The organism is Fodinibacter luteus (assembly GCF_039541575.1).
Lineage (GTDB): Bacteria > Actinomycetota > Actinomycetes > Actinomycetales > Dermatophilaceae > Fodinibacter > Fodinibacter luteus.
This window is the reverse complement of record NZ_BAABGM010000013.1, coordinates 114,258-169,421: the sequence shown is the minus strand read 5'-3', so window position 1 is coordinate 169,421 and position 55,164 is coordinate 114,258. Positions and strand designations below refer to the sequence as shown.

General features: G+C 71.4%; 56 protein-coding genes and 3 pseudogenes (2 of these 59 running past the window's edge). 34 read left to right on the top strand and 25 right to left on the bottom strand.

The window, feature by feature from the left end; all coding sequences use genetic code 11:
- Together ABD899_RS10505 and ABD899_RS10500 are read left to right on the top strand one after the other, a co-directional pair.
- Nucleotides 1-286, top strand: partial view of a hypothetical protein gene (locus ABD899_RS10505; protein WP_345205513.1) — the 3' portion only. The gene continues 143 nt to the left of window position 1, outside the view; the window shows 286 of its 429 coding nt (coding positions 144-429); its start codon lies beyond the left edge, outside the window; its stop codon occupies nt 284-286.
- Nucleotides 287-326: 40 nt separating this feature from the next.
- On the top strand, nt 327-2,366 hold the full coding sequence (locus ABD899_RS10500) for a glycogen debranching protein (RefSeq protein ID WP_345205510.1): 2,040 nt from the start codon (nt 327-329) through the stop codon (nt 2,364-2,366).
- A 94-nt stretch (nt 2,367-2,460) separates the two neighbouring features.
- Here ABD899_RS10500 and ABD899_RS10495 read toward each other — a convergent pair whose 3' ends face one another.
- Nucleotides 2,461-3,399, bottom strand: coding sequence for an alpha/beta fold hydrolase (locus tag ABD899_RS10495; RefSeq protein ID WP_345205507.1), 939 nt, complete (start codon nt 3,397-3,399; stop codon nt 2,461-2,463).
- Between the two features lie 308 nt (nt 3,400-3,707).
- Between ABD899_RS10495 and ABD899_RS10490 the strand changes: the two genes are divergently transcribed.
- The 3 genes from ABD899_RS10490 (at nt 3,708) to ABD899_RS10480 (ending at nt 5,960) form a co-directional block, all read left to right on the top strand.
- Nucleotides 3,708-4,355, top strand: a complete 648-nt coding sequence (locus tag ABD899_RS10490; RefSeq protein ID WP_345205504.1) for a hypothetical protein — start codon at nt 3,708-3,710, stop codon at nt 4,353-4,355.
- An 88-nt stretch (nt 4,356-4,443) separates the two neighbouring features.
- Nucleotides 4,444-4,932 (top strand): SRPBCC family protein, encoded by a 489-nt coding sequence (locus ABD899_RS10485; protein ID WP_345205502.1) that lies wholly within the window; start codon nt 4,444-4,446, stop codon nt 4,930-4,932.
- 173 nt (nt 4,933-5,105) lie between these two features.
- The gene (locus tag ABD899_RS10480; RefSeq protein WP_345205499.1) at nt 5,106-5,960 is read left to right on the top strand and encodes an SDR family NAD(P)-dependent oxidoreductase; all 855 of its coding nucleotides are present in this window, start codon (nt 5,106-5,108) and stop codon (nt 5,958-5,960) included.
- A 320-nt stretch (nt 5,961-6,280) separates the two neighbouring features.
- On the opposite strand, the gene ABD899_RS10475 is transcribed toward ABD899_RS10480, so the two are convergent.
- Entirely contained in the window at nt 6,281-6,733 is a 453-nt protein-coding gene (locus tag ABD899_RS10475) for a pyridoxamine 5'-phosphate oxidase family protein (RefSeq protein WP_345205497.1), read from the bottom strand.
- Between the two features lie 471 nt (nt 6,734-7,204).
- Between ABD899_RS10475 and ABD899_RS10470 the strand changes: the two genes are divergently transcribed.
- Nucleotides 7,205-7,732, top strand: a complete 528-nt coding sequence (locus tag ABD899_RS10470; RefSeq protein WP_345205495.1) for an RNA polymerase sigma factor — start codon at nt 7,205-7,207, stop codon at nt 7,730-7,732.
- Nucleotides 7,729-8,598 carry a hypothetical protein gene (locus ABD899_RS10465; protein ID WP_345205492.1) on the top strand — a complete coding sequence of 290 codons (870 nt, stop codon included), beginning with the start codon at nt 7,729-7,731 and terminating at the stop codon, nt 8,596-8,598. Before ABD899_RS10470 ends, ABD899_RS10465 begins: the two co-directional genes overlap by 4 nt.
- 305 nt (nt 8,599-8,903) lie before the next feature.
- On the opposite strand, the gene ABD899_RS10460 is transcribed toward ABD899_RS10465, so the two are convergent.
- The 5 genes and pseudogenes from ABD899_RS10460 to ABD899_RS10440 form a co-directional block, all read right to left on the bottom strand.
- Nucleotides 8,904-9,503 carry a YdeI/OmpD-associated family protein gene (locus tag ABD899_RS10460; protein WP_345205490.1) on the bottom strand — a complete coding sequence of 200 codons (600 nt, stop codon included), beginning with the start codon at nt 9,501-9,503 and terminating at the stop codon, nt 8,904-8,906.
- Between the two features lie 198 nt (nt 9,504-9,701).
- Nucleotides 9,702-10,085, bottom strand: a pseudogene (locus tag ABD899_RS10455) (DUF6855 family protein); the annotation flags it as partial.
- A gap of 315 nt (nt 10,086-10,400) precedes the next feature.
- A pseudogene (locus ABD899_RS10450) lies at nt 10,401-11,061 on the bottom strand (response regulator).
- Complete coding sequence (locus tag ABD899_RS10445; RefSeq protein ID WP_345205488.1) at nt 11,058-12,191, bottom strand: sensor histidine kinase; 1,134 nt, start codon at nt 12,189-12,191, stop codon at nt 11,058-11,060. The pseudogene ABD899_RS10450 and the gene ABD899_RS10445 overlap by 4 nt, the downstream one beginning before the upstream one ends.
- Complete coding sequence (locus ABD899_RS10440; RefSeq protein WP_345205485.1) at nt 12,188-13,075, bottom strand: CPBP family intramembrane glutamic endopeptidase; 888 nt, start codon at nt 13,073-13,075, stop codon at nt 12,188-12,190. The genes ABD899_RS10445 and ABD899_RS10440 overlap by 4 nt, the downstream gene beginning before the upstream one ends.
- An 825-nt stretch (nt 13,076-13,900) precedes the next feature.
- Here ABD899_RS10440 and ABD899_RS10435 point away from each other — a divergent pair.
- Nucleotides 13,901-14,422 carry a DUF305 domain-containing protein gene (locus tag ABD899_RS10435; protein WP_345205482.1) on the top strand — a complete coding sequence of 174 codons (522 nt, stop codon included), beginning with the start codon at nt 13,901-13,903 and terminating at the stop codon, nt 14,420-14,422.
- Nucleotides 14,423-14,498: 76 nt separating this feature from the next.
- Here the strand turns inward: ABD899_RS10435 and ABD899_RS10430 are convergent, their stop codons facing one another.
- Together ABD899_RS10430 and ABD899_RS10425 are read right to left on the bottom strand one after the other, a co-directional pair.
- Complete coding sequence (locus ABD899_RS10430) at nt 14,499-15,017, bottom strand: mechanosensitive ion channel domain-containing protein (protein WP_345205480.1); 519 nt, start codon at nt 15,015-15,017, stop codon at nt 14,499-14,501.
- Entirely contained in the window at nt 15,011-15,370 is a 360-nt protein-coding gene (locus tag ABD899_RS10425) for a hypothetical protein (protein ID WP_345205477.1), read from the bottom strand. Before ABD899_RS10425 ends, ABD899_RS10430 begins: the two co-directional genes overlap by 7 nt.
- Nucleotides 15,371-15,478: 108 nt before the next feature.
- Between ABD899_RS10425 and ABD899_RS10420 the strand changes: the two are divergent.
- The 6 genes and pseudogenes from ABD899_RS10420 to ABD899_RS10395 all read left to right on the top strand — a co-directional run bounded on the left by ABD899_RS10420 (nt 15,479) and on the right by ABD899_RS10395 (nt 19,291).
- Nucleotides 15,479-15,771 (top strand): annotated as a pseudogene (locus ABD899_RS10420) (HigA family addiction module antitoxin).
- Between the two features lie 345 nt (nt 15,772-16,116).
- Nucleotides 16,117-16,353 (top strand): FitA-like ribbon-helix-helix domain-containing protein, encoded by a 237-nt coding sequence (locus ABD899_RS10415; RefSeq protein WP_345205472.1) that lies wholly within the window; start codon nt 16,117-16,119, stop codon nt 16,351-16,353.
- A complete protein-coding gene (locus ABD899_RS10410) occupies nt 16,350-16,769 on the top strand; it encodes a type II toxin-antitoxin system VapC family toxin (RefSeq protein WP_345205470.1) in 420 nt (139 codons plus the stop codon). The genes ABD899_RS10415 and ABD899_RS10410 overlap by 4 nt, the downstream gene beginning before the upstream one ends.
- Nucleotides 16,770-16,991: 222 nt before the next feature.
- Nucleotides 16,992-17,474 carry an HD domain-containing protein gene (locus ABD899_RS10405; RefSeq protein WP_345205468.1) on the top strand — a complete coding sequence of 161 codons (483 nt, stop codon included), beginning with the start codon at nt 16,992-16,994 and terminating at the stop codon, nt 17,472-17,474.
- A gap of 105 nt (nt 17,475-17,579) precedes the next feature.
- Entirely contained in the window at nt 17,580-18,566 is a 987-nt protein-coding gene (locus tag ABD899_RS10400; RefSeq protein WP_345205465.1) for a GNAT family N-acetyltransferase, read from the top strand.
- A 230-nt stretch (nt 18,567-18,796) separates the two neighbouring features.
- Nucleotides 18,797-19,291, top strand: coding sequence for a site-specific integrase (locus ABD899_RS10395; protein WP_345205463.1), 495 nt, complete (start codon nt 18,797-18,799; stop codon nt 19,289-19,291).
- A 33-nt stretch (nt 19,292-19,324) separates the two neighbouring features.
- Here ABD899_RS10395 and glnA read toward each other — a convergent pair whose 3' ends face one another.
- Nucleotides 19,325-20,749: a type I glutamate--ammonia ligase gene (gene glnA / locus ABD899_RS10390; RefSeq protein WP_345205461.1), complete on the bottom strand. Its 1,425-nt coding sequence runs from the start codon at nt 20,747-20,749 to the stop codon at nt 19,325-19,327.
- Nucleotides 20,750-21,007: 258 nt separating this feature from the next.
- Between glnA and ABD899_RS10385 the strand changes: the two genes are divergently transcribed.
- Both ABD899_RS10385 and ABD899_RS10380 read left to right on the top strand, forming a co-directional pair.
- Nucleotides 21,008-21,427: an RDD family protein gene (locus ABD899_RS10385; RefSeq protein WP_345205458.1), complete on the top strand. Its 420-nt coding sequence runs from the start codon at nt 21,008-21,010 to the stop codon at nt 21,425-21,427.
- Between the two features lie 148 nt (nt 21,428-21,575).
- Complete coding sequence (locus ABD899_RS10380) at nt 21,576-22,040, top strand: aromatic ring-opening dioxygenase LigA (protein ID WP_345205456.1); 465 nt, start codon at nt 21,576-21,578, stop codon at nt 22,038-22,040.
- Between the two features lie 115 nt (nt 22,041-22,155).
- Here the strand turns inward: ABD899_RS10380 and ABD899_RS10375 are convergent, their stop codons facing one another.
- The 3 genes from ABD899_RS10375 to lipB form a co-directional block, all read right to left on the bottom strand.
- The gene (locus ABD899_RS10375) at nt 22,156-22,887 is read right to left on the bottom strand and encodes a DUF4191 domain-containing protein (RefSeq protein ID WP_345205453.1); all 732 of its coding nucleotides are present in this window, start codon (nt 22,885-22,887) and stop codon (nt 22,156-22,158) included.
- 60 nt (nt 22,888-22,947) lie between these two features.
- A complete protein-coding gene (lipA, locus tag ABD899_RS10370) occupies nt 22,948-23,973 on the bottom strand; it encodes a lipoyl synthase (RefSeq protein WP_345205451.1) in 1,026 nt (341 codons plus the stop codon).
- A 126-nt stretch (nt 23,974-24,099) separates the two neighbouring features.
- The gene (lipB, locus tag ABD899_RS10365) at nt 24,100-24,732 is read right to left on the bottom strand and encodes a lipoyl(octanoyl) transferase LipB (RefSeq protein WP_345205448.1); all 633 of its coding nucleotides are present in this window, start codon (nt 24,730-24,732) and stop codon (nt 24,100-24,102) included.
- Nucleotides 24,733-24,804: 72 nt separating this feature from the next.
- On the opposite strand from lipB, the gene ABD899_RS10360 reads away from it, so the two are divergent.
- Nucleotides 24,805-27,024 (top strand): MMPL family transporter, encoded by a 2,220-nt coding sequence (locus ABD899_RS10360; protein WP_345205445.1) that lies wholly within the window; start codon nt 24,805-24,807, stop codon nt 27,022-27,024.
- 10 nt (nt 27,025-27,034) lie between these two features.
- Nucleotides 27,035-28,072, top strand: a complete 1,038-nt coding sequence (locus ABD899_RS10355) for a Gfo/Idh/MocA family protein (RefSeq protein WP_345205442.1) — start codon at nt 27,035-27,037, stop codon at nt 28,070-28,072.
- 37 nt (nt 28,073-28,109) lie between these two features.
- Here ABD899_RS10355 and ABD899_RS10350 read toward each other — a convergent pair whose 3' ends face one another.
- Nucleotides 28,110-28,844: a Type 1 glutamine amidotransferase-like domain-containing protein gene (locus ABD899_RS10350; RefSeq protein ID WP_345205439.1), complete on the bottom strand. Its 735-nt coding sequence runs from the start codon at nt 28,842-28,844 to the stop codon at nt 28,110-28,112.
- A 68-nt stretch (nt 28,845-28,912) separates the two neighbouring features.
- On the opposite strand from ABD899_RS10350, the gene ABD899_RS10345 reads away from it, so the two are divergent.
- A complete protein-coding gene (locus tag ABD899_RS10345; RefSeq protein ID WP_345205436.1) occupies nt 28,913-30,664 on the top strand; it encodes a serine/threonine protein kinase in 1,752 nt (583 codons plus the stop codon).
- Between the two features lie 13 nt (nt 30,665-30,677).
- Here the strand turns inward: ABD899_RS10345 and ABD899_RS10340 are convergent, their stop codons facing one another.
- Genes ABD899_RS10340 through lpdA form a run of 3 tightly spaced genes read right to left on the bottom strand, consistent with a single transcriptional unit; the run spans nt 30,678 to nt 34,947 of the window.
- The gene (locus ABD899_RS10340; protein WP_345205433.1) at nt 30,678-31,565 is read right to left on the bottom strand and encodes a TIGR01777 family oxidoreductase; all 888 of its coding nucleotides are present in this window, start codon (nt 31,563-31,565) and stop codon (nt 30,678-30,680) included.
- A 19-nt stretch (nt 31,566-31,584) separates the two neighbouring features.
- On the bottom strand, nt 31,585-33,525 hold the full coding sequence (sucB, locus tag ABD899_RS10335; RefSeq protein ID WP_345205431.1) for a 2-oxoglutarate dehydrogenase, E2 component, dihydrolipoamide succinyltransferase: 1,941 nt from the start codon (nt 33,523-33,525) through the stop codon (nt 31,585-31,587).
- A gap of 39 nt (nt 33,526-33,564) precedes the next feature.
- The gene (lpdA, locus tag ABD899_RS10330) at nt 33,565-34,947 is read right to left on the bottom strand and encodes a dihydrolipoyl dehydrogenase (protein ID WP_345205428.1); all 1,383 of its coding nucleotides are present in this window, start codon (nt 34,945-34,947) and stop codon (nt 33,565-33,567) included.
- A 156-nt stretch (nt 34,948-35,103) separates the two neighbouring features.
- On the opposite strand from lpdA, the gene ABD899_RS10325 reads away from it, so the two are divergent.
- Complete coding sequence (locus ABD899_RS10325; protein ID WP_345205426.1) at nt 35,104-35,427, top strand: hypothetical protein; 324 nt, start codon at nt 35,104-35,106, stop codon at nt 35,425-35,427.
- Between the two features lie 126 nt (nt 35,428-35,553).
- On the top strand, nt 35,554-35,748 hold the full coding sequence (locus tag ABD899_RS10320) for a DUF5302 domain-containing protein (RefSeq protein ID WP_345205423.1): 195 nt from the start codon (nt 35,554-35,556) through the stop codon (nt 35,746-35,748).
- Nucleotides 35,749-35,874: 126 nt separating this feature from the next.
- On the opposite strand, the gene ABD899_RS10315 is transcribed toward ABD899_RS10320, so the two are convergent.
- The gene (locus ABD899_RS10315; RefSeq protein ID WP_345205421.1) at nt 35,875-37,407 is read right to left on the bottom strand and encodes a leucyl aminopeptidase; all 1,533 of its coding nucleotides are present in this window, start codon (nt 37,405-37,407) and stop codon (nt 35,875-35,877) included.
- A gap of 54 nt (nt 37,408-37,461) precedes the next feature.
- Between ABD899_RS10315 and gcvT the strand changes: the two genes are divergently transcribed.
- A complete protein-coding gene (gene gcvT / locus ABD899_RS10310) occupies nt 37,462-38,562 on the top strand; it encodes a glycine cleavage system aminomethyltransferase GcvT (RefSeq protein WP_345205418.1) in 1,101 nt (366 codons plus the stop codon).
- Nucleotides 38,559-38,774 carry a hypothetical protein gene (locus ABD899_RS10305; protein ID WP_345205416.1) on the top strand — a complete coding sequence of 72 codons (216 nt, stop codon included), beginning with the start codon at nt 38,559-38,561 and terminating at the stop codon, nt 38,772-38,774. Before gcvT ends, ABD899_RS10305 begins: the two co-directional genes overlap by 4 nt.
- 67 nt (nt 38,775-38,841) lie before the next feature.
- Here the strand turns inward: ABD899_RS10305 and ABD899_RS10300 are convergent, their stop codons facing one another.
- The gene (locus tag ABD899_RS10300) at nt 38,842-39,423 is read right to left on the bottom strand and encodes a DUF3043 domain-containing protein (protein WP_345205414.1); all 582 of its coding nucleotides are present in this window, start codon (nt 39,421-39,423) and stop codon (nt 38,842-38,844) included.
- An 84-nt stretch (nt 39,424-39,507) separates the two neighbouring features.
- Here ABD899_RS10300 and ABD899_RS10295 point away from each other — a divergent pair, with 84 nt between their 5' ends.
- Entirely contained in the window at nt 39,508-40,869 is a 1,362-nt protein-coding gene (locus tag ABD899_RS10295; protein WP_345205412.1) for a dipeptidase, read from the top strand.
- Between the two features lie 174 nt (nt 40,870-41,043).
- On the opposite strand, the gene nadA is transcribed toward ABD899_RS10295, so the two are convergent.
- Nucleotides 41,044-42,237: a quinolinate synthase NadA gene (gene nadA, locus ABD899_RS10290; RefSeq protein WP_345205410.1), complete on the bottom strand. Its 1,194-nt coding sequence runs from the start codon at nt 42,235-42,237 to the stop codon at nt 41,044-41,046.
- A 101-nt stretch (nt 42,238-42,338) separates the two neighbouring features.
- Here nadA and ABD899_RS10285 point away from each other — a divergent pair, with 101 nt between their 5' ends.
- From ABD899_RS10285 to aat, 4 genes are all read left to right on the top strand, one after another.
- Nucleotides 42,339-43,505 (top strand): glycerate kinase family protein, encoded by a 1,167-nt coding sequence (locus ABD899_RS10285; RefSeq protein ID WP_345205408.1) that lies wholly within the window; start codon nt 42,339-42,341, stop codon nt 43,503-43,505.
- 119 nt (nt 43,506-43,624) lie between these two features.
- The gene (locus tag ABD899_RS10280) at nt 43,625-43,999 is read left to right on the top strand and encodes a HesB/IscA family protein (RefSeq protein WP_345205406.1); all 375 of its coding nucleotides are present in this window, start codon (nt 43,625-43,627) and stop codon (nt 43,997-43,999) included.
- A gap of 94 nt (nt 44,000-44,093) precedes the next feature.
- Entirely contained in the window at nt 44,094-45,077 is a 984-nt protein-coding gene (locus ABD899_RS10275) for a carbohydrate kinase family protein (RefSeq protein ID WP_345205404.1), read from the top strand.
- Between the two features lie 19 nt (nt 45,078-45,096).
- Entirely contained in the window at nt 45,097-45,780 is a 684-nt protein-coding gene (gene aat, locus ABD899_RS10270; protein ID WP_345205401.1) for a leucyl/phenylalanyl-tRNA--protein transferase, read from the top strand.
- Here aat and ABD899_RS10265 read toward each other — a convergent pair.
- Together ABD899_RS10265 and ABD899_RS10260 are read right to left on the bottom strand one after the other, a co-directional pair.
- The gene (locus tag ABD899_RS10265) at nt 45,759-46,088 is read right to left on the bottom strand and encodes a sulfurtransferase TusA family protein (RefSeq protein WP_345205399.1); all 330 of its coding nucleotides are present in this window, start codon (nt 46,086-46,088) and stop codon (nt 45,759-45,761) included. The genes aat and ABD899_RS10265 overlap by 22 nt on opposite strands.
- Nucleotides 46,085-47,251 carry an aminotransferase class V-fold PLP-dependent enzyme gene (locus tag ABD899_RS10260; protein WP_345205398.1) on the bottom strand — a complete coding sequence of 389 codons (1,167 nt, stop codon included), beginning with the start codon at nt 47,249-47,251 and terminating at the stop codon, nt 46,085-46,087. The genes ABD899_RS10265 and ABD899_RS10260 overlap by 4 nt, the downstream gene beginning before the upstream one ends.
- Before the next feature lie 96 nt (nt 47,252-47,347).
- On the opposite strand from ABD899_RS10260, the gene ctaC reads away from it, so the two are divergent.
- From ctaC to ctaF, 3 genes are read left to right on the top strand one after another with little or no spacing between them, the layout of a single operon-like run.
- A complete protein-coding gene (gene ctaC / locus ABD899_RS10255; RefSeq protein ID WP_345205397.1) occupies nt 47,348-48,241 on the top strand; it encodes an aa3-type cytochrome oxidase subunit II in 894 nt (297 codons plus the stop codon).
- Nucleotides 48,242-48,267: 26 nt separating this feature from the next.
- Nucleotides 48,268-50,010 carry an aa3-type cytochrome oxidase subunit I gene (gene ctaD, locus ABD899_RS10250; protein ID WP_345205746.1) on the top strand — a complete coding sequence of 581 codons (1,743 nt, stop codon included), beginning with the start codon at nt 48,268-48,270 and terminating at the stop codon, nt 50,008-50,010.
- Between the two features lie 3 nt (nt 50,011-50,013).
- Entirely contained in the window at nt 50,014-50,427 is a 414-nt protein-coding gene (gene ctaF, locus ABD899_RS10245; RefSeq protein WP_345205395.1) for an aa3-type cytochrome oxidase subunit IV, read from the top strand.
- Nucleotides 50,428-50,478: 51 nt separating this feature from the next.
- Here ctaF and ABD899_RS10240 read toward each other — a convergent pair whose 3' ends face one another.
- Complete coding sequence (locus ABD899_RS10240; protein ID WP_345205392.1) at nt 50,479-50,832, bottom strand: metallopeptidase family protein; 354 nt, start codon at nt 50,830-50,832, stop codon at nt 50,479-50,481.
- Nucleotides 50,833-50,926: 94 nt separating this feature from the next.
- Between ABD899_RS10240 and ABD899_RS10235 the strand changes: the two genes are divergently transcribed.
- The 3 genes from ABD899_RS10235 to ABD899_RS10225 all read left to right on the top strand — a co-directional run bounded on the left by ABD899_RS10235 (nt 50,927) and on the right by ABD899_RS10225 (nt 52,870).
- A complete protein-coding gene (locus ABD899_RS10235) occupies nt 50,927-51,451 on the top strand; it encodes a nitroreductase family deazaflavin-dependent oxidoreductase (protein WP_345205390.1) in 525 nt (174 codons plus the stop codon).
- Between the two features lie 98 nt (nt 51,452-51,549).
- Nucleotides 51,550-52,572 (top strand): S66 family peptidase, encoded by a 1,023-nt coding sequence (locus ABD899_RS10230; protein WP_345205387.1) that lies wholly within the window; start codon nt 51,550-51,552, stop codon nt 52,570-52,572.
- A 22-nt stretch (nt 52,573-52,594) separates the two neighbouring features.
- Nucleotides 52,595-52,870 carry a DUF167 family protein gene (locus ABD899_RS10225; protein ID WP_345205385.1) on the top strand — a complete coding sequence of 92 codons (276 nt, stop codon included), beginning with the start codon at nt 52,595-52,597 and terminating at the stop codon, nt 52,868-52,870.
- Between the two features lie 90 nt (nt 52,871-52,960).
- Here ABD899_RS10225 and qcrB read toward each other — a convergent pair whose 3' ends face one another.
- Together qcrB and qcrA are read right to left on the bottom strand one after the other, a co-directional pair.
- Nucleotides 52,961-54,700: a cytochrome bc1 complex cytochrome b subunit gene (qcrB, locus tag ABD899_RS10220; protein ID WP_345205382.1), complete on the bottom strand. Its 1,740-nt coding sequence runs from the start codon at nt 54,698-54,700 to the stop codon at nt 52,961-52,963.
- Nucleotides 54,700-55,164 carry the final stretch of a cytochrome bc1 complex Rieske iron-sulfur subunit gene (qcrA, locus tag ABD899_RS10215; protein ID WP_345205380.1) on the bottom strand. The gene runs 681 nt beyond the window's last position, so only the last 465 of its 1,146 coding nucleotides appear in the window; the start codon falls outside the window, past its right edge; the stop codon is at nt 54,700-54,702. Before qcrA ends, qcrB begins: the two co-directional genes overlap by 1 nt.

Sequence of the window (55,164 nt, the reverse complement as noted above, 5' to 3'; positions counted from 1 at the left end):
GCGGCTACTCGAGACCGTCGTGCTCGTCTTCGACAGCGGCGATCAGGTGATCATCCACGCGATGCCGGCCCGCGCAAGAAGTACCTGGACCTGCTGCCGTGAGAGTCAAGGCCAAGCTGCTCGATCGCCCGCCCGTTTCGCGGCAGAGACGCAGGTGCGGTCGGTTGGCCGTCTTGCATGGAGGCGGTCCCGCAGCCCGGCTCGCGCTGGTCTTTGTGTGGTCCGTGTCATGATCGGCTTCGATGTCGGGGCATTCCTGCCGGCGCCCGCTGACCTGGCGGTCTAGATATCTTCCACTTCGATCGGGGACCGGGATGACTTCGCGGATGGGTAGCCTGAGCACGATCGAGGCATGGGAGCGCGAGGAGGGCGCCCCCGCCCCGCTTGGGGCGACCTGGGTGGACTCGGAGCAGGCATGGAACTTTGCGCTGTACTCGCGGGCCGCGAGCAGCGTGACGCTCCTGATCTACGGTGCCGATGATGTGGCCACGCCGATCCTGCAGGTCGCGCACGATCCTCTGGTGCACAAGACCGGCCGGATCTGGCACTGCATGGTCAGCGCCGCCCGCGTTCCCGGTGCGGCGTACTACGCCTACAAGGTCGATGGCCCTTCCGCAGGGCGCAACCACTTCGTGCCCGCCAAGGTGCTCTGTGATCCCTACGCGCACCGGCTGCACTTCCCCGACACGTTCTCGCGCGAGGCGGCGCGCGGCGACGGGCCCAACGACGGGATGACCGTGCTCGGCTGCCTGCCCCACGCCACCTCGGGCCAGGAGCCGGCACCGACAGCAGCGCCACGACACACGCACGACACGGTCATCTATGAAGCCCACGTCAAGGGGTTCACGGCTCGTGAGAACAGCGGTGTGGCGGCCGACCGCCGGGGCACCTTCAGCGCCTTGGTCGAGAAGATCCCGTATCTCACCGAGCTCGGGATCACCGTCCTCGAGCTGCTTCCGGTGCAGCAGTTCGACCCCCAGGAGGGCAACTACTGGGGGTACATGACGATGAGCTTCTTCGCCCCGCACCACCTCTACGCCGTCGACGACCCGGTGACCGAGTTCCGTGACATGGTCACCGCGATGCACGCCGCCGGCATCGAGGTGTGGCTGGACGTGGTCTACAACCACACCTGTGAAGGCGACCCCTGCGGGCCGACGTACAACCTGCGCGGAATCGACAACGACTCCTACTACATCGTCGCCGAGGACGGCTCGTACGTGGACCACTCCGGGTGCGGCAACACCACCCAAGGGGCCGACATTGCCATGCGGGCGCTGGTGCTGCGCAGCCTGCGGCACTGGGCCGAGCTGGGCGTCGACGGGTTCCGGTTCGACCTGGCGTCCATCCTGGCCCGGGACGCCGACGGAGCATTCGACCCGACTGACACCCCACCGCTGATCAGCGAGATCGGTGTGCTTGCCGCCCAACAGGACGTCAAGGTGGTGGCAGAGGCCTGGGACATGGGCGCCTACCTGCTCGGCCGCTCCTTCCCCGGCATCATGTGGCGGCAGTGGAACGGCCGCTTCCGCGACGACGTCCGGGGCTTCGTCAAGGGCGACGACGGCCTCGTTCCGGCGTTGATGACCCGGGTCTATGGCAGCGCTGACCTGTTCCCCGACGGGCCGGGCGACGTCTACCGGCCCTACCAGAGCATCAACTTCGTCACCGCCCACGACGGGTTCTGCCTGTACGACCTGGTGTCCTACAACGAGCGGCACAACGAGGCCAACGGCCACGGCGGAAACGACGGCGCCAGCGACAACCGCAGCTGGAACAGCGGGTGGGAGGGCGACGAATCAGTGCCGGATGAGGTTCTGGCGCTGCGCGTGCAGCAGATGAGGAACTTCTTCGCGCTGATGATGCTGAGCAACGGCGCCCCGATGATCGTGGCCGGTGACGAGTTCGCCAACACCCAGCGCGGAAACAACAACCCGTACAACCAGGACAACGAGACGACCTGGCTCGACTGGGACCGCCTCGAAACGCACCGCGACCTGTTCGAGTTCGTCAAGGGCATGATCGCGCTGCGCAAGTCCCGGCGCAGCATCGCCCGGAGCCGGTTCTGGCGCGAGGACGTGCAGTGGTTCGGCACCACCGGTGCGCCCGACCTGTCGGCAACGTCACACACCATCGCCTGGCACCTGTCCGGGGCGACCTACGACGAGGACGACCTGTACGTGATGGTCAACGCGTACTCGGCGCCGCTGGAGTTCACCATCCAGGTCCCGGGGTCCTGGCGGGTCCTGGCCGACACCAGTTCGAGCCGACCACCGGACCCATCCACCGCCGCCCCCACAGTCCCCCACGGTGCGCTGGCAGTGCAGGCCCGGTCCGTCGTAGTGCTTAGCGGCCGACCGGCCTGAACGGCAAAGGCCAGGACGTCCCGAGCGCGGACGGATGCCCAGTTGCGGGCGGTGAAGTGGGGCAGGTGTGGCGCTCTCTTTCGTGGTGGACCGGTCAGTGTTGGATCCGGCTGGTGAGTGCGTCGTTAGCGATGCGCCAGGACCGCGCCATGGAGGTGCCGCCATGGCCGTCACCTTCGTCGATGCGCAGCGTCGAGCCGTGCCAGCGACGGTGCAGCTCCCAAGGAGTCGCGGCGGGCGACGAGATGTCCCGCCTGCCGTGAATGAGCATGCCGGGGATGCCTTCGAGTCGGTGCATCTGCTCCAGGATCGGGGGATCGCAGAAGCCGTCGTGCGACCAGTAGTGCGTCGTGAGCCGGACGAACGCGTGCCGGAACCGTGGGTCGTCCCAGCGGGTGTCCCTCTTGAACTGACCGACGCCGATCGAGATGTGCGTGTCTTCCCACAGCGCCCACTCCTGTGATGCGGCCTCACGCACGGCGAGATCAGGGGAGTTCATCAAATGCGCGTAGGCCTGGACGAGCCGGCCATGCCCGCGCCGGTAGCCCAGTCCGGCAGCCTCGGCGTGGGAAGCGAGGCGGTCCCAGGCTTCGGGGAACACCGCCCGCATGCCTTCGGTGACCCAGTCCACCTCGCAACGGCTGGTCGTGGTGACGGCATACAGCACGATGCCGAGCACCCGATGCGGGTTTTCTTGCGCGTATGCCAGCGCCAGGGTCGAGCCCCACGATGCCCCGTTGAGGATCCAGGCGTCGATGCTCAGATGCTCGCGCACACGCTCCAGGTCGGCGATCAACTGCGTGGTCGTGTTGTCTGACAGCGAGACCTGCGGGTCCGAGGCATGAGGAACGGACCGGCCGCACCCTCGCTGATCGATCCCGACGACCCGGGTCCGGGACAGGTCGAAGCGGGTGCGGTACTGGCTCGTGCCCAGCCCGCCACCCGGACCGCCGTGCAGATACACGGCCGGCACCCCGTCGCTTGGTCCGCACTGTTCCCAGTAGACCGCAGCGCCACCGTCGACCTCGAGCATCCCGTCCGCGTCGGGGCCAACCAGAGCAGCCACTGGTCCATCACACCACGACCCCACCGCCGCGTGCTCAGCTCACCCCCACAGCCAGCAGTACACCCCCGCGGCTGGCTCGCGTACACCCGGACTCGTTGAAAGGCGCACCAGCTCAAGGCGTTGAGACGCACCAGCTCGGACCCTGGCCAGTGGCGGCACGGAAGACGCCTGTGGGGTCTCGTCTGGTGGGTCTCAGGGGGGACGCTGGCGTCTGGTGAGAGAAAAGAATGGAGGCGGCAGCCGCCTGGGTCGACGGTTGTGTGGAGGTGTCGGAAATGACTGGAACTCTGCAACGGCCCGTCGTCGCGAGCCGCGAGCGTGCTTATCTCGCTGCGGATGCGTTCCTGTACGCAGCGATGATCTACCTCGTCGTCGGGGTGGTGCTGGAGGGTATCGCCTACCTGTTCTCCGCCGGAGAGATGGGGCTCGGCGGGCTGGGCATGCCGCTGGCCGTCATCGGCGGCCCTCTCCTCGCGTGGCGGGTCTACGGCCGGCACTTGGGATGGCGCGAGCTCGTCGCGGCAGTCGTCGGAGCCATCCTCGGCGGTGCCGTGCTCGGGTTCGCGTTCTTCGCCCTCTTCGCCCTCACGCGCTTCATCCCGAGTCCCGTCCCGGAGGAGGAGGGGCCGTGGGGCAAGATCATCATCGCCGCGCTGGCGGTCGTGGCCTTCCTGACCAAGCCGGTCTTCGTGGCCGTCCGCGACCTGGCCGGGGTCAAGGAGCACGCGCGGCGTCACGGGCTCCGGCTCGCGGTCGTCGTGCTCGGCTTGATTGCCATCATCGCCAGCGTGTTCGTCGGCGGCGAGACGGCCGAGCTCGGCATCTTCCTGCTACTGCCGGCCGTCCCGGCAGCGGTCGCTGCGGTCGCCATGGACTGGAAGATGGCCTCAGCCGAGACGTGGCTCCCGACACCTCACCATTAGCCGCCTTGTCTTGTTGGCCACATCACACGGCCGAGGCAACGCCGTGGGTGTACCCCGGAAGTGGAGACCTCTCACAAGGGGGAGCGTCATGGTGAAGTTCCACATCGTCGATGAAGCGCTCCTGCAAGCAACTCCAGAAGAGGTCGAGCAAGCGTTCGCTGACGAAGCGGCCGGGCGCAGCAGCTGGTGGGCGCCGAAGGTGCAGGTGCGCACCCGAGACGGGCGTCTACCGCACGAGGTCGGCACGATCACCGACTATCGCGTGGCCACCGTCGGCCGTGCAGACCGACCAGGGGCTGCATGGTTCGCCACTCGCGTCACACGTAGCGAGCCGGGCCGGGTCGAGACGGAGTACTTCGACGGAGCCTTCCGGGGCCGAGCGGTCCTGACCACGGAACGGGTGGCCGATGGTCGAACCTGCATCCGCAACGACTGGCAGACAGAGACTCATGGCCTGCTCATGGGGATCCTGGCGAGGCTCCTGAACATCGGTGCGGGCCACTCACGTGTGATGCGGGAGGGCTTTGCGGGCATGGAGCGTGACATCGCCAGGAAACGCGCCACGTCATCCGCGTAACTCCCACCACCGTTTTCGACGGGAGGTTCCACTGTGTGCGTGACAGGACTATCCGTCACCGCAGCCGAGTTCCCGGCCCCGACGGACGATGCATCCGCGCAACTGAACGTCTGGAGACGGCTCACGGCTGCCCTTCGTTCCTCGGATTCCGGAATCGCTGGGAGGCGAGGCTGATGAAGAAGGTGTCCATCGTCACCGGGGGTGCATCCGGCATCGGACTGGCCCTCGGCACTGGGCTGGTGCAACGGGGATGGCATGTGGTGCTGGCGGACCTGCAGGAGGTCGCGGCAAAGCAGCACGGCGAGCGACTCAGCCGCATTGGTCCCGGCTCGGCCGTCGGTGCCCATGTCGACGTCCGCGACCCCGACGCCGTCGCACACCTCGTTGCGTCAACCCACCGCGAGCACGGCCAGCTCGACCTGATGGTCAACAACGCCGGCATCGGCATCGGGGGCGAACCCGAGGAACTCGAGCTCGTGCACTGGGACACCATCATCGACACCAACCTGCGTGGCGTGATCCACGGCTGCCACGCCGCCTACCCGGTCATGCTGCGGCAAGGACACGGCCAGATCCTCAACGTCGCGTCCACGGCGGGCCTGATTCCCAGCCCGGGACAGATGGCTCCCTACGCGGCCACGAAGTTCGGCGTGGTCGGCCTCAGTTATGCCCTTCGCGCCGCGGGCGCCGATCACGGGATCCGGGTCAGTGTGCTCTGCCCGGGGTGGATCGACACGCCCATGCTGGATGGAGCCTGGCCCCAAGACCTGCCCATCCCGCCCTCGATCGCCAGTTCACCGCCTCTTCGGGAGGGCCTCCTGCAGTCCGGGGCCCGCATCTACCCGGTCGATCGCCTAGCCGAGGATGCCCTGCGCGGCCTTGAGCGCGATAAAGCGGTACTGGTGATTCCGCGCGAATGGCACCGCAACTCAGTTCTCTTCCGCCTGGTGCCGCCACTGATTCAGGCGAAGGCGCTGGCGATGACTCGCGCGATGCGCACGACGGTCGGGCAGCGGACGCATCTCTAAGGATCAAACAGCCCGCCTGTACAACCCAGGCGCCACTGAATCACCGGTCGCCTTACCAGCTCGGCGAGCCAGGACTTGGCTGCGCTTCCTGCGCCACCGCGGCGACGTAGGGCCTGAACCAGGCGCGCGGATCCTGCACCAGCCGGGCGACACCCGGCGGTATGACACGTCCTCCTCGTGCCAGCGAGCGAGCGAGCCGCGCGATGTGCACGCGCCGGGCGCCGCCGCCGGGTCGCTCGCCGTGGCTGCAAGTCGGGGGGTACCGGTTCGCTCCGTCAACGTGTCGACCCGCGAAGGCACCCGAGGGGGATGGCTCTGCCTCAGCCGGACGTCGCGGCTCGCTCCATGGCGCGTTCGAGGGCGTTGGGGAACCGCTGTTGGAAGTCCAAGATCGCAACCCACTCAGGAGTGATGTACACACGCGTCATCTGCGGCGAGATGGGGCGCAGGTTCTCCAACCAGGCACGACCTGCCTGCTCGCCCTGCGTCCGCAGCGTCATCGCCTCGTACTCCGGGGCGATCCCGTCAACGACATCCGTGCGTACGCTGCCTCGGATCTGGAGCACGTTGTAGGGCATCGTGTCGGTGTCTATAGAAACGGCGACTTTGGCTCCATCGCGCAAAGCCTTTGTCTTTGGCGCATCGGTCGGAGTGCCGAGCACGAGTTCCGTCCCGTTCCAGTGGAACCCGATGGGCACCACTCGAGGAGTTCCGTCAGTCCAGACGTAGGCCAAGCGGGCGGGCGCCTTGGACCGCAACAGGCGCTGAGCCACGGGATGATCCAGTAACGCAAGGTCACCTTGTCGTGTCGTCATAGCCACTCCCGTCGCGAACCTCGACAGACCCCCTGCCCCTTCCAGATTCCTCTTGTCCGAGGTCGGGGTCAATGGTCGCCGGTTGATTCCACGGCTGGTCAGGCGGTCCGTTGAAGGGGTCGACCGGCGCGCTTACGTCCTCTGCCGGCGACACCTGTGGAGCCGGGCTGCTCGTGATCAAAGCTCATTTCCGTGCCTGCAGCGCTCGATGGGACGCGGCCGCATCTGGGGCCACGCATCGGGCAGCAGTCGTCAGCACCAGCGACCGCTCCGCGGCGCTGATACGCACTTCGATCTCGGCCCTTTGCCGCTGTGGGCCCGCTGACAACGTCGTGCTCTCGGACCTGTCGAGCGACATGCTGACCCCTGCGTCCGTGACCGGCGCAAGATGAGGTGAAACAACCGGCGCCCAGCAGCCATGAGGTAGGTGTGGACGACCAGCAACGGCACTTCGCCGCCGTCTTCGACGCCACCTACGCCGACCTCGTCCGTTTCGCCGCCCGCCGCGTCCCCAGACACCAGGCCGAAGACGTCGCCGCCGACGCGTTCACCGTCGCCTGGCGCCGCCACACCGACCTGCCCACCGAGCCCGATCAAGCCCGCGCCTGGCTGTTCGGGATCACCCGCCGACTCCTCCTGGCCCGCCACTCCCACGGCCAGCACCTGCCCACCGTCGCCCTGGTCACCGACCCGCCGGTGCCCGGCCACGAGGACACCGTCGTCGCCGCCACCGATCTTGCCGCCGCCTTCAACCGGCTCACCCCCGCCCACCAGGACGCCCTGGCCCTCACCGTGTGGGACGGCCTGACCGGAGCCCAGGCCGCCACCGTCCTGGGCATCACCCCTCTGGCGTACCGGCTCCGGCTGAGCCGGGCCCGCACCGCGCTACGCGCCCAGCTCCTGCCCGCAGCCACCACCCGCCCCCGCATCAGCCCCCCGCAAGGGAGCCGGCCATGACGTTGACCGACCAGCTCGCCGACCTTGACCCCGCCCGCGGCATCCCCGACTCGGTCACCGACAGCCCGGCTGCCCGGGACCTGCTGGCCCACCTCCTCGCCGACCAGGCCAGCAGAAGCGAGGAGAGCGGCATCGAACCCACTAGCGTCGACGAGTCCTCGAGTGAGCACCTCGAGCACCTCCCGCCCGCGCACCGGCCACACCGGGCCCGCCGCCGGTTCCTTCTCGCCGGCGCGGCCGCAGCCGCGCTCACCGCCGTGCTCACCGTGCAGACGTTGCGCCCACCGGAGGCCTACGCCACCTGGACCGCGACCCCACGCCCGGCCACCCCCGCCGAGCTGGACAAGTGGGGCAGGCAGTGCCTGGTGACCTGGGCCGTCGAGGACCACGACTTCAGCGTCCGCCTCGCCGAGGTCCGCGGCGACTTCACCTACATCGTCCTCGGCGCACCCGACGGCTTCGAGGCCACCTGCCTGACCGGCGCCTCCGGCGCCTCCGACGCCTCCGGCGCCTCCGACGGCTCAGACGTCCCGGACCTGTACGGCGTCGGCTTCCTCGCCCCGCTCAAGCAGACCCCAGCCACCGACGCCCTGGTCACCAACGGGGTGCGCGACTCCTTCAACAGCGACGGCTACGCCGAGGCCGAGGTCACTGGCAAGGCCGGCAGCGACGTCGTCGCTCTGACCTTCGACGGCGACGGCACCCCCGTGCACGCCACCGTGCAGGACGGGCACTTCGCCGCCTGGTGGCCACTGTCCGAACCGCCCGCCCTGGACGCCGGACTGAACCCGAACGTCACCATCACCCTGGCCGACGGCACCAGCACCACCCGCCCTATCAATGACTTCAACGTCATGCCTCGCTGAGCGGCCCCACGCGGCACGGAGGGGGTGCCGCGTGGGGCCGGGAACGCTCACGGCTACGGCTGCTGCTCGAGGGCCTACCCGCGCCACCCCCATGACGACCGGCACCGATCAACACACCAAGCTCGCAGCCAGGACCATCCAAGATCAGCCAGCAGTCGACTGGTCGGAGCACGGGGCGCCGACGAGACGCTGACAGCGGCGACGAAGGGCCCGGGCCCGCCGCGCGCTCGGCCCCAGATCAGTAAGGCGTTCAGGCGGCTGCTGCTGAGACGCAGCCCGAGTTGCATCGCTGCGCTGAGCGCCCACTAGGTACCGGACTTCTTCGTCGGCGCCGGGTAGGGGGTCTTGCCCTGGGCGAGGGCGTCGGTGAGCTGTTCGATGCGGCGGGTGCGGGTCTCCGGTCGCACTGCGGTTTGGATGCGATTGAGAAAGGCGAAGCGGTTTCGGCTGTCCAGCGCGGCGTAGACCTCGGTGAGCTCACGCGCTGCCAGGGCGGCGGCGAGGTCGTCCGGCACGACTGCGGTGGCCGGGCTGTCGTAGGCGGCGGCCCATCGGCCGTCCGCCTTCGCCCTTTCCACCTCAGCCAGGCCGGCGGGTCGCATCCGCCCCTCGGCGGTGAGTCGCTCGATGCGCTCGCGGTTGATCTTCGACCAGACGCTCTTCGCGCGCCGGGGGGTGAACCGCTGCACGTACCACTCGTCGTCGAGCCGCCGCGCGATGCCGTCGATCCAGCCGAAGCAGAGCGCCACATCCACGGCCCTCGTCCAGTCGAGCGACGTGACGCCGGCGCCCTTCTTGGCCATCCGAACCCAGACGTGCGTGGCGGTCGACGCGTTATCGACAAGCCAGGTCTCGAACGCCTTGTCGTCCTCGAAGAACACCGCGTCGGTGTGGACCATCGACATGTCGGCAGCCTACGGCCACGTGGTTGAGCATCTGGACGCCAGACGAGTCGCCCTGCCTGGCGCACAACAGACCCCTATCGGGCGGCGGTGGCGCTATGCCCGTGATCGGTCGGAGCGATTAGCGGCAGTGACGCACGTTGTGGATGTCCCGCACCGGTGGGACGTCTCGGCCGAGGTGAACGGCGATCCGGGCAGCAACTATCGGGCGCGGACCTTGTTGTTGCGTGGGTTGTGCTCGAGTTCGGCCAGGCGGAGGTGCTCAAGGAGCGGAGGCAGGTACATGCCGAACCGGCCCCGGTAGCCCCTGCGGAGCCCGTACCAGCCTCCGACGGGGTTGGTGTCGTCGCGTCCCCATGCCTCCACGGTGCCGGGCTTTGCGGGTTTTTGTTCGTCGGCGGCGCCGAGCTCGACCCAGTCGCCGTGCGCGGTCAGCATGGCGTGCAGGTCCTCGATGGCGCGTAGGTGGTAGCGCAGGGTCGTCGCCCCGACCACGCAGACCAGAGCCGGGGGGTCGGCGTCCGGGTCCCGGTGCATCTGATACTCCGACGTGCCAGGCGCCGTGGTCAGAACCCAGGGGTCCTCAGCGGTGCCGGATCTTCAGCCATCGCCGTCGTCCCTTCTCCTTTGGATGCCGCCCGGTCGCGCCAACGCCGCCCGCATTGCACCTCGACGGATCATCCCACCGTGGGTACGTCGCGGGGAATGCCGGCCGCGGGAGCAGTCGGGCGGTCCCGCGGCGGCGCTCACGGACGGCTCTGGCCGGCCCGCCGGCGGACGATCACGCGGCTGCTATGACGTACCTCGATGTTGGGCGCTTATCCCGATGAGCCCGCTGCTGGCCGAGCGCAACTGCTTGCAGCCTCCGAGGCTCCTTGCTGTGTCCGTGGCAGCGGTGATCTACCTGTCGCCCGGGACGGCATGCCCGAACTCGTAGGCGTAGATCACCAGTTGAGCCCTGTCCCGGCACTCCAGCTTGGCGAGTAGGTGGCTGACGTGCGTCTTCACGGTGCCGTAGCCGAGGTGCAGCCGTGCAGCGATGTCGTGGTTGGACAGGCCCTGGGCGACGGCGAGCAGGACATCGCGTTCCCGGTCGGTCAGCCCGTCGTCGTGCACCGTGGGGCGAGGGGCGGGTAGCGCGGCGAACCGTTCGATCAGCCGCCGTGTGATTCTGGGATGCAGCAAGGCCTCGCCGGCGGCCACCACCTCGATGGCCTCGAGCAGCTTGTCGGGTCGGATGTCTTTGAGCAGGAAGCCGCTGGCGCCCGCAGCGCAGTGCCTCCAGCACCAGATCGTCCTCGTCAAAGGTGGTGAGCACGACCACCCGGGTGCCCTGGCACGCGGGCTCCGCGAGGATCGCGCGAGTCGCCGCGAGCCCGTCGAGGTGCGGCATCCGCACGTCCATCAGGACGACGTCGGGCGAGGCGCGCCGGCACAGCGCTATCGCCTCCAGGCCGTTGCTGGCCTCGCCGATGACCTCGATCTCCGGGGCCGATCGGAGGAGGAGGACGAACCCGGCCCGAACCAGGTCCTGGTCGTCGACGACAGCGACCCGGATCATCGGGTGCCGCCAGCGGGCAGGGTGGCGTGCACCCGGAAGCCAGCGTCGTGCGTGCCGTACTCCACCGCTCCTCCGACCAGGCGGACCCGCTCGGCGAGGCCGACGAGTCCGTGGCCGGACGGGGTTCCCGATGGCGTCCTGGCCGGGCCGGGGTCGATGACCTCGAGGTCGATCATGTGGTCGATGGCCGCCACGGTGACCATGGCCGTCGACGCGGCCGAGTGCTTGATGACGTTGGTCAACGACTCCTGGATGACGCGGTACGCCGTCAGCGAGACGGCGGCGTCCAGCCCCGGAAGGGGGGCGCGCGAGAGCTCGATGTCGAGCCCAGCGGCCCGGACGTCGTCGACCAGCGCGGGGAGGTCAGCCAGGCCGTGAGTCGGTGGCCGGGCGCTGTCCTGGGTCTCCTCGCGAAGCATGCCGAGCATCGACCTGGTCTGCACGAGCGCCTTGCGGGCGGTGTCGGCGATGATCTCGAGGCTGCGCTGCGCGGCGGGTACGTCGCTGCGGATGACGTGGGCCCCCACCCCTGCCTGCACGGCGATCAGCGACATGCTGTGCGCGACCACGTCGTGGAGGTCACGGGCGATGCGCAGCCGCTCCTCGGCTACCGCCGCGTTGAGCTGGTCGCGCTGCTGCTGGCGTCGTGAGCGGATCGCGTCCCCGATGGCCCAGGCGGCTGTGAGCAGGGCCAGCGCCTGGAGGAGGTCGGACAGGCCGAGGTCTGGTACGTCGAGCAGCGCCAACCCCCCGAAGCACGCGACCCCGGCACCCAACCCGACCAGCGCGTCCCGGCGCTGTCCGTGGGCGGCCAACGAGTAGAGGCTGAACAGCGACAACACCGACAGCAGGCCGATGTAATGGTCGGTCAGGCTGACCACGAGAGCGCCCGCGACCATGACTGCGTACGACGCAACCGGCCGCCTGCGGCGCCAGGCCAACGCCCCGGCGGCCGCCAAGGTGGCGACCGCCGAGAGGATGTTCGGCTCCGCGAGCCTGGGATCGATGGTGCCCGGGTCGGTGCTCAGCAGCGAGGCCAGCGCGAACACAGCAGCCACGATCCCGATGGCTGGGTCGAGGTACGGCGACAGCCGCCGTGACGCCTCGACCCAGCCGGGCTGCGCCTTCATGGGGCGAGACTACGGCCCGCTGCCGGCACGAGCCCACGCGCTGTGGCCGTCGGCTCGCCCTTCGCGGCCGTGGTCCGCCACACCTGTGCCCTCAAGAGCAGTGCCCCGGCCGCCAGCACGCAGACAGCCAACGTCGCGAACCCGGTCTCCCCGGCGACGTAGGCCATGTTCCAGCCCGCGGACGCCACGACCGCCACGGCCCCCAGCTCGAACACGGTGTTGACGACGTTGTGCGCGATTGCGACGGGCCACACGGTCGCGGAACGCTCCCAGACCCAGGCGTAGAAGACGCCGCCCGCGGTGATGACGGCGACCGCCATCGGCGCGGCCACCCAGCGCGAACCGCCAGTGTCATACGTCGTCGCGATCAGGATCAACGGCAGGTGGAAGCAGCCGTGGAAGAACCCGGTGACGACTGCGGCCTTCCTCTTGCTGGTCAGCTGCTGGAACCGCGGCAGGAGGAATCCTCGCCACCCGATCTCCTCACCAACGATGATCGCGGTCCCGATCAGCGCGTTGATGAGCAGGTTGATCGCCCGTTCCGCTGTCGCGTCGGCCAGCCGGATGTCTGTCAGCTGTCCCGCCCCGATCACCAGCGCGGTGCCGTACGCACCCGCGACCAACACGAACGGAAGCGCGATCGCTGCCGGCCAGGCCCTCAGCCCGGCCCGCCCTAGACCGATGCCCCGCCACAGCTCACGCCTGCCCCCTTTGGGGATCATGGTGAAGGTCAGGGTGCCGACGGCCACCGTCGGCACCGCAACGCTGAGCAACAGGTTGATCTGCGCATCGGGCAGCCCGATCGCAATGGCGAGGGCCAGCGCGTACGCGATGCCCAGGAAGGCGACGATCTCGCGTCGCGGGTTCAGTGAGGTGGAGTTCATGGCTCAACAGTCGTCGTGGAGCCGGAGATGCCGCGTCTGGCTGAAGACCCCTCTTGGCTCTGTCTGGAGCTAGTGAAAGGAAGGGACGGACGTCCTCGAGTTCAGCCTCGTCGCGGCGGTGTGCCCGACGCGAGGTCAGTTCTCCAGGAGCAGCTCGAAGTCGAGTTCGTGCTCGATCCGCACTGCGGTGGCGACGACCTCGTACTCAGCGGTCCTTGATGTCCACCATGACCAGCCCGACGCGCCGACCCCAGCGTGACCAGGTAGCCCGCTAGCCCGGCGGCATCGACGAGCTCACCTCGGCGCACCACGGGCGTCGACGTCCACTCCTGCACGAGTGTCTCCGCCACCCACAAGCGATCACCCTGCGCGATCCTCCTGACCAGCGGATTCGAGTCTGACGCCACCCCACCATCATCCGCCGGCTCACGAGGTGCAGCCATCGCGCCGCGTGCACGTGCCGTCGTCAGGGAAGGTCGACAAGCGGCGAACTGCGCAGCTCTGACGCGCCGCGGCGGACACACGTTCGCCACCGTGCTGCGGTGGTCGCCGGGACCCGGGGGGCGGGGAGGTGTTGGCGGTCTCGGGATTCGGTCCTGGCTACGACTGGCTGTGCAACACCCGGTCCGACTGTGTCAGGCGCACCGTCGACTGGTCGAGGCAGGGCCCGTGGTGGCCTTCTCTCCCAGTTGAGTGCCCTGGGCCCTCCCGGTCATGGTCTTCAGCGGTTGCGCGGGGTCAGGCAGAGCGGAATCCCCCACCCTGGCACCTTGGCTGCGAGGGTGGCTGGCGACCACCTGGACGCCTGAGCCCGGAGGAGATGCCATGAGCAGTCACGACCAGCCCCCTACTGAGCACGGCCGGGACGAGCACGCCCGGACCGACCATGAGGGTGGCCGCGCGCAGTACCTGCGGTTCGGTCTGATGATCCTGACCTCATCGGTCGTGATGTACGTGGTCATGTACCTCAACACGTACTCCATCGACCACGTCTTCTGGAGCTGGACCCGGTTCTTCATGACGATGATGTCGGCCGCGACGATGACGGTCATCATGTTGGGCTTCATGCTCGGCATGTACCGCAACCGCACTGCGAACGCAGCCATCGCTGCCGGGGCGGTGGTGCTCTTCGGCGCAGGCCTGTTCCTCGTCCGCTCACAAGCCACCATCGGCGACGTCGCATGGATGCGCGCCATGATCCCCCACCACTCCATCGCGATCCTCACCAGCGAGCGCGCCAACATCGAGGACCCCCGCGTTCAAGAGCTGGCCGACGCCATCATCGAAGCGCAACGTAAAGAGATCGAGGAGATGAAGACCTACATCGAGGACCTCGAGTCGCGGTGAGAGCGAATCGGCGCTTCCGGGGCATCGGCCCTCAGGAGCTTGGCTCACGATCATGGGCCTGAACGGCTCGGAGGCGTCAGCTTGGCTCTCGGCGGTTGACGGCCTCCAGCAGTCGCGGGCCGCCCTCGACGACGACGACATCGGACCCGGTCTTGACGCCGGCCTCTTTCAGCCCCTGGAGAACGGCCCGCACCACCTCGTGCTGGGCGAGTCTGGTCTCCATCTGACGAGCGCCGGACCAGAAGCGCAGATCCAGCCGAACGGTCGCCGAACCCACCTCCTGGAGCAGGGCCTGCGGAGCCGGCTCAGGGAGCACGGCACCCACCGACGTCATGGCCGACTGCGCCGCGCCGACCGCGGCATCCAGGTCGCTGCTGTCGTCGATGTCGATGGTGAGCGTTGAGCGAACCTGCTCGAACCCGGTCTGGACCGTGACGATCTCGGAGTGCACCAGCGAGTTGGGGATGAGCACGAGCCGGCCGTCGAAGGTCCGCACCGCCGTGCTGGTCAGCGAGATGGCCGTCACGGTGCCGGCGACGTCGCGCACAGCGATCTGGTCGTCGACGCGGAACTTGTCCCGGGCCAGGATCACCACCCCGCGAACATGTTGCCCAGGACAGTCTGGAACGCGATACCGGCAGCGATGGTGATCACCCCGATCCCACCGAGCGCGTTGACCGGCCGCACGCTGGGGAAGACGACCGTCACCGCCGCCGCGAAGGAGAACAGCTGGGTGAGCGTCCGGGCCAGGGCGGCGAAGATGGCGCTGGCGCTGGCAGAGCGACCCCGCCACAGCAGGTACCTGCGGGTGCACCAGCCGAGTGCCCGGCTCAGCAAGTAGCCACCGGCCAGGATGGCCAGCCCCCAGGAAACGGCCTGCCAGCTGATCGCCGGCAGGGCCACCGCACCGTCGGCGGTGGCCAGGTCCAAGAAGGAAGCAGGGTGCATCCGTGGAGTCTGACATCGAACGTCGCGGGGCTCGTGGGCGCTCTTTCGCCAACGCGGCCCCGGGCGCGTCGAGATCATCGACTCCCACTGACCGAAGGAGGAACACCGATGGCCACCATCGCGCCCATCCACCCCGGGAGGTCCTCCTCGAGGACTTCCTCACCCCGCTGCAGGTGGCGCAGCACCGCATGGCCGTCTCCATCGGCGTCCCACCGCGTCGAATCAACGAGATCGTCCACGGCAAACGCCGGATCACCGCCGACACCACGCTCCGCCTGGCACGCTACTTCGGCACCAGCGACCGGTTGCGGCTCAACCCGCAGACCCGCTGCGACCTCGAACTCGACCAGGGCCACCTCGGCGCCGCCCTCGAGCAGATTCACCCCCTTCAGAGCGCCTGACACCCGGGCGTCACGCGGCGATGAGACACCCTGCCCGCCCTGTCATGCCTTATATGTGGGTGATCCGGGTGGTCACCGGCGCTCCTACGTTAGGGGTGTCCGTTTCTCCTCGAGGAGGGCACCCCGCTGGCACCGTCGGTCGACGTTGCGGGCCGCTCTACTTAGTTGCCGGGGCCCGGCCGAACGCCCAGCCGCCGCTGAGCCACTGCCCTGATGCACTCCGATGGCGGCGAGCCTCAAGCTCGGGCCAGGTATGCGAACTGCAAGCGGCGCAGTGACGCACGCTCTGAGATGCCAGGTCAGCGCAGGGTGCTAGCATTGCTGTCACTGGAGGAGGTGGCGAGAATGAGCACTCTTACGATCAGGCAGCTGGACGAGCGCACGCACGCTCGGCTTCGAGGACGGGCGGCCGAGCACGGCAGGTCGGTCGAGGCCGAAGTCCGAGCAATCTTGGACGCAGCCGTCAACCGTCCCGAGCGCAACTTCCTGTTGTCCCTGCATGCCTCCATGGTCGAGGCCGGCGGCGTTGATCTCGAGGTAGCTGCGCGCACCGACCAGCCGCGCCCGGTCGACCTGCCGTGATCATTGCTGACACCAACGTGGTCTCGGAGTTCATGAAGGACACCCCTGATCCGGTCGTTGTCGAGTGGGCGGAATCGATCGACGCGTCGGAGCTGACTATCTGCGTGGTGACGGTTGAGGAGATCGAGCGCGGGCTCGGACGGCTTCCGGACGGGCGCCGGCGGCGCGACCTGGAACAGCGGTGGTCACGCCTGCTTGAGGAGTATGCGGAGTCCGTGGTCGTCTACGACGTACTCGCCGCGAGAAAGACAGCAGCCATCTTGGTGGCGGCCGAAGGTGATGGTCGGCCCATCGCCCTGGCAGATGCTCAGATCGCCGGGATCTGCCTTGCTGATGGATACGAGTTGGCGACCCGCAACGTGAGGGACTTCTCGGCCACCGCCGGCCTCCCCGTCATCGACCCGTTTGCCGGATAGCCAACGCACCGTCACGCGGCGTATAGACGCACGTAACGCGACCATGGGCTCCAGTCCATCGACTACCGGTAGGTGACCGTGGTTTGACAAGCTCGCCCCCGCCGCCTTTGGCCTCCCGCCATAATGGTTGGAGGTTCACACGTCCAGTTGCTGTGCTCGGGCCGCCTTGGTTGAGAAGGGAGCTCCTCTTCCCTGGGTTGCCGGCACTGATGGAGAATGCAGGTGAACATCGACGGTCGTGGTATCGACGCGCGCCATACAGCGATGCCGGTTGGCGAAGGCGCTATCCAGCGCGCGAAGATGCGAGCGGCCGAGGCGCACCGCGGGCAGCTCGACAAGGCTGGCCGGCCGTACTTCGAGCACCCCCAACGGGTTGTCGGGCGCCTGGTGAACCCCACCGCGGATGAGGTGGTGGTGGCGTGGATGCACGATGTTGTCGAGGACACCGGGGTCACCTTGGAGGAAATCGAGAAGGCGTTCGGCTCAACGGTCGCCGCCGCGGTCAATGCCATGACCCGTCGATCTGAGGAAGCTGACAGCGAGTACTACGCCCGGGTCAAGGCCAATCCCATCGCTTTGAACGTCAAGGCGGCGGACCTGGCCGACAACACTGACCCTGCCCGCCTGGCGTTATTGGACTCGGCACAGCGGGCACGTCTCGAGGCGAAGTACGCGCATGCCCGGCACGAACTCGGGATCCACTGAGCCCGCCGGCCTATTCACCGGCACGCGGCGGTGTGACGCACCAACCAGGTCACGGGTCGACTGTCACGGCGTCGTTACTCGCCGGCCCGCCACTACTCTCGCGGTGTGCCCGAGTTCAGCTGGCGAGCGGCCAACGACGCGACGAGCGAGGACGTCGAGGCCGTGTTCGACGCCGGCGGCGCCCGCAAGTGCCGCTGCCAGGCGCTGAAGGTCCCGGGCTGGATCTGGCGCGACACGACACAGGATGAGCGTGACGCGGCGCTCCTGGAGCAGGCCGGCTGCGGTACGAGCGGCCCCACCTCCGGCCTGGTCGGGTACGTCGACGGCGCGCCGGCCGGCTGGGTCGCGGTCGAGCCGCGGGAGTACTACCCGAGGATCTGGGCCCGGCAGAAGGCGTGGATGCGGATGGACCCCGACCTCGAGGGCGTGTGGTCGGTCACCTGCTTCCTTGTGCGGAAGGGCTTTCGTCGACAGGGACTGATGTACGAGCTGGCCGCCGCCACCGTCGAGTACGGCAGGCAGGTCGGCGCTCGCGTCCTGGAGGGGTACCCCACCGAGCCGCCGCCGGGCAAGATCGTGATCTGGGACGAGGCGTCGGTCGGGCTGCTCCAGGTCTTCCTCGACGCCGGCTACCAGGTCGAGGCGTCGCCCACCCTGCGCCGCAGGGTGGTGCGACACCGACTCGGCGGGACCCCCCAACTGGCGAGGCGCTCGGGACCAGACATTGCCCTGATGGTGATCTCTCACGGTCATGACGCGGCCTACGACAGGGGCCACCTGCCCAGCCGGGAAGGTCGCTCATACGCTGAGGTCATGACGGTCCGGCCGACTGTGCGCAGTGGACGCCGAGCGATGGATCGAAGTGCAGCGCGCTGCCGTTCTCCGCGGCGACCACGTCTCGGCCCGCGATGCCCCACGACCGTCGAGGACTGGTGCGAGCAGTGGCTCGTCGCCTACGGCACGCACAAGGCGTCGACAGTGCGTCAGGCCCGTACTCACGTCGCACAGATCAAGGCAGAGTCCGGCCCAATGGCCCTGGTCGACGTCAAAGCCATCGGCGGTGAAGGCATGGACGGCTCGGCTCGCCAGTGAGGGCAAGGCCAAGTCCTACGTCTACGTGCTGCATCGGCGGATGAGCCAGATCATGGGCGATGCGGTGCTGACGGTCTCATCCCTCGCAACCCTTGCTCGAGGCGTACCTGGCCGCGTGCCGGCTCGCAGCGGCCATACGTCGCCAGCACGGAGCAGGTGTGGGCGATCCACGACGCCATCGAGGCCCACGCTCGGCCGGCAATCTGCTCGGCGCCTTCGCTGGTCTGCGTGTGAGCGAGGCGGCGGCGCTACGCCGAGACGACGTCGACTTCATGCGCGGCGCGATTCATCCGGCCATCCAGTGGGGCGGCGAGCCTCTCAAGTCAGAGACGTCGCGGACCTCGATCCCGATTCCGCGCGAACTCGCCACCATGCTGGCCACGGACCAGCCGACCATCGTGGCCGGTGCCTACGGTCGCCCAGTAGGGCCGTGGCAGATCGAGCGGGCCTTCCGCGAGACGCGGGCGAAGGTCGCGGGCCTGCCGGCCGGCTTCCGCTTCCATGACCGACGGCACTACTTCGCGTCGATGCTGATCGCATCCGGGCTCGATGTGAAGGTGGTCCAGGCGCGCTTGCGGCACGCCAGCGCCACGACGACCCTCAACGTCTACGGTCACCTGTTCCCAGATGCCGACGAGACGTCGAGGGCCGCCGTGAGTGCTGTCCTCGCGATGCGCCCGGCTTCTGCTAGTACGGATACTTCTCCGGAAACAACGATGCCCTGACCGGCGTCATAGCAGGTCAGGGCATCGTGTCGATCAGATGTCGAAGTACATCTCGAACTCGTGCGGGTGCGGCCGGAAGCGGATCGGGTCGACCTCGTTCTTGCGCTTCCACTCGACCCACGTGGCGATGAGGTCCTCGGTGAACACGTCGCCCTGGAGCAGGAACTCGTGGTCGGCCTCGAGGGCGTCGAGCACCTCGGGCAGCGAGCCCGGGACCTGCGCGATGGCCTCGTGCTCCTCGGGGGGCAGCTCGTAGAGGTCCTTGTCGACCGGCTCCGGGGGCTCGATGCGGTTCTTGATGCCGTCGAGGCCGGCCATGAGCTGGGCGGCGAAGCACAGGTACGGGTTGGACGACGGGTCCGGGATGCGGAACTCGATGCGCTTGGCCTTGGGGCTGTCACCGGCGATCGGGATGCGTACGCAGGCGGAGCGGTTGCGGGCCGAGTACACGAGGTTGACCGGCGCCTCGTAGCCGGGGACGAGGCGGTGGTACGAGTTGACCGTGGGGTTCGTGAAGGCGAGCAGTGCCGGGGCGTGCCTGAGCAGGCCACCGATGTACCAGCGGGCCAGGTCGGACAGGCCGCCGTAGCCGCGCTCGTCGTAGAACAGCGGCTCGCCGTCCTTCCACAGCGACTGGTGGGTGTGCATGCCCGAGCCGTTGTCGCCGAAGATCGGCTTGGGCATGAAGGTGGCGGTCTTGCCCTCCTCCCACACCGTGTTCTTGACGACGTACTTGAACTTCATCATGTCGTCGCCGGACTGCAGCAGCGTGTTGAAGCGGTAGTTGATCTCCTGCTGCCCCGCGGTGCCGACCTCGTGGTGGCTGCGCTCGACCTGCAGGCCCACCTCGGCGAGGTTGAGGCAGATCTTGTCGCGGGTGTCGGCGAAGTGGTCGACCGGGGGCACGGGGAAGTAGCCGCCCTTGAACCGGGTCTTGTAGCCGCGGTTGCCGCCGTCCTCGACGCGGCCGGTGTTCCACGCGGCCTCGACGGAGTCGATGTAGTAGTAACTCGCGTTGGCCTTGGTCTCGAAGCGCACGTCGTCGAAGACGTAGAACTCCGCCTCGGCGCCGAAGTACGCGGTGTCCGCGATGCCGGTGGACTTCAGGTACGCCTCGGCCTTCGCCGCGATGTTGCGCGGGTCGCGGCTGTAGGCCTCTCCCGTGAACGGGTCGACGATCGAGAAGTTCATGATGAGCGTCTTCTCGAGCCGGAACGGGTCGACGTACGCGGTCCTGGGGTCCGGCACGAGCTTCATGTCGGACTCGTGGATGGCCTGGAAGCCACGGATCGAGGACCCGTCGAACATCTGGCCGTTGGTGAAGAAGTCCTTGTCGACCGTGGACGCGGGCACGTTGAAGTGCTGCATCACACCGGGCAGGTCGCAGAACCGGACGTCGACGAACTTGATGTCCTCGGACTGGATGAAGTCGAGGACCTCGTCAGCGGAGCTGAACAATGCTGAACCTCCTGGTTCGGAGCGTGGGGCCGGGCGAAGCCAGCCCGGGGGCGTCGAGACGACCCTAGGGAGGCGCCGTTTCCCGACCATGACCCTCGTGTTTCGCCGGTGTAACGCCACCGACCGTATCAGTGGGTGAGACCCACCGCCCGACAGGCGGACCCCACGAGCCCGATCCGCGCCCCCCCGCGGCGGCCGGCCGGGTCCGGGCCGGAACCGGACCGCCCGCGCACCGACGCTCCCGCATACAGTGGCGTCGTGCCCACCCCCGCCGACCGCCGGATGCCGTCCGGCCCCCCCGCGCGCTCGTCGGGCCCGGCCGCCGCCCCGCAGACGCCGACGTTCCTGCGCCGCCTCGGCGCCCTGCTCATCGACTGGGTCATCTGCCAGCTGCTCGCGCTCGGCCTCGTCGGCGGCGACACCGCCGGGAGCGTGGCCGCGTTCGCCCCCCTCGGGATCTTCGCCCTGCTCAACATCGTGCTCGTCGGGCTCACCGGGTCAACGGTCGGGCACCGGCTCCTCGGGCTGCAGGTGTGGCAGGTGCGGCCCGGCGCCTTCCCGCTCCAGGTCGTCGTGCGCACCGCGCTGCTCTGCCTGTTCGTCCCGGCGGTGCTGACCGGGCGGGACGGGCGGGGCCTGCACGACGTCGCCGCCGGCACCCGCATCGTCCGACTCTGACGCGGGCCGGCGCCTCCTCGAGCCCGACCGACGTCCACCCGCTGTGATGCAGGTGACAACATCGTGAATTGCTCAACTACTACGAGATGTAGGAGACTAGGCCGTGCCGGACCACCGAACCGGCACCACCACTAGGGCAGGAGCGGACATGAGCAACACCACCACCACGCCGGCCGCGGCCGAGGTCACGAGCAGCGGCAACGGTTTCGTCAAGATCTCCGGGATCATCATCGCGGTCATCGGCGCGATCATGCTCATCGGCGGAGCCAGCACCTGGGTCCTCGTGCAGAACTCGCTCGCCGACGAGCGCATCACGGTCGCCGAGGACGCGGACTGGTTCGCCAACCAGGAGGTCAACGGTCCCCTCACCGCCTACTCCGAGGCCCTCATCATCGAGCAGCACGCCCTGGAGACCTCCGAGGGCAAGACCTACGCCGAGCTCGACCGCGAGGACCCCCGGCGCGTCGTCGTCATGAACGGCTCGTTCCTGCGGGCCTCCCTCTTCACGAGCGTCCTGGCCTTCGGCGTCAGCGCCATGGCGATGGGCGTGGGCCTCATGCAGGTTCTCGGCGGTCTGGCCCTCGTCAAGCTGTCCAAGCAGCACCAGGTCTGACCAGCGTTCCGACCACGAGCAACGGCCCCGGCTGCAGAGCCGGGGCCGTTCGACGTGCGACGTGGGATGCCGAGGCACGAGCGGGCGCCGTGCCACGGCATCCGCTCGCCTCACCTCACTTGCCGCGCATCGCCTTGCGGTCGACGCGCACGCGGGTGGGGTCGATGCCCTTGGGGATCGGGGGACGCATGCCGCCGAGCGACTTCAGCCGCTTGTTCACGACGGCGGTCTCGGCCTTGGTGAGCACCGGGCGCATCCGGGTGAGCTTGCCCGAGATCTTCTTGACCGGGACCTCGCCCTCGCCGTCGCCGACGACCCACAGGTGCACCGGCACGCCGGGGGCGACCCGGCTCACCTTCTTCTCCTCCTGCTTGAGCAGCCTGGTGACGCGGGCGTGCGGACCCTCGCCGATGAGGACGATGCCCGGGCGGCCCAGCGCGCGGAAGACCATGGCGGCGCCTGCCAAGTCGCTCGGGCGGGTGGTGCCACGCGCGCCGTCGATCGCGACGGGCTCCTGCGCGGCGTACCAGCCGCGGCGGCCCATGCCCTGCAGCGCGGCACCTGCGGCCCCGGGCTGGCCCTCGAGGGCGCGGTACATCGCCGTGTTGCCGCGACGGTTCATGACGACGACCGCGGCGAGCAGGGCCGCGGGCAGGGCGACGAGCACCGCGTACCAGACCCACAGGCCACCGACGAGGGCGCCGATCCCCACGATGACGGCGGCCGTGCCGACCGCGGCCAGCAGCATCCACCAGCCCAGCTTGGGGTCGAGGCTCTTGATGGCGCGGTAGGCCTGGCGGATCTCGGCGATGCGGCCGGACTTCTTCTTCGCGGGCTGGTCGGACACGGGAGGTCGAGCTCCTGGATCAGGGGGGCGGGATCCGCGGGATGCCGCGGACGTCGCAGATCAGGATACGGTGCCGGCCGTGCGGGCGACCAGCGACGCCGCCTCCTGCCGGGCCGGGTCCGCCGACGCGGCGGCGAGGTGGGACAGGTGCTCGGGGATGGGGCGGCCCCAGCGCTGCATCGCCGTGGCCCACAGGCGCCCGGCGCGGTAGCTGCTGCGGACGAGGGGGCCGGCCATGACGCCCTTGAACCCGGTGTCCTGCGCGACGTCGGACCAGTGGACGAACTCCTCCGGCCTGACCCACCGGTCGATGGGGTGGTGCTTGGGGGAGGGACGCAGGTACTGGGTCACCGTGAGGATGTCGCAGCCCGCGTCGTGCAGGTCGCGGATGGCCTCCTCGACCTCGTGGTCCTGCTCGCCCATCCCGAGGATGAGGTTGGACTTCGTGACGAGCCCGGCCTCCCGGGCCATGCTGAGCACCCGCAGGGACTTGTCGTAGGTGAACGCCGGGCGGATCCGCTTGAAGATGCGCGGCACCGTCTCGAGGTTGTGCGCGAACACCTCGGGTCGCGCGTCGAAGACCTGGCCGACGAGCGCGGGCTCGGCGCCGAAGTCGGGCGGGAGGATCTCGACGCCGGTGTTCGGGTTGAGCGCATGGATCTGGCGGATCGTCTCGGCGTAGAGACCGGCCGCGCCGTCGGGCTGGTCGTCGCGGGCGACGCCGGTGACGGTGGAGTAGCGCAGGCCCATGGAGCGCACCGACTCGGCGACCCGGCGCGGTTCGTCGAGGTCGAGCGGCTGGGGGCGCCCGGTGGCGATGTCGCAGAAGTCGCAGCGACGGGTGCACGTGTCGCCGCCGATGAGGAAGGTGGCCTCGCGGTCCTCCCAGCACTCGAAGATGTTGGGGCAGCCGGCCTCCTGGCACACCGTGTGCAGGCCCTCGCCCTTGACCATCGAGTGGATCTGGGTGAACTCCGGCCCCATCTTGGCGGTCGTGCGGATCCACTCCGGCTTGCGCTCGATCGGGGTCTCGGCGTTGCGCGCCTCGACCCGCAGCATGCGGCGTCCCTCGGGTGCGACAGTCACGCCCTCCACCCTACGCGGCAGGCTGCGTCGCACCCGAACCCCCGCCTCAGGTCACCCTCCCGTGTCGAACGTGGGTGATGCTCGCCGTCCAGGCGAGGATCTTCACCCACGTTGCGGGTGGGGGGCTCAGCCGAGGACGTCCCCGAGGTGCTTCTCGGCGTAGGGGAGGACGTCCTGCACGGTCACGGCGCGGCCTGCCTCGAGCGACAGCGAGGACACGCCGGCATCCGCGATGCCGCACGGGATGATCGCGTCGGCCCACGACAGGTCGGCGTCGCAGTTGAGGGCGAACCCGTGCATCGTGACGCGCCGGCTCACCCGGACCCCGATGGCCCCGAGCTTGCGGTCCGGGCCGCGGTCGTCGGCGAGCACCCACACCCCGCTGCGGCCCTCGACGCGCACGGTCTCGACCCCGACGTCGCGGCAGACCCGGATCATGACCTCCTCGAGCCGTCGGACGTGCGCGACGACGTCGATGGGCACCTCGGGAAGGCGCACGATGGGGTAGCCGACGAGCTGGCCGGGCCCGTGCCACGTGATCTTCCCGCCGCGGTCGACGTCGATGACCGGCGTGCCGTCCACTGGGCGCTCGTGGGGCTCGGTGCGCTTGCCGGCGGTGTAGACGGCCGCGTGCTCGAGGAGGAGGGTCGTGTCGGGCAGGGTGCCGTCGACGACCTGCGCGTGCACCTCGCGCTGGGCCCGCCAGCCCTGCTCGTAGTCGACGAGGTCGGGGGCGAAGCCGAGGTGGACGAGCCGCATGGGGGCCACGGTACGCCGGGGGAGCGGAAAAGCGTCCACGCCCGGGTGGGGCCTGCCCCTAGGCTCGGCAGCATGAGCGACGCGCCCGACGACCTGCGCAGCCGGTCCCGCCGCCCCCGGCGCGTCATCTGGGGGGCCGTCCTCGTCATCCTCGCGTGGCTCGTCGTCGCGGGCCTGGGCGGCTCGGCGCAGGGCCAGCTGTCGGGGGTCCAGACCAACGACAACTCGACGTTCCTGCCCGAGAACGCCGAGTCCACCCTCGTCAGCGAGGCGGTGCTGGGGTTCACCGACAGTGACACGCTGCCCTACCTCGTCGTCGTCGAGCGCGGGGACGGTGGTGCCCTGACCCCGCAGGACCTGCAGGCCGTGGCCGAGTTCGCGAGCGGCGTGCCCGCACTGCCGCTGCCCGAGCTCGGCGAGGGGGTGACCCTCGGCGACTACCTCGTCGGGGACGGCGCCCCGGTTCCGATCCCGTCGGCCGACGGGGAGGCGGCGCTCGTCACGGTGCCCCTCGACGCGACGACCGGCACCGAGGCGAGCGGTGAGACCTCCGCCCTCGTCGAGGGGGCCGAGGCGATGCGGGCCGAGATCGCCGAGACCCTCGTGCCGGCCGGTCTCGACGGCTACGTCGGTGGCCCCGGTGGGCTCATCGCCGACTTCGCCGAGGCGTTCGCCGGCATCGACGGCATCCTGCTCGGGGTCGCCCTGCTCGTCGTCCTCGTCATCCTGCTCATCGTCTACCGCAGCCCGATCCTGCCGTTCGCGGTGCTGCTGAGCGCCGTGTTCGGGCTGAGCGCGGCGTCCCTCGTCGTCTACCAGCTCGCGGTCAACGACGTCATCACCCTGTCGGGTCAGTCGCAGGGCATCCTGTTCATCCTCGTCGTCGGGGCCGCCACGGACTACGCCCTGCTCCTCGTGAGCCGCTTCAAGGAGGAGCTGCACGACGAGCCCAGCTCGTGGGTCGCCCTCAAGCGGGCCTGGCGGGGAGCGGTGGAGCCGATCGTCGCCTCGGCCGCGACCGTCATCCTCGGCCTGCTCTGCCTGCTCCTCGCCGACCTGCGGAGCACGTCGGGCCTCGGGCCGGTCGGCGCCCTCGGCATCGCCGGCGCCCTCCTCGCCTCCCTCACCTTCCTGCCCGCCGTCCTGCTCCTCTTCGGGCGCAAGGCGTTCTGGCCGTTCGCCCCCAAGATCGACCACGTCCACGCCGAGGACGTCGTCGGCACCAAGGGCGTGTGGGGCCGGGTCGCCGACCTCGTCGGCACCCACCCGCGGCGCACGTGGGTGCTCACCCTCGTCGCACTCCTCGCGGCGGCCGCCTTCGCCCCGACCTTCTCGGCGAGCGGCGCGACCATCGAGGAGACCTTCCTCGAGGACACCGACTCGATCACCGCGCAGAAGGTGCTCGCCGAGCACTTCGCGGCCGGCGCGGCGACCCCGATCCAGATCGTCGCCCCCGAGGCCGACGCCGACGCCGTCCTCGAGGTCGTGACGAACGACGAGGGCGTCGACAGCGCCTACGTCGGGCTCGTCCCGCCCCAGCCCGGGCAGCCGAGCGTGCCGCCGGCCGTCGTCGACGGCACCGTCCTCGTGCAGGCCACGACGGTGGCGGCCTCGGACAGCCAGGAGGCGCAGGACACCGTCAGCCGGCTGCGGACCGACCTCGACGCCGTCAGTCCGGAGGCCCTCGTCGGCGGCAACGCGGCGACCAACCTCGACGTGCTCGAGGCGAGCGCCCGTGACCTGCGGGTCATCGTCCCGGCGATCCTCGTCGTCATCTTCGTCGTGCTCTCGCTGCTGCTGCGCTCGATCGTCGCGCCGCTGCTGCTCGTGGCTGCCAACGTCGTGTCGTTCGCGGCGACGATCGGCATCTCGGCCCTCGTCTTCGAGCACGTCTTCGGGTTCGCCGGGGGCGACCCCGCGATCCCGCTCTACGGGTTCGTCTTCCTCGTCGCACTCGGTATCGACTACTCGATCTTCCTCATGACCCGGGTGCGCGAGGAGGCGCAGCAGCGGGGGACCCGGCCCGGCATCCTCGTCGGGCTCGCGGTCACCGGCGGCGTCATCACGAGCGCGGGCATCGTGCTGGCCGCGACGTTCTCCGCGCTCGCGGTGCTGCCCCTCGTCTTCCTCGTGCAGATCGCGTTCATCGTCGCCTTCGGCGTCCTCCTCGACACCTTCGTCGTGCGGTCGCTGCTCGTGCCTGCCGCGGCGTACGACATCGGCCCGCCGGTCTGGTGGCCCCGACACCTCGCCGCCGACCGCCGGGGTGGCCGGCCGCCGACGTCGACCTAGGCTGGCCGGCATGACGCGCGTCGCACTCGCCGGCTACGGCTCCGCCGGCCAGACGATCCACACCCCGGTGCTACGCGAGGCCGGACTGCGGGTCGTCGCCGTCTCCACCCGCAACGAGGAGCGGGCCGCGGCGGCTCGCTCCGACCACCCCGGGGTGCAGGTCGTCCCGACGCTCGACGCCCTCCTCGCGGTCCCAGACGTCGACCTCGTCGTCCTCGCCACCCCGAGCGGCGGGCACGCCGACCACGTGCGGCAGGTCGTCGACGCCGGGCTGCCCTGCCTCGTCGACAAGCCGCTCGCGGTCGACACCCGGTCGGCCGCCGACACCGTGCGGTACGCCGAGGCGGCCGGAGTGCCCCTCACCGTCTTCCAGAACCGCCGGTTCGACCCCGAGCAGGCGACGGTCGCGCGGGTCGTCGCCGAGGGGCTCGTCGGCACCCCGTTCCGGTACGAGATGCGGTGGGAGCGCTGGCGCCCGGTGCCGAAGGACCGCTGGCGCGAGAACGCCGCACCGGCCGAGGGCGGCGGCATCCTGCTCGACCTCCACAGCCACCTCGTCGACTGCGCCGTGCAGCTCTTCGGCCCCGTCGTCACGGTCTTCGCGACCGTCGCGGCGCGCACGACCCCCGCCGAGGACGACGCCTTCCTCGTCTGCCGGCACGCGTCGGGGGTGGTGTCGCACCTCGGGGCGACGTCGGTGTCGGGCGCGCCCGGTCCGAGGGTGCGCCTGCTCGGCACCGAGGCGGCCTACGTCATGGCCGACTTCACGGGGGAGCCGTCGATCTGGAGCGGTCAGGCCGACCCGGATGCCGGGCACAGCGGCTGGCTGTACCGCGACGACGAGCGTTCGCCGGTCGTGCGGGCGGCGGCGAGCCAGGCCGACCTCTACCGGGCCGTCGCCGCGGCGCTCGCCGCACCCGACCCGCAGGCCGCGATGCCGGTCGACCCATGGGATGCCGTCCACACCCTCGCGGTGCTCGACGCGGCGCGGGCCTCGGCGGCGCAGGAGCAGGTCGTGCCCGTCGAGACGCCCTCGCGCACCGCGTGAGCCCGCTCGCCCTGGAGGGGACCTGACCGGGTCCGGTTCAGGGCGTGGGCAGCCGCCGCGGCTCGAGGCGCTCCTCGCGGATGCCGTCCCCGTCGCGGGTCACGACGTAGGCACCCTTGCCGTCGGTCTCGCTGACCGCCTCGACGAGGTCGGTGCCCCGGTAGACCAGGCCCACCCCGTCGTCGGTGCAGTGCGTCTCGGGCAGGGTGCCGTCCGCGACGAGCGCGTGGACGGTGGGTCGGCGGCGTTCCTCGGAGTCGTAGTGGACGCCGCTGCCGAAGGGGAGCAGCGCGAGCCCGTTCGTGACCGCGCGCAGCTCCGGCCCGAACGAGTCGGTGCAGCCACCGGTGTACCAGCAGATCGAGCCCGCGGACACCCCGGCGAGCACGACGCCCGCCTCCCAGGCGGCCCGCATGGCGGGACGCAGCCCGTGCACGTCCCAGACGGCGAGGAGGTTCGCCACGGATCCGCCGTTGACCCAGACGACGTCGGCCGTGAGCAGGTGCGCCGGGACGTCGTCGAGGTTGGGCATCGGGAACAGGTCGAGGCACGTGATGTCGAAGCCGGCCACCCGCCCCGCCTCGAGCGCCCAGTAGTTCATCTGCAGGGGGTCGCCGGATGCCGTGCCCACGAAGGTCACGCGGGGTCGCCGGCCGTGGGCGCCGGACAGCTCGACCGCGTGGTGCACGAGCGCGTCGAACTCGAACTGGGTGCGCCGTCCGGGGCGATATCCCCCGGACGTGGCGATGATCGTCGGTGCATCGGCCGTCATGGACGCCAGCCTAGGGGCCCTGTGGACAACTCCGCGGCCCGGTCGGAGGTCACTGTCAGGCTGGGGACATGGACGGGGACGAGGGGTGGGTGGAGGTCGAGGCGGACGGTCGGCGGGGGTCGGCCGGCCGGTGGGACGTGGCCGACGCCGCGCCCCCGGAGGTGCCGGGGTTCGAGCTGGGCGAGCTCCTCGCGCGCGGCGGGACGAGCGAGGTGTGGGCGGGGGTGGCCCTCGACGGCGGGCGGCGAGTGGCGGTGAAGGTCGTCCACGCGGCGGCGATGGCGGTCGAGGCCGCGGCGCGCGAGGCCGCCCTGTCGGCGCACGCGGCATCGGCGCACGTCGTGCCCGTCGAGGCCTGCATCGGCCTCGACGACGGCCGGGCCGCCCTCGTCATGCCGCACCTGCGCGGGGGCTCCCTGCACGGCCTCGTCCGCGCCCGGGGCCACCTGTCGCCGGGCGAGGTCGTCACGGTGCTCGCACCCGTGGCGTCGGCCCTCGGGCGGCTGCACGAGCTCGGGGTCGTCCACGGCGACGTCTCGCCCGGCAACGTCCTGCTCGACCTCGAGGGCCGACCACGGCTCGGCGACCTCGGCCTCGGCCACGTCGTCGGCGAGGTCTCTCCCGGCGTGTGGGGCACCGACGGCTACGTGGCCCCGGAGGTCGTCCTGGGCGCCGACCCGACGGCGGCCGCCGACGTCTACGCGCTGGGAGCCCTCGGCTGGCTCTGCCTGTCGGGCACGGTCCCCGGCCCGCCCGGGCTGCGCCCTGCGCTGGCCGAGGTGTGCCGGGCCGGCGAGGGCTCGGAACCGGTGGTTCGCGCCCTCGACGCGGCGCTCGCACCGGATCCGGCCGACCGCCCCGGGGCGCACGAGCTCGCGTGGCAGCTCTTCGAGGCGGCCGAGCCCGAGCCGCTGCGGCTCGTGCGTGGGGACGACGACGTGAGCGCGGTGACCTACCGGTTGAGGGCTGCCGCGGGCCGACCGCCGCAGCGGCCCGCCCCGCACCCGCTTGCTCGGTGGGGTGCGGCGGCCAGGCGGCTCGTACCCCACCGTCGGGTCCTCGCCGCGAGGGAGGTTCGGCGGGGCCGGGGGAGGCACGCCGCCGCGAACGCGCAGCCGCGATGGCGGCGGCCTGCCCGTCTCCCCGCCGACCGTGGCCTGTCCGTGGTCCCATCCGTGACGTGGTCCGTGGCGGCGGTCGCCCTCACCGCCCTGCTCGTGGTCGCCGTCGCCGCGCTCGGGGGCGACGTGGGTACGGCCGAGGCGCTCGGCGGCACGACCGAGGCGCGCAGCTCCCGAGGAGTGGGCCCGGGGCCGGTGGGTGCGTCCGCGGTCGAGCCCTCACCGCCCGCCCCGGGCACGGGCCGGACTGCGTCGGGCTCGGTCGCGGGCGAGGCCCCGGATGTCGCGCGGCGCGATCCGCGCACCGATCCGACCGCCCCGCGGAGCCGGCCGAAGCAGCTCCTCGACGTGCTCGCCGAGGCCCGGGCCGCCGCCTGGCGCGAGGCGACGCCCGAGCTGCTCCACGCGGCCGACGCACCCGGGTCGGCGGCGGCTGCGCAGGACGCCGCCGCCGTCGCCGAGCTGGCCCGGGCCGGGCTGCGCTACCCGGGGCTGCGGTACACCGTCGTCTCGGCACAGACGGTCTCGGTGGCCGACCGGGAGGCCGTCGTGCGCGCCCGCATCGACACGGGCCCGTACGACGTCGCCGGGCCGTCGGGTCGCACCCCACGTCCTGCGGCGGCCGGCGACCCCGTGCTCGTCGAGCTCGTGCACACCGATGTCGGGTGGCGGGTCCGCGCCATCCGCCCGGCGGACTGAGGAGGTGAGGTCGTCAGTCGACGAGCCAGCGCACCGCCGACTCAAGGTCCGGGTGCTGGTGCCGGAAACCCGTTTCGACCAGGACGTCGCCGACGATGCGCTTGCTGCTGAGGATCTCCGCGGCGAACTCGCCGACGACCAGATGCACGCCGAATCGTGGGGCCGGGAAGAAGGAGGGCCGGTGCATCGCCCTCGCCACTGCCTCGACGAGGTCGCGCTGGTGCACCGGTTCCCGGCTGACAAGGTTGACCGGCCCGGTGATCTCAGGGCGGTCGAGGAGGTGGAGGATGGCGCCGACCTCGTCCGCGAGCGTGATCCACGACCAGTACATGCGTCCGCCGGCCATGGGTCCCCCCAAGCCGAACCTCGTCAGGGTCAGGAGCCGTGACATCGGTCCGCCCCCAGCGAGGATGATGCCGCTGCGGCAGTAAGCGACCGACGCACCGGCTGTCACTGCCGGAGCGGCCGCGGCCTCCCAGGCGGTGACGACGTCGGTGAAGAACGTGGACCCCGGTGCGCTCTCCTCGGTGAGTGGCTCGTCTCCACGGTCTCCGTAGTATCCCGTCGCGGAGGCGCACACGAGCCGCACCGGATGGTCGGCGTTCGCGACCGCCGTGGCGACTGTGTGCGTCGAGTTCACCCTGGACGCGAGGATCTCCCGCTTGTACGAGGCAGTCCACCGCTTGTCGCCGGGACCGGCGCTGGCCAGGTTGACGAGACCGTCGACGCCGTCGAGGGCTGACGGGTCCATGTGGCGACTCGACGGATCCCACTGCAGCTCGTCCGGTGCGCGGGGTGGACGCCGGACGAGCCGGACCACCTCGTCACCGCGCTCCCGGAGCGCGGTGACGAGGGCAGAGCCGATGAGGCCGGACGAGCCGGTGACGACGATGCGAGCCACGGTGCCGGGACCTGCGCCGTCAGAGACCGAGGTCGGCCTCGAACGCGCCCTCCTCGAGGCGCTGCTTCATCGTCGAGAGGAAGCGCGCGGCATCCGCTCCGTCGACGATCCGGTGGTCGTAGGACAGCGCGAGGTAGACCATCGAGCGGATGGCGATCGTCTCCCCGCCGTCCTCGGCGGTGACGACGACCGGCCGCTTGACGACGGCTCCGGTGCCGAGGATGGCGACCTGCGGCTGGTTGATGATGGGGGTGTCGAACAGCGCCCCGCGCGAGCCGGTGTTCGTGATCGTGAAGGTCCCGCCCGCGAGGTCGTCGGGCATGATCTTGTTGCTCCGCGTGCGCTCCGCCACGTCGGCGATGCCGCGCGCCAGGCCGGCGATGTTGAGGTCGCCGGCATTCTTGAGCACGGGCACGAGCAGGCCCTTCTCGGTGTCGACAGCGATGCCGAGGTGCTCGCCGCCGTGGTAGGTCACCTGGTCGTCCTCGATGCTCGCGTTCACCGTGGGGTGGGCCTTGAGGGCCTCGACGGCGGCGAGGGCGAAGAACGGCAGGAAGCTCAGCTTCGTGCCCTCACGCGAGGCGAAGTCACCCTTGGCCCGGTCGCGCAGCCGCGAGATGCGGGTGACGTCGACCTCGACGACGGTCGTGAGCTGTGCCGACACCTGGAGCGACTCGACCATGCGCCGAGCGATGGTCTTGCGCAGCCGTGACATCTTCTCCGTCGTCCCGCGCTTGGACGCCGCGGCCGTGGCCTCGGGCTTCGCCGCCGCGGCCGGAGCCTGGGCAGTTGGTGCAGCCGGTGCAGCCGGTGCGGGCTCGGGGGCCTTCTGGGCCTCGGCGGCGGCGAGGACGTCCTGCTTGCGGATGCGTCCGCCGATGCCGGTGCCGGTGACCGACGCGAGGTCGATGCCGTGGTCGGCGGCGAGCTTGCGCACGAGCGGGGTGACGTAGGCCGCGGCGTCGCGCTCGTCGGATGCCGCGCCGTCACCACCGGACGCGGCTGCCGCGGGGGCCGCGCCGCCCGACGGGGGAGCCTGCTCGGGCGCGGAGTCCTCCTGCTCCGGGGCCGGGGCCTCGGCCTGGGCCGGGGCGGGTTGCGGCTCCGCCGGCTCGGGCTCTGCCGCCGCCTCGGGCTCGGGTGCCGGGGACTGCGCGGGTGCCGCCTGCTCCGCCGGGGCCTGCTCTGCCGGGGCCTGCTCCGCCGGAGCCGTGCTCGCGCCGCCGGAGCCGCCGACGACCGCGAGGTCGGCGCCGACCGGCACGGTCTCGTCCTCTTGGACGAGGATCCTGGTCAGGGTGCCCGCGACGGGCGAGGGGATCTCGGTGTCGACCTTGTCGGTCGACACCTCGAGCAGCGGCTCGTCGACCGCCACCTCGTCACCCTCCTGCTTGAGCCAGCGGGTCACGGTGCCCTCGGTCACCGACTCGCCGAGCGCCGGCATCGTGACGGTCGTGCCGCCCTCGTCCCCACCCGAGCCGCCGTCGCCGCCCGCGGATGCCGGTGCGGCGGCCTCGGGGGAGGGCGCCTCCTCGGTCTGCGGCTCGGCCGGTTCCTGGCCACCCTCGTCGCCCGCCTGGGCCACGGCGTCACCGTCGGCCGGGTCGGTGACCTCGTCGGCCGGGCCGGACGTCGCACCCTCCTCCGCCTGGGCCCCCGACTGCTCGGCCCCGGTGTCCTGCGCACCGGACGCGCCGCCGGCGTCGCCCCCCTCGGCGGCGGCCCCGTCGCCGATGACGGCGAGGTCGGCGCCGACCGGCACGGTGTCGTCCTCCTCCACGAGGATCTCCTGAAGCGTGCCCGCGACGGGCGAGGGGATCTCGGTGTCGACCTTGTCGGTCGACACCTCGAGCAGCGGCTCGTCGACCTCCACCGAGTCACCGACACCCTTGAGCCACCGCGTCACGGTCCCCTCGGTGACGGACTCGCCAAGCGCAGGCATCTTCACGCGTTCTGACATCAGGACAGCTCTCCTTCGTGGGCGGTGGCGTGCATCACTCTAGTTGTGTGCATGGAGGGGTTTGCCGGCGAGCGCCAGGTGCGCTTCACCGAGGGCCTCGTTCTGGGTGGGGTGGGCGTGGACGAGCGCCGCGACGTCCTCGGCGTGCGCCTCCCACGCGACGACGAGCTGTGCCTCGCCGATCTGCTCGCCCATCCGGGAGCCGACCATGTGCACCCCGACGACCGGCCCGTCGCTGACCCGCACGAGCTTGACGAACCCCTGGGTGCGCAGGATCTGCGACTTGCCGTTTCCGCCGAGGTTGTACTCGTAGGTCTCGACGGCGTCGCCGTGGACGGCGCGGGCCTGCTCCTCGGTGAGGCCCACCGACGCGACCTCGGGCTCGCAGTAGGTGACGCGCGGGATCGTGGACTCGACGACCGGCGCCGGGTCGAGGCCGGCGATGTCCTCGGCGACGAAGATGCCCTGGGCGAAACCGCGGTGCGCGAGCTGGAGCCCGGGCACGATGTCGCCGACGGCGTACACGCCGTCGGCGGAGGTGCGGCAGCGTTCGTCGGTGACGACGAAGCCCCGGTCGAGCGTCACACCGGCCTCCTCGTAGCCCAGCCCGGACGTCACCGGGCCGCGGCCGACCGCGACGAGGAGGAGGTCGGCGACGAGCTCCTCGCCGCCCGCGAGGCGCACGGTGACCGGGCCGCCGTCGTGGGTGGCGGACTCGAAGGGCGTCCCGGTGCGAACCGTGATGCCGCGCTTGCGGAAGGCGCGCTCGAGGGCGGCGCTCGAGGCGGGGTCCTCCGCGGCCACGAGCCGGGGCAGCGCCTCGACGACCGTGACCTCGGCCCCGAACGAGCGCATGACGGACGCGAACTCGACGCCGATGACCCCACCGCCGAGCACGACGACCCGGCTGGGCACGTGGTCGAGCCCGAGGGCCTGGTCGCTCGTCATGACCGGCCCGCCGATCTCGAGCCCGGGGAGGCTGCGCGCGAACGACCCGGTCGCGAGAACGACGTGCCGCCCCACGAGGCGCCGGTCGCCGACGACGACCGTGCGCGCACCCTCGAGCCGCCCTTCGCCCTCGACGTAGTCGACCCGCCGCGAGGACACCAGCCCCTGCAGCCCCTTGTGCAGCCGGCTCACGACCCCGTCGCGGTAGGCCGTGACGGCGGGCATGTCGACACCCTCCAGGCTGGCCCGCACCCCGAACCGGCCCGCGTCGCGCGCGGAGTCGGCGACCTCGGCGGCGTGCAGGAGGGCCTTGGTCGGGATGCAGCCGCGATGCAGGCAGGTGCCGCCGAGGAGGTCCTTCTCGACGAGGGCGACGCTCAGCCCGAGCTCGGCGGCGCGCAGGGCGCAGGCGTAGCCGCCGCTCCCGCCGCCGAGGACGACGACGTCGTGGGTGGTCTCGGCGGTGGCCGGCATCCCGGTGCTCCTCGCTGTGCGGCGGTCGTGGGCCCAGCGGCGCGGGGCGCTGCCGACCGGGCGTTGCGCAGCATCTTGTCACTCCCCGCGCCCGGCCACACACCGTGCTCTGGACGGTCGGGGTCGGCGGCGAGGTCGACCGCCTATCGTGTCCGCATGGCGTGGTGGAGACGCGGTCGCGGTCAGCAGGCCCCGCACGGCGGGGGCGACACGACGGGTGCCCGCACGCACCTGGCCGACTTCGTGCGGACCCGGCGCGGGGTCGAGGCCTACGTCGAGCCGGCGACGAACGTCACCGCAACGACCCTCGTGCTCATCGCCCACGACGGGGAGTGGACCCGCCGCGCGCTGCCGTCGCGGCCCACCGCGTTCGAGGTGGCCCGTTCCCTCGACATCCCCGTCTACGACGTCAACCAGACCGGCTACCCGGCCCGCATGCGGGAGTGGACGGCGCGCCAGCGGCGGCCGAAGCAGCGCTGAGAGCGGCCGTCCGACACCCCTGGAGCGGGTGACGCGGCGGACACCCGCCGCCGGTGCAAAGCGGTGGAACGGCTCCGTCGGGTCTGCGAGGGTGGAGGTACGCACCCGTCGACGGAAGGACGAGTCATGTCAGCCCCGAAGAAGCCGCGCCCCACGGTCGACGACGACGTGAAGGCGAAGTTCCGGGCCGCGCTCGACGCCAAGAAGGCGCACGGCGGCGCCGACGTGTCGGACCACGCGGAGCACTCCAAGGTCGACCACGCCCACGGACCCGAGGCCAGCGCGACGCAGCAGATGTTCCGCCGCAAGAGCGGCGGCTGACGACCCCAGCCACGGCGGATGCCGCGCCGACCCGTCACCGGGTGGACGCGGCATCCGTGCGTGCGAGGGGTGCCGCTCAGCCGGCCGTGCCAGGGGTGCCGTTCAGCCGGCCGGCGGGGGGTGCGCTCAGCCGGCGGAGGCCTCGAGCAGTGCGAGCAGCGTCGCCACCCCGAAGCCGGTGCCGCCCTTGGGGGCGTACCCCTTGGGCGCCTTGTCGTTGAACGCCGGGCCGGCGATGTCGACGTGCGCCCAGGGGATGCCCTCGCCGACGAACTCCTTGAGGAACAGGCCTGCGGTCAGCATGCCGCCGTCGCGGTCGCCCTTGTGCGCGAGGTCGGCAGTCGGGCTGTCGAGCTTGGAGCGCAGCTCTGCCGGCAACGGCATCGGCCAGGCCCCCTCGCCCGCCGCGTCGGCGGCCGTGACGACCCGGCCACGGAAGGCGTCGTCGTTGGCCATGACCCCGGCGATCTCGGTGCCGAGGGCGACGACCTGTGCGCCGGTGAGGGTCGCGATGTCGACGATCCAGTCGGGGTGCTTCTCGCTCGCGAGGCAGATCCCGTCGCCGAGCACCATCCGCCCCTCGGCGTCGGTGTCGAGGATCTCCACGCTCGTGCCGTTGCGCATGACGACGACGTCGCTCGGGCGCTGCGCCGTGCCGCTCGGCATGTTCTCGGCCAGGCAGAGGTAGCCCGTCACTGCGACGGGCAGCGCGAGCTCGGCCGCGGCGAGCACCGCGGCGGCGACCGCGGCCGCACCCGCCATGTCGCACTTCATCGTCACCATGCCGGACGACGGTTTGATGTTGAGGCCGCCCGAGTCGAAGGTGATGCCCTTGCCGACCATCGCGACCGACGCCGTCGCGCTCGCCGGGGCGTAGGACATCGTGACGATGCGCGGGGGGTTCGCCGAGCCCTGGCCGACACCGACGATGCCGCCGAACCCACCCTTGGCGAGCGCCCGTTCGTCGAGCACGGACACCGTCACGCGCGCACTCGACGCGGCGACGCGCTTCTTGACGGCTTCGGCGAAGGACTGGGGGTAGAGGTGGTTCGGAGGGGTGTTGACGAGGTCGCGGGCCCAGTCGCGGGCGGAGCCGAGCACGGCGGCGCGGGCGACGGCATCCTTGGCGGCGCGGCCCTGCCCGGCCCCCGACACGACCATGATGCGCGGGCCGACGGCCGCCCGGGCGGGCTTCGCGGCCCGTGCCGTCGTGCGGCGTCCGCCGAGTGGCGCGGACTTGTCGTAGGCGTAGCAGCCGGCGTACGCGCCGTCGGCGACGGCGGACAGGCTCTCGACGTCGGGGGTGGGCAGGGCCACCGCGACGGAGCGCTTGCCGCGCACGGTGCGCAGCGCGGCGCCGGCGGCGGCACGCAGCACGGTGTGCGGGTAGGCCGGGCGGCGGGAGGTGCCGTCACCGAGTCCGGTGACGACGACCGAGGTCGCCTTGACACCGGGCACGGCCACGACCCGCACGACCTCGTCGGCCCGGCCGGTGGCCTCGACGTCGGCGAGCACCGCCTGCAGGTGCACGACGGCCTTGCGCGGCAGGCCGTGGCCGTGGGCGAGGTCGGCGCCGTCGGGCGTGTGAACCGAGCCGACGACGAGGGTGTCGACGGCGAGCTCGGCCGGGGTGCGGGCGGTGAGTGACAGGGAGGTCATGGAGGCACCCTAACGACCCGTCGACGTGTCCCCGGCACGCGGTAACGTGCCCACATGACCGAGCTGCTGAAGTCCCCGATCCACGACCGGCACGTCGCGCTGGGCGCCAAGATGGCCGACTTCGGGGGCTGGTCGATGCCCATCGAGTACCCCGGCGGCGGGGTCGTCGCCGAGCACACGGCGGTGCGCGAGCGGGTCGGCGTCTTCGACGTGTCGCACCTCGGCAAGGCCCGCGTGTCCGGGCCGGGGGCGGCCGACTTCGTCAACGCCTGCCTCACGAACGACCTGCGGCGCATCGCGCCCGGGCAGGCCCAGTACACGATGTGCTGCACCGAGTCCGGCGGCGTCGTCGACGACCTCATCCAGTACCTGCGCTCCGACGACGACGTCTTCCTCGTGCCGAACGCGGCCAACACCGCCCGGGTCGTCGAGCTGCTCGCCGCCGCCCCGCCGGGCGTCGTCGTCGAGAACCTGCACGACCGCTACGGGGTCATCGCCGTCCAGGGGCCCCGCTCCGACGAGGTGCTCCGCGGGCTCGGCCTGCCGGTCGACCACGACTACATGAGCTTCGTCGAGACCGAGTGGGAGGGTCTTCCGGTCATCGTGTGCCGCACCGGCTACACGGGGGAGCGCGGCTACGAGATCGTCCCGGCCTGGGACGTCACCGGCTCGGTGTGGGACGCCCTCGCCACCGCCGTCGCCGTCCACGACGGGCTGCCCTGCGGCCTGGGCGCCCGCGACACGCTGCGCACCGAGATGGGCTACCCGCTCCACGGCAACGACCTGTCCCTCGACATCACCCCCGTCATGGCGGGGGCCGCGTGGGCGGTCGGCTGGGACAAGCCGGCGTTCTGGGGCCGCGAGGCGCTCGTCGCGCAGCGCGCGGCCAAGGACTCGCGCCTCATGCGCGGGCTCGTGGTGACCGGCCGCGGCATCCCCCGCTCGCACTGCGAGGTCAAGGACGCCGACGGCGCCGTCGTCGGCGAGGTCACGTCCGGCACGTTCTCACCGACCCGTCGGCAGGGCATCGGGCTGGCGCTGCTCGACCGCTCGGTGACCCTCGGCGACGAGGTGGTCGTCGACGTGCGGGGCCGCGGGGTGTCCGCGACGGTGACGAAGCCACCGTTCGTCGAGGTGGGGGTGCGTCAGCCGTGAGTGAGCGCTGGACGTGGACCTACGTCGATGCCGCGGGGGCCCCGATGACCGGTGAGTCGCTGAGCGAGACGGCCTTCCCCACCCAGTCCGACGCCGAGTCGTGGTTCGGGGAGGTGTGGCACGACCTCGCCGCCGCCGGCGTCGCGGCCGTCACCCTGCACCGGGACGGCCAGGTGGTCTACGGGCCGATGAGCCTGGAGCCGGCACCCTGAGCGACCGTCGGTGCTCGTGACCCAGGCACCGTCCGTGCCCTGACGGGGCTCGCTGCCCGACCGACCGTCAGGAGGGGTACTCGCCGCGCTTGACCATCGCACGCGGCATCCGCGAGCGGCGCAGCTGGAAGGCGCGCATCGCGGCGTACATGGCGTTGCCCTTGGCGCGCGCCGCCTCCTCGCCGAACTTCGCGGTGAGCTTCTTGCGCAGCCCGCGCCACATGAACACGGTGTCGAGGACGGCGGCGAGCAGCACGCCGTAGGTCATGAGCGTGACGAAGAAGAGGATCTCGTTCGTGCGCAGGAAGCTGAGCGCGAGCACGATGAGCATGACGGGCAGCATGAACTCGGCGAGGTTGCGCCGGGCGTCGATGTGGTCGCGCATGTAGCGCCGCACCGGGCCCTTGTCGCGCGGGGGGAGCCCGGCGTCGTCGCCGCTGATCATCGCCTGGCGGGTCCGGGCCATCTGCTCGTTGCGGCGCTGGCGGTCGAGCTGCTTGGCCCGCTTGCGGTCGGTGACGACGAGCGGCTGGCGGCGGGCAGCCTCCTGGTCCCTGCGCTTGGGCGTGGGCCGGTTCTTCGCCCCCTCGCGCTGGGGGTGCAGCTCGTCGCCGAGCTGCTCGTTGGTCGTCTTGCCGCGTCCGAACACGGCACCACTGTAGGTGCTGCCCGGGGGATGCCGTGCACGCGCGTGCCGCTCCCGGGGTGCGCCGCACGTGGGTAGGGTCGGTGCGTGACCGACGTGCTCCCCACCGACCAGATCACCGCCCTGCGCGAACGGGTCCGCGGGCTCATGCCCGCCGTGCGCGCCGACCTCGAGTCGCTGACCCGCATCCCGAGCGTCAGCCTCGACGCCTTCGACCAGGCCCACGTCGAGGCGAGCGCCGAGGCGACCGCCGCGCTGCTGCGCGCCGAGGGCCTGACGGTCGAGGTCGTCCGCGAGGGCGGGCGTCCGGCCGTCATCGGCCACGCCGACGGCCCGCCCGGCTCGCGCACCGTCATGCTCTACGCCCACCACGACGTCCAGCCCCCCGGCGACGACGCGCTGTGGGACAGCCCGCCCTTCGAGCCGACCGAGCGCGGGGGTCGCCTCTACGGGCGCGGGGCCGCCGACGACAAGGCCGGCGTCATGGCGCACGTCGCCGCGCTGCGCGCCCACGCCGGCGCCCTCCCGGTCGGCGTCACGGTGTTCGTCGAGGGGGAGGAGGAGATCGGGTCCGAGTCCCTCCCGACCATCCTCGAGCGGCACGGCGAGAAGCTGCGCGCCGACGCCATCGTGCTCGCCGACTCGACGAACTGGGCCATCGGCGAGCCGGCCCTCACGACGACGCTGCGGGGGATGATCCGCGTCGTCGTCACGGTGACGACGCTCGACCACGGCATCCACTCCGGCATGTTCGGCGGCGCGGTCCCCGACGCCCTCACCGCCCTCGTGCGGGTGCTGGCCAGCCTCCACGACGACGAGGGCAACGTCGCGGTCGCCGGGCTCCGGGAGGGAACGGCATCCGACCTCGAGTTCTCCGAGGAGCGCTTGCGCGCCGAGTCCGGGCTGCTCGACGGGGTGTCGACGATCGGGTCCGGACCGCTGCTGTCGCGGATCTGGACCAAGCCGTCGGTCACGACGATCGGCATCGACGCGCCGTCGGTCGCGACGTCGTCGAACACCCTCGTGCCGAGCGCGTCGGCCAAGATCTCGATGCGCCTCGCGCCCGACGAGGACGACCTCGCCGCCTACGAGCTGCTGCGCGCCCACCTCATCGAGCACGCGCCCTGGGGAGCCCGGGTCGAGGTGGGCCTCGACGACCGTGGGCTCGGGTTCGCCGCGCACGCCGACGGGCCGGTGTACGACGAGGCACGCGCCGCCTTCCGTGACGCGTGGGGCGTCGAGCCGGTGGACATCGGGGTCGGTGGGTCGATCCCGTTCGTCGCGGCGTTCGCCGAGCGCTTCCCCGACGCGGCCATCCTCGTCACCGGGGTCGAGGACCCCGACACCCGGGCGCACGGCGCCAACGAGTCGCTGCACCTCGAGGAGTTCGAGCGGGTGTGCGTCGCCGAGGCCGTGCTCCTCGCCCGGCTCGGCGCCCTGCCGCGCTGACCGGGGGCCGTCCCGGTCGCCGACCGGAGCCCCTCTCCCCTCGCGAAGTCAGGAGCACTCCGCCGAGTCAGGGGCGACCCCGACCCTGACTCGGCGGGTTCCTCCTGAGCCCGCGGTGTGGTCCGGCCGGCCTGGTGGTCGCGCGCCTCCGCCCGGCACTGCGGCGCGCGCGGCTCAGTCCTTGGACGTCTCGCCGGGGAGGGCGAGCATCTGGTCGAGGGCGACGCGGGCCCAGTGGGCGACGTCGGGGTCGACCCGGATCGGGTTGACGACCCGCCCGTCGACGAGCGACTCCAGCGCCCAGACGAGGTGGGGCAGGTCGATGCGGTTCATCGTCGAGCAGTAGCAGACGTTCTTCTCGAGGAAGACGACCCGCTGCTCGGGGAACTGCGCGGCCAGGCGCTGCACGAGGTTGAGCTCGGTGCCGACGGCCCACGCCGTGCCGGGGGGCGCTGCGGCGATGGTCTTGATGATCTTCTCGGTCGAGCCGACCTCGTCGGTGAGCTCGACGACCTCGTGGCGGCACTCGGGGTGCACGATGACGCGCACGCCCGGGATCGCCTGGCGGGCCGCCTCGACCGCCTCGACGGTGAACCGGCCGTGCACCGAGCAGTGTCCGCGCCACAGGATCATCGTCGCGTCGCGCAGCTGCTCGGGCGTGAGGCCACCCATCGGGCGGTGCGGGTCCCACACGACGCAGTCCTCGAGCGCCCCGCCGATGTCGCGCACGTAGGTGTTGCGGCCCAGGTGCTGGTCGGGCAGGAAGAGCACCTTCCCGCCACGGCCGGCCCGGTCGAGGGCCCAGGTCAGGGCGGTCCGGGCGTTGGACGAGGTGCACACCGTGCCGCCGTGGCGGCCGGTGAAGGCCTTGATCGCCGCCGACGAGTTCATGTACGTGACCGGAACGGTGACGTCGGCGACACCGGCCTCGACGAGCTCGTCCCAGCACTCCTCGACCTGGTCGATCGCGGCCATGTCGGCCATCGAGCACCCGGCGGCGAGGTCGGGCAGCACGACGGTCTGGGTGTCGGCCGTGAGGATGTCGGCCGACTCGGCCATGAAGTGCACACCGCAGAACACGACCCACTCGGCGTCCGGGCGGGCGGCGGCCTCCTTGGCCAGCTTGAAGGAGTCGCCGGTGACGTCGGCGAACTCGATGACCTCGTCGCGCTGGTAGTGGTGGCCCAGCACGAAGACCCGGTCCCCGAGGGCCTCCTTCGCGGCCCGGGCCCGCGCGACGAGCCCGGGGTCGGACGGCGCGGGCAGGTCGCCGGGACACTCCACGCCCCGCTCGGTGGCGAGGTCACGCCCGTGACCGAGCACGAGAAGGGGGAGCGGCGCGCGCGCAGGGCCGGTCGTTGTCGTCACCCGTCGATGGTATGCCGTCGCACCCGCGGTGCCGCGGCTCCGGGCCACGGTGCGTGACGGCATCCGACCGTTGCGTGCGTGCGCCCCGGTAGCCTCGTCGGGTGCGCGTGCTCATCGCCCCCGACTCCTTCGGATCGGCCCTCGGACCGGTGCAGGCCGCGGCCGCGATGGCCCACGGGTGGAGCACGGGCGCCCCCCATGACGACGTCGAGACGCTGCCGCTCTCCGACGGGGGCCCCGGCTTCCTCGACGTCCTCGCCGGCGCGCTCGGGGGGACGACGGTCGCGACGACGGTGAGCGACCCGCTCGGGCGCGAGGTCCCGGCCGCGGTGCTCGTCGTCGAGCAGGACGGCCGGCGCACCGGCTACGTCGAGTCGTCGCAGGCGACCGGGCTGCACCTGCTCGGCGCCGACGAGCGCGACCCCGGGCTCACCGGCACGTGGGGCGTCGGCCAGCTCCTCGAGACCGCACTGGAGGCGGGGGTCGACAAGCTCGTCGTGGGCGTCGAGGGCAGTGCCACGAACGACGCGGGTGCGGGGATGCTCGCCGCCCTCGGCGCCGGGCCGGCCTCGGCCCTCGCCCGGGGTGGCCTCGCCCTGCGCTCGGTCCCCGACGACGTGCTGCCCGGGCTCGGGGCGGTGCTCGAGCGCTTCGCCGGTGTCGACCTCGTCCTCGCGACCGACGACGACACCCCGCTCCTCGGGCTGCAGGGCACGAGCGCCGTCGAGGCCCCGCGCAAGGGCGCGACCCCGCAGCAGGCGCAGGCGCTCGAGGCAGCGGTCGGGCGCTTCACCGACGTCGTGGCCCGCGCCCTGCCCCGACCTCCGGTCGACCTGCTCAGCGGGATGCCGCGCCGCCTCGACCGGGAGCCGGGTGCCGGTTCGGCCGGGGGTCTCGGCTACGCCCTGCTCGCCCTGGGCGCGCGCCGGGTGGGAGCGGTCGACGAGGTGCTGCGGTCGTGCGGCTTCGGCGTGGCGGCTGCTCGCAGCGACCTCGTCGTGACCGGCGCGGGGCTCGTCGACTGGAGCACGCTGCGCGGGTCGGTCGTCGCCGGGGTGGCCGCCGCGACGCTCGAGAACGGCCGACCGACGGTGCTCGTGGCCGGGGAGTGCCTCGTCGGGCGCCGCGAGACGATGAGCCTGGGCCTCGCGGCGTGCTACGCCGTGGCCGAGACCCGCACGCAGGTCGAGGCGCTCGTCGCCGACCCGGTGTCGACGGTCGCCGAGCGCACTGCTCGCGTGGCGCGCACCTGGTCGCCCGCCCGTTGAGGCACGGTCCCCGCGGGGACGTATCCTTAAAGGAGCCCGGGAACACCGGCGGCCCCACGGGGGTTGACCACGGCGACCGGGCCACCGACCAGGCCACCGCCAGCACGAGGAGTGCACCCATGAGCGACCAGCTCCAGACCACCGAGGCAGCCACCGACGAGACCGCGGCGCACGGCGTCGTGCTCACCGGCGTCGCCGCCGAGAAGGTCCAGTCCCTGCTCGCGCAGGAGGGGCGCGACGACCTCCGGCTGCGCGTCGGAGTCCAGCCGGGCGGCTGCTCCGGGCTCATCTACCAGCTCTACTTCGACGAGCGCACCCTCGACGGTGACCTCGTGCGGGACTTCGGGGGCGTCGAGGTCGTCGTCGACCGGATGAGCGCTCCCTACCTCGAGGGCGCGACGATCGACTTCGCCGACACCATCGAGAAGCAGGGCTTCACCATCGACAACCCGAACGCGGGCAGCTCCTGCGCCTGCGGCGACAGCTTCAGCTGAGGGACGCGGCCGGGCGACCCGGCCGAGCAGACCCGCGAGGGCCCGTGCCACCCGGCACGGGCCCTCGCGGCACGAGCGGGGTAGGTTCGGAGCCGTGCAGATCGCCGTCACCGGGTCCATCGCGACCGACCACCTCATGACCTTCCGCGGCAGCTTCTCGGACTCCCTCGTGGTCGAGCAGCTCGACAAGATCTCGGTGAGCTTCCTCGCGGAGACGCTCGAGATCCGCCGCGGCGGGATCGCCGGCAACATCTGCTTCGGCATGGCCGCCCTGGGCGCCCGCCCGATCATCGTCGGGGCGGCGGGCGAGGACTTCGCCGACTACCGCAGCTGGCTGTCCCGGCACGGCGTCATCACCGACCACGTCCACATCTCCGAGTCGCGCCACACCGCCCGGTTCGTGTGCACGACCGACGAGTCGATGGCCCAGATCGCGACGTTCTACGCGGGGGCCATGTCCGAGGCCCGGATGATCGAGCTCGGCCCGATCCACGAGCGCTGGGACCTCGACCTCGTGCTCATCGGCGCCGACGACCCGGAGGCGATGCTGCGCCACACCGAGGAGTGCCGCACCCGCGGCATCCGGTTCGTCGCCGACCCCTCGCAGCAGCTCGCGTTCGCCGACGGCCCGTTCATCCGGCGCCTCATCGACGGGGCCGACTACCTCATCACGAACGAGTACGAGTCGCACCTCACCGAGACCAAGACCGGCTGGAGCCAGGACGAGATCGACGAGCGGGTCACGACGCGGGTCATCACCCGGGGCAAGGACGGCGCCGACATCCGCACCCAGGGCGAGGACCCGGTCCACGTGCCGGTCGCCGGCGACGTCGAGCGTGTCGACCCGACCGGGGTCGGCGACGCCTTCCGGGCCGGATTCCTCGTCGGCCTCGCCGGCGGGCTCGACCACGAGCGGTGCGCGCAGATCGGCTCCGTGCTCGCCGCGCACGTGCTCGAGACGGTCGGCACCCAGGAGTACGTCGTGACCCGTCAGGGGTTCCTCTCCCGGTTCGCGCAGGCCTACGGCGAGGACGCCGCCGCGCAGGTCGCGCCCCTCGTACGCACCCTTCGCGACTGACCCGCGGGTCCGCGACGCGATGCCCTTCCCGCCGGTCGAGCCCCCCGCGACGCCGTGGCTGCTCGATGCCGCGCGGCTCGAGCCGGGCGACGACCTCGTCGCGAGCGGCGCGGACCTCGAGCCGGGCACGTTGCTCGCCGCCTACCGCCTCGGGCTGTTCCCCATGGGGCTCGGCCCACACGGTGGCGGCACCGTCGGGTGGTGGTCGCCCGACCCACGCGGCGTCATCCCCGCCGGTGCCCTCCGGGTGAGCCGCTCGTTGCGCCGGGCCGTGGCCCGCTTCGACGTCCGCGTCGACACCGCCTTCGAGGAGGTCGTCCGGCGGTGTGCCGACCCCTCGCGGGAGGGCCGGTGGATCACCGACGAGGTCGCCGCGGCCTACGGGGTGCTCCACGAGCTGGGGTGGGCGCACAGCGTGGAGTCCTGGCAGGGCGGGGAGCTCGTCGGGGGCCTGTACGGGGTGGCGATCGGGGGGCTGTTCGCGGGGGAGTCGATGTTCCACGCCGTGCGGGACGCCTCGAAGGTCGCCCTCGTCGGTCTCGTCGAGCGCTTCCACGCGGACGGCGACCCCCGACGGTTCGTCGACGTCCAGTGGGCCACCGACCACCTGCGCCGCCTCGGGGCGCAGGAGTGGCCCCGCGAGGAGTACCTGGTCCGCCTCGCCGACGCGCTGCAGGCACCTCAGGTCGACCTGTCGACCTGACCGCGTCCGGAGGTCCCCGCGGTCCCGGCGGTCGGCTCCGTGGACGCCCCGGGCGTCGACTCCGGCGGTCCTGCCGGCGGGCCGCCGAGCACGACGCGGTACTCCGTCCACGACCCGGCGTCGACGAGCGTCACGGCGTGACCCCGCATCCGCCCCCATGCCGGCACGTCCGAGCGGGCGGCGACGTCGTCGGCGAGCAGCACGAGCGTGGTCCCCGCCGGCCGGTCACGGGCGGCGCGCGCGACCCGGATGACAGGGACGGGGCAGCGGGTGCCACGGGCGTCGACGAGGAGCGGGTCGTCGGTCACAGCTCGCCCGTCCCCAGCCGGCGGCGGACCGCCGCCACGGCATCCGGCAGCTCCTGGCACAGGCGGGCCACGTCGCGCCCACGGGTGGGGGAGACCGACCCCAGCGGCAGGGTGACCCGCACGTTGCCGTGGGTGAGCACCCCCATGGCCGCGAGCACGTGGCTCGGCCGCAGGGCACTCGACGTGCACGCCGACCCCGACGCGACGACGAGGCCACGGCGGGCGAGCTCCTCGAGCAGCACCTCTCCGTCGGCGAACAGGACGCTGAACGTCACGACGTGCGGCAGCCGGTCGTCCGGGTCGCCGACGACCTCGACGTCCGGCACCGCGGCGGCCGCCCGGCGCACCCGGTCCACGAGGTCGCGCGCGGCGCGCTCCTCGGCATCCTGCGCCGCGGCGGCCTGCTGCCAGGCCTCGGCGGCCGCGAGGACGAGCGGCACCCAGGGGCTGGCGTGCTCCCGCCCCTGCTCCGCGGTGCGACGCGGGCCGGGCAGGCCCCAGCGGGTGCCGGCGCGCACGGCGAGCAGCCCGAGCGGCGGCCCCCCGAAGGCCGCGGCGTCGGCGACGAGCACCGACGCGTCCTCGCCGAACCGGGTGACGGCGCTCCAGTCCCTCCCGACGGATGCCGTCGCGTCGAGCAGGAGCGGGACCCCCGCCTCCCGGCACCGGGCACCGACCGTTCCGACCGGCTGGCGCGTGCCGACCTCCGCGTTCGCGGCCTGCAGGACCGCAGCGGCGACGTCCCCGCCGCCGAGCGCGACGGCATACGCCTCGACGTCGACCCGACCGGCCGCGTCGACGGGGATGACCGGCTCGGTCCCGGGCTGGAGCAGCAGCACGGAGCGCTCGGCGGCGCCGGCGACGACGCGATGGCCGACCCGGCGGCGGGCGTGCCGCAGGCCGGAGAGCCCCAGCTCGAGGGCGGACTCGGCGCTCGCGTGCACCGAGAGCTCCTCGGGGCGCACGCCGACGGCGGCGGCGAGCACCTCGCGTGCCGTGTCGAGCAAAGCGCGGGCCCGGCGTCCCGGCGGGTGCGGGTGGGCGGGGTCGGCCCACGCCACGGCGACGGCCGCCTCGAGGGTGCGGGCGGCGACCGGGTCGAGGGGGCCGCGGGAGGCGTCGAGCAACCCCTCGCCCGGCAGGTCGGAAGGGGTGCGCGCCACGCTTCGACGGTAGTCGCACCCTGCCTGACCTCGCGGTGGGTGGTGCGTTACTGTTTGTGCCTGTCCGTCGACCTCCTCCAGACGAAGGGTGCAGCGGTGCGCCAGCACGACTTCTCATCGCCCCGTCGACCACGCCGCCGGTTCGGCGCCGTGGCCCTCATCGGTGCGCTGTCCGCCGCCGCCCTCAGCGGGTGCGCGAGCGGCGAGCTTCGCGGCAACGCGTCGACCGGGTGGCTGCCGCCCGCCGTGACCGAGGGCGGCGAGGTCGTCACCTCCCTGTGGATCGGCGCCTGGATCGCGGCCCTCGCGGTCGGCGTCCTCGTCTGGGGCCTCACCGCGTGGTGCGTCGTGGCCTACCGGCGCCGCAAGGACGACAACGACCTGCCCGTCCAGCTGCGCTACAACATCCCGATCGAGATCCTCTACACGGTCGTCCCGATCTTCATGGTCGTCGTGCTCTTCTACTACACGGCCCGCGACGAGACGACGCTCACCGACACCTCCCAGCAGGCCGACGTCACCATCAACGTCGTCGGCAAGCAGTGGAGCTGGGACTTCAACTACGTCGAGGACGACGTCCACGAGGTCGGGGAGCAGGCCATCCTCACCGGTGAGCCGGGTGCCGAGGAGACCATCCCGACGCTCTACCTGCCGGTCGGTGAGCGCGTCGAGTTCGTGCTCACCGCCCGCGACGTCATCCACTCCTTCTGGGTGCCCGCCTTCCTCCAGAAGATGGACATGGTCCCGGGGCGGGTCAACTCCTTCCAGGTCGTGCCGACCCAGGAGGGCACCTTCAAGGGCAAGTGCGCCGAGCTGTGCGGCGCCTACCACTCGCACATGCTGTTCAACGTCAAGGTCGTCCCGCGGACCGAGTACGAGGCGCACATGGCCGAGCTGCGGGCCGCCGGGCAGACCGGCCTGCTCAACAACACGCTCAACCGCGAGCAGCTGATGGACGGCCAGGACGCCGGCACCGACGGAGGTAACTGACGATGAGCGCCGCCACCGAGTCGACCATGCTGCGGACGACGTCCGCCCCCGCGAAGACCCGGCGCCTCGCGCCCGGCAGCACCGTCGTGAAGTGGGTGACGACGACCGACCACAAGGTCATCGGCAACCTCTACTTCATCACCTCCTTCATCTGGTTCATCGTCGGCGGGCTCATGGCGCTCGTCATCCGGGCCGAGCTCGCCTCGCCCGGCCTGCAGGTCGTCGACAACCCCGACCAGTACAACCAGATGTTCACGATGCACGGCACGATCATGCTGCTGCTCTTCGCGACCCCGCTGTTCGCCGGGTTCGCGAACGCCCTCATGCCGCTGCAGATCGGTTCTCCCGACGTCGCCTTCCCGCGGCTCAACATGTTCGCGTACTGGCTCTACCTCTTCGGTGGCCTCATCGCGGCGGCCGGCTTCCTCACCCCGGGCGGCGCCGCGGCCTTCGGGTGGTTCGCGTACGCGCCCCTGTCCGACGCCAGCTACAGCCCCGGCCTGGGCGGCGACCTGTGGGTCTTCGGCCTGGCCCTCGGTGGCTTCGGCACCATCCTCGGTGCGGTCAACTTCATCACGACGATCCTGTGCATGCGGGCCCCCGGCATGACGATGTTCCGGATGCCGATCTTCGTGTGGACCGTCCTCGTCACCTCGATCCTCGTCCTGCTCATCTTCCCGGCGCTGGCCGCGGCGCTCTTCGCGCTCGGCGCCGACCGCCGGTTCGGGGCGCACGTGTTCGACCCCGGCAACGGCGGGGCCATGCTCTGGCAGCACATCTTCTGGTTCTTCGGACACCCGGAGGTCTACGTCATCGCGCTGCCCTTCTTCGGCATCATCTCCGAGGTCCTGCCGGTCTTCTCGCGCAAGCCGATCTTCGGGTACAAGACCCTCGTCTACGCGACGATCGGCATCGCGGCGCTGTCGGTGAGCGTCTGGGCGCACCACATGTACGTCACCGGCCAGGTCCTCCTGCCCTTCTTCGCGATCATGACGATGCTCATCGCGGTGCCCACCGGCGTGAAGTTCTTCAACTGGATCGGCACGATGTGGGGCGGGAAGCTCTCGTTCGAGACGCCGATGCTGTGGGCGCTCGGCTTCCTCGTGACCTTCCTGTTCGGCGGTCTCACCGGAGTCATCCTCGCCAGCCCGGCCCTGGACTTCCAGCTGTCCGACAGCTACTTCGTCGTGGCGCACTTCCACTACGTCGTCTTCGGCACGGTCGTGTTCGCGATGTTCGCCGGGTTCTACTTCTGGTGGCCCAAGCTCACCGGGCGGATGCTCGACGAGCGACTCGGCAAGATCCACTTCTGGCTGCTGTTCATCGGCTTCCACACCACCTTTCTCGTCCAGCACCTCATCGGCATCCAGGGCATGCCTCGGCGCTACGCCGACTACATGCCCGAGGACGGGTTCACCCTCGGCAACCAGATCTCGACGGCGGGCTCGTTCATCCTCGCCGTCTCGATGCTGCCGTTCCTCTACAACGTCTGGAAGACGTGGCGCACGGCCCCGCTCGTGGAGACCGACGACCCGTGGGGCTACGGGGCCTCGCTCGAGTGGGCGACGTCCTGCCCGCCGCCGCGGCACAACTTCGACAGCATGCCGCGGATCCGCTCCGAGCGCCCGGCCTTCGACCTGCACCACCCCGAGGCGGCACCCGCGGGCGTCCACGACGCCCGGGTCGCCGACGACAACGAGCTCGTGTCGGCCCTGGGCCCGGCCGACCTGGGCGGCAACGCCTTCGTCGACGAGAAGAAGGAGAGCTGACGCATGCTGGCGATGGAGCGCATCGGCGTCGTGGTCGGCGTCTTCGGCTTCACCATGGCGACGATCTACGGCTTCTGGACCTCGTCGACCGACCTCGGCATCGAGTGGGTCGGCGTCATCGGCCTCATCCTCGGGGGCCTGCTCGGCTTCATGATCGCCTGGTACCTGTGGATGACCCGCCGACGGCTCGAGGTCGACCCCTCGGACGACCCGCTCGGTGACATCGACGAGATCCAGGGTGACTACGGCTTCTTCAGCCCGCACAGCTGGTGGCCGCTCTTCCTCGCGGCCGCGTCCGCCACCTGCTTCCTCGGGCTGGCGGTCGGCTGGTGGATGTTCATCATCGGTGCCTTCTTCGCCGTCCCGGCCCTCATCGGCTGGACGTTCGAGTACTGGAAGGGCGAACACGCGCTCTGACCGGCGCGAGGAGCGACCGGGCGGTGGTCCGGTGCCGCCCGCCGCAGGGGCTCAGCCCCACCCGAGCTCGTGGAGGGCGTCCTCCTCGATGCCGAAGTGGTGGGCGATCTCGTGCACGACGGTGACCGCGATCTCCTCGCGCAGCTCCTCGTCGTCGGCGCACATGCGCGTGAGCGGGCCGCGGAAGAGGGTGATCCGGTCCGGGAGAGAGCCCTGGCCCCACCACTCGCCGCGTTCGGTGAGGGGTGTGCCCTCGTAGATCCCGAGGAGGTCCGGGTCGTCCGGGGGAGGCTCGGCGTCGACGAGGAACACGACGTTGTCGAGCATCGCCATGAGCTCGGGCGGCACCTCGTCGAGGGCCATCTCCACGATGGCGTCGAACTCGTCGTCGGTGAGCGGCTGCACGCTCTCAAGCCTGCCACGCGCAGGCCGTCCCCGGCGGGCGCGGTGACCGGCGGCGAGCCAGGATCCGGCAGTCCCGTGTTGGTAGGTTCGTCGAGTGGGAATCGCGGCCGACCTCGCCTACCGGGTCCGGGAGCCCGGACGGGTGCAGCGGGTGGTGCAGGTCGCCGCGTCGAGCCGGGTCGGCGCTCGGGCCCTGTCGCGCACGCTGCCCACGCTGGACCGGGCCGTCGCCCACCTCAGCCGGGGGCGCACCACCGCCGCCGAGCTGCTGGCCGGGCTCCCCGTCGTGTGGTTGACGACCACCGGGCGTCGCAGCGGGCTGGCTCGACGCACGCAGCTCGTCGCCGTGCCGTTCCGCGACGGCCTGGCCGTGCTCGGCACGAACTTCGGGCAGTCCGGCACGCCGACGTGGGTGCTCAACCTCGAGGCGCACCCGAGGGCGACCGTGACCTACCGTGACCTCTGCGTCGACGTCGTGTCCCGCCCGGCGGACACCACCGAGCGAGCGGCGATCCTGGCCCGCGCGGGGGAGGTGTACGTCGGCTACCCGACGTACCTCCAGCGGATCTCGGGCCGCCGGGTGCGCGTCTTCGTGCTGGAGCGAGCCGCGAGTTCCTGACCAGTGGGGCCGACCGGCATCCCGCGAGGCCCGAGGTGGGACCGGCATCGGCGGCTGTCGGACCTGCGCCGGGGCGGCCCGGCGGGCTACGGTGCCCCATGGAGCTGCGATTCCCCGCCCCGCTGCGCCCCGGCGACACGGTCGGGGTCACGAGCCCGTCCTCGGGGGCCTCCGGGGCGCTGCAGCCGCGTCTCGACGTCGCGGTCCGCACCGTGCGCGAGCACGGCTACGACGTCGTCGTGGGGGAGTGCATGGACGGCAGCGGTCACGTCAGCGCCCCGGCCGTGCAGCGCGCCCACGAGCTCCAGACGATGCTGCTCGACCCCGGCATCCGGGCCGTCGTCCCGCCGTGGGGCGGCGAGACGGCGATCGACCTCGTCCCGCTGCTCGACTGGGCGGCCATCGCCGACGCCGAGCCGACCTGGGTCGTCGGCTACTCGGACATCTCGACCCTGCTCACCCCGCTGACCCTCCTGAGCGGGGTCGCGACGATCCACGGCACCAACCTCATGGACACGCCCTACCGCATCCCCGCCGGCCTCCTGGGGTGGCTGGACATCGTCCGCCTCGAGCCCGGCACGACGTTCACCCAGCGGCCCCCGACCCACCACCGGCGCACGGCCGTCGACTACGCGCAGCACCCGGATGACCGCGAGTACGTCCTCGACACGCCCACGGCGTGGCGTCGTCTCGACGACCTCGGCGGGGCCGTCGACGTGGGTGGACGCCTCGTCGGCGGGTGCGTCGAGACGCTCGTCAACCTGGCCGGCACCCGCTGGGCCGACACCTCCGCACTGGCCTCACTCGGGGACGGGCTCATCGTCTACCTCGAGGCGGCCGAGGACGACGCGTTCGCCATCTGCCGGAACCTGCACGGCCTGCGGCTCGCCGGCTTCCTCGAGGACGCCGCCGCGGTGCTCATCGGGCGCACCTACGCCCCGGATGCACCGACGCTGACCCAGGACGACGCCGTCCGCGACGCGCTCGGCGGGCTCGGGGTCCCGATCGTGGCGGGGGTCGACTGCGGTCACTGGGCTCCGCACCTTCCCCTCGTCAACGGCGCGCTCGCCCACGTCGGCCACGACGGCGACGGGTGGAGCATCAGCCAGACCCTGCGGTGAGGCGGCTGGCACGATGGGCGGCGTGCGCCTCACCGTCCGCGTCCGTCCCGGCGCCTCCCGCACCCGGGTCGGCGGCCGGTGGGGCGAGGCCGACGTCCTCGTCGTCGCGGTGGCTGCCCGCGCCGTCGACGGGCGGGCGACGGCCGCCGTGCGCGCGGCGGTCGCCGAGGCGTTCGGGGTCCGCGTCCGCGACGTCGGCGTCGTCGCCGGGGAGCGGTCCCGCACCAAGGTCCTCGACGTCGACGTCGACGACGAGATGGGGCGGCGTGTCCTCGCCGCCCTCCTCGTGACGCAGTGACGAGGTCGCGCGAGACCCGCGTGAACGGCATCGGGGCGTGCTGCGCACCCGAGCGGGTGAGCGGCACGCCCCGGAGGGAGCCGGGACCGGTCAGTGCCGGCCGGCCTCCGCAGCTTCGATCGGTGCGGACCCGCCGGAGGCCGACGGCTCGATCGCCTCGTGCTCGGCGCCGTGGTGCTGGGCGGCGGCGAGCTCCGCGGGCGTCACCGGGTTGACGGCGTCGGCGAAGTAGAACCGGGACAGGGCCGCACGTGCCCGCGCCATCCGGCTCGGGGCGCGGGCGACGCCGTGCTCGTCGACCTCGGTCGCGAGCTCCAGCGGGGCGACGGGATCGTGCTGCACGAGGATCCAGTGGTCCGCCGTGAGCTCGGTGTCGTGGCGCTCGAAGAACTTGCCGTGCGGGGTGCGCACGATCGTGCCGGTCTCGCGGCCGTGGAGCACCGTGTCGCGGTCGCGGCGCTGGAGGGACAGGCAGATCCGCTTCGTGACCCAGAACATGATGGGCGGCAGGACGAACAGGCCGATCCGGAAGAACCAGGTGATGTCGTTGATCGACATGCCGAGCTTGATGGCCATGATGTCGTTGCCCGCGGCGAACATGAACACCGAGTACGCGGTGATGCCGGCCATCCCGATGCCGGTGCGCACCGGCTGGTTGCGGGGGCGCTCGAGCAGGTGGTGCTCGCGGTCGTCACCGGTGACCCAGCGTTCGACGAACGGGTAGATGCCGAGCACCGTGTAGACGAGTGGCAGCAGCACGAGGGCGCCGAGCGCGATGTTGAGCGACAGCGTGTACCCCCAGAACTCGAACTCGAGCCAGCCGGGCAGCAGTCGCAGGGCGCCGTCGGCGAAGCCCATGTACCAGTCGGGCTGGGATCCTGCGGTGACGGGGGAGGGGTCGTAGGGACCGTACGCCCACACCGGGTTGATCTGGACGAGCGCCGAGATGAGGGCGAGGACACCGAAGACGATGAAGAAGAACCCGCCGGCCTTGGCGGCGTACACCGGCATGACCGGGAAGCCGACGACGTTCTCGTTCGTGCGGCCCGGGCCGGGGTACTGGGTGTGCTTGTGGAGGAACACCAGGCCGATGTGGGCCGTGAACAGGCCGATGAGGATCGCCGGCAGCAGCAGGATGTGCACGCTGTACAGGCGCGGGATGATGAGCTCGCCGGGGAACGGGCCGCCGAAGATCGCGTACACGAGGTAGGAGCCGATGATCGGTGCGGTCTGCACGAAGCCGGCCATCGCCCGGATGCCGGTGCCCGAGAGCAGGTCGTCGGGGAGGGAGTAGCCGGCGAAGCCCTCGATGATCGCGAGCAGGGCGAGGACGCTGCCGATGACCCAGTTGATCTCACGGGGCTTGCGGAAGGCGCCGGTGAAGAACACCCGGAACATGTGCACCGTGAGGGCCACGATGAACATCAGGGCGGCCCAGTGGTGGATCTGGCGGATGATGAGCCCGCCCTTGATGTCGAACGAGATGTTGAGCGTCGACGCGTACGCCTCGGACATGCTCACGCCGCGCAGCGGCACGTACGAGCCGTCGTAGACGGTGTGGCCGGCGCTCGGGACGAACCAGAAGGTGAGGAAGGCGCCGGTGAGCAGGCAGACGATCATCGAGTACATCGCGATCTCGCCGAGCATGAAGGACCAGTGGTCGGGGAAGACCTTCTTCATGAGGTAGCCGACCGGCTTGGCGGCACCCGTGCGGTCGTCGAGCCAGCCCGCGACGCCTCCGATGCGTCGGGCGGCGCCCGAGGGCGGGGCCTCGGCGGGGCGGTCGCCGTCGCGCAGCGCGTCGGCAGGTCGGGCGGGTGCCGTGCTCATCAGCCACGCTCCCAGAAGCTCGGGCCGACCGCTTCGGCGAACGGCGCTGCGGAGACGAGGTAGCCCTCGTCGTCGACGGTGATCCTCAGCTGCGGCAGGGGACGCTTCGCGGGCCCGAAGATCACCTTGCAGTCGCGCGGCACGTCGAACGTCGACTGGTGGCACGGGCAGAGCAGGTGGTGCGTCTGCTGCTCGTACAGGCCGACGGGGCACCCGACGTGGGTGCAGATCTTGGAGTAGGCGACGATGCCCTGGTAGCCCCAGTCGCGCTGCTTCTGCGACTCGATGATCTCCTCGTCGAGCCGGATGAGGATGACGGCCGCCTTGGCCTTCTCCTCGAGGAGGTGCTTCGTGCCGCCCTCCCCGGTCTCCGGGTCGGGCAGGAGGCCCTCGGGCATGATGTGGAAGACCGAGCCGATCGTGACGTCCTCGGCCTTGACCGGGGTGTTCTCGGGGTCGCGCAT

Excerpts from the sequence above, each read along its gene's own strand:
- ABD899_RS10500 (WP_345205510.1), top strand. The coding sequence starts at position 327 with ATGGGTAGCCTGAGCACGATCGAGGCATGGGAGCGCGAGGAGGGCGCC.
- ABD899_RS10495 (WP_345205507.1), bottom strand. The coding sequence starts at position 3,399 with ATGCTCGAGGTCGACGGTGGCGCTGCGGTCTACTGGGAACAGTGCGGA.
- ABD899_RS10490 (WP_345205504.1), top strand. The coding sequence starts at position 3,708 with ATGACTGGAACTCTGCAACGGCCCGTCGTCGCGAGCCGCGAGCGTGCT.
- ABD899_RS10485 (WP_345205502.1), top strand. The coding sequence starts at position 4,444 with ATGGTGAAGTTCCACATCGTCGATGAAGCGCTCCTGCAAGCAACTCCA.
- ABD899_RS10480 (WP_345205499.1), top strand. The coding sequence starts at position 5,106 with ATGAAGAAGGTGTCCATCGTCACCGGGGGTGCATCCGGCATCGGACTG.
- ABD899_RS10465 (WP_345205492.1), top strand. The coding sequence starts at position 7,729 with ATGACGTTGACCGACCAGCTCGCCGACCTTGACCCCGCCCGCGGCATC.
- ABD899_RS10460 (WP_345205490.1), bottom strand. The coding sequence starts at position 9,503 with ATGTCGATGGTCCACACCGACGCGGTGTTCTTCGAGGACGACAAGGCG.
- ABD899_RS10445 (WP_345205488.1), bottom strand. The coding sequence starts at position 12,191 with ATGAAGGCGCAGCCCGGCTGGGTCGAGGCGTCACGGCGGCTGTCGCCG.
- ABD899_RS10440 (WP_345205485.1), bottom strand. The coding sequence starts at position 13,075 with ATGAACTCCACCTCACTGAACCCGCGACGCGAGATCGTCGCCTTCCTG.
- ABD899_RS10435 (WP_345205482.1), top strand. The coding sequence starts at position 13,901 with ATGAGCAGTCACGACCAGCCCCCTACTGAGCACGGCCGGGACGAGCAC.
- ABD899_RS10425 (WP_345205477.1), bottom strand. The coding sequence starts at position 15,370 with ATGCACCCTGCTTCCTTCTTGGACCTGGCCACCGCCGACGGTGCGGTG.
- ABD899_RS10415 (WP_345205472.1), top strand. The coding sequence starts at position 16,117 with ATGAGCACTCTTACGATCAGGCAGCTGGACGAGCGCACGCACGCTCGG.
- ABD899_RS10380 (WP_345205456.1), top strand. The coding sequence starts at position 21,576 with ATGAGCAACACCACCACCACGCCGGCCGCGGCCGAGGTCACGAGCAGC.
- lipB (WP_345205448.1), bottom strand. The coding sequence starts at position 24,732 with ATGCGGCTCGTCCACCTCGGCTTCGCCCCCGACCTCGTCGACTACGAG.
- ABD899_RS10360 (WP_345205445.1), top strand. The coding sequence starts at position 24,805 with ATGAGCGACGCGCCCGACGACCTGCGCAGCCGGTCCCGCCGCCCCCGG.
- ABD899_RS10355 (WP_345205442.1), top strand. The coding sequence starts at position 27,035 with ATGACGCGCGTCGCACTCGCCGGCTACGGCTCCGCCGGCCAGACGATC.
- ABD899_RS10350 (WP_345205439.1), bottom strand. The coding sequence starts at position 28,844 with ATGACGGCCGATGCACCGACGATCATCGCCACGTCCGGGGGATATCGC.
- ABD899_RS10345 (WP_345205436.1), top strand. The coding sequence starts at position 28,913 with ATGGACGGGGACGAGGGGTGGGTGGAGGTCGAGGCGGACGGTCGGCGG.
- sucB (WP_345205431.1), bottom strand. The coding sequence starts at position 33,525 with ATGTCAGAACGCGTGAAGATGCCTGCGCTTGGCGAGTCCGTCACCGAG.
- lpdA (WP_345205428.1), bottom strand. The coding sequence starts at position 34,947 with ATGCCGGCCACCGCCGAGACCACCCACGACGTCGTCGTCCTCGGCGGC.
- ABD899_RS10325 (WP_345205426.1), top strand. The coding sequence starts at position 35,104 with ATGGCGTGGTGGAGACGCGGTCGCGGTCAGCAGGCCCCGCACGGCGGG.
- ABD899_RS10320 (WP_345205423.1), top strand. The coding sequence starts at position 35,554 with ATGTCAGCCCCGAAGAAGCCGCGCCCCACGGTCGACGACGACGTGAAG.
- ABD899_RS10315 (WP_345205421.1), bottom strand. The coding sequence starts at position 37,407 with ATGACCTCCCTGTCACTCACCGCCCGCACCCCGGCCGAGCTCGCCGTC.
- gcvT (WP_345205418.1), top strand. The coding sequence starts at position 37,462 with ATGACCGAGCTGCTGAAGTCCCCGATCCACGACCGGCACGTCGCGCTG.
- ABD899_RS10280 (WP_345205406.1), top strand. The coding sequence starts at position 43,625 with ATGAGCGACCAGCTCCAGACCACCGAGGCAGCCACCGACGAGACCGCG.
- aat (WP_345205401.1), top strand. The coding sequence starts at position 45,097 with ATGCCCTTCCCGCCGGTCGAGCCCCCCGCGACGCCGTGGCTGCTCGAT.
- ctaD (WP_345205746.1), top strand. The coding sequence starts at position 48,268 with ATGCTGCGGACGACGTCCGCCCCCGCGAAGACCCGGCGCCTCGCGCCC.
- ctaF (WP_345205395.1), top strand. The coding sequence starts at position 50,014 with ATGCTGGCGATGGAGCGCATCGGCGTCGTGGTCGGCGTCTTCGGCTTC.
- ABD899_RS10230 (WP_345205387.1), top strand. The coding sequence starts at position 51,550 with ATGGAGCTGCGATTCCCCGCCCCGCTGCGCCCCGGCGACACGGTCGGG.
- qcrB (WP_345205382.1), bottom strand. The coding sequence starts at position 54,700 with ATGAGCACGGCACCCGCCCGACCTGCCGACGCGCTGCGCGACGGCGAC.